This is a genomic window from Burkholderia sp. IDO3 (assembly GCF_003366075.1).
GTDB lineage: Bacteria > Pseudomonadota > Gammaproteobacteria > Burkholderiales > Burkholderiaceae > Burkholderia > Burkholderia anthina.
In genome coordinates, this window is the sequence record NZ_CP028963.1 from 3,412,183 (window position 1) to 3,466,996 (window position 54,814).

Here is a 54,814-nt window from a genome sequence, read left to right on the forward strand (position 1 = left end):
GGCAGGATCGTGTTCCCGCCGCCGAACGCGAGCAGCGACAGCTGGCTGAAAATCGTCGCGATGGCGATCAGCGTGTCGTTCACGAGCGGCCTCCGTCGCGTGCGGCGGCGCGCTGCGGCGCCGGCGTGTCGCGGCGTCGCGACGCGAGCCAGATGCTCACGGGGGTCAGCACCAGCATCGTGGTCAGCAGCGGAATGCGCAGCACCGCGATCGCGACGAACGACAGCGCCGCGATGCCGGTCGCCGCACGCGCGTGGCGCAGCGGTTTCAGGACCTTCACGGCCATCGCGACGAGCAGGCCCGCGGCCGCGGCGGCAAGCCCGCCGAACAGGTGCTGCACGCGCGGATCGCCCTGCGTCTTCGCGTACAGCACGCCGAGCGCGACGACGACGAGCGTCGGCCCCGCGATCAGCCCGAGAATGCCGGCGAACGCGCCCGCGACGCCGCGAAAGCGCATGCCGACGGCGACCGACAGGTTGATCACGTTGCCGCCCGGCAGGAACTGGCACAAGCCGAGCAGATCGGTGAATTCGTCGGCGGAAAGCCACTTGCGCTGCTCGACGAGCGTGCGCCGCGCGAACGGCAGCGCGCCGCCGAACGACATCAGGCCAAGCGACAGGAAACCGGTAAACAACTCGGCGAGGCCGACCTGGCGCGGCGATGCGGCAGGCGGAGGAGAAACGGATTGCATGGGGATCCTCATCAAACGGTGCCCCGAGGTTACCGCCGTTCAGGATGCCGGCAAAACGATTTTATCGGCGCACGCTTGTGATCTAGAATCACAAGCATGGCACGCGACCTCCCGCCCTTTTCCGCGCTTCGGGCCTTTGAAGCAGCGGCACGACACGAAAGCTTCAGTGCTGCCGGCGACGAGCTGCATGTGACTCATGGTGCCATCAGCCGGCAAATCGCGGGGTTCGAGGCATGGCTCGGCAAACCGGTGTTCCACCGCTACGGCAAGCGCGTGAAGCTCACCGACGAGGGCCGCCGCTATCTCGACACCGTGCGCGCCGCGTTCGACAGCATCGCGCTCGCCACCGAGCAGTTGCGCAACACGGGCACGGCGCGCGTGCTGCGCATCAATGCGCTGCCGACCTTCGCGATGAAATGGCTGCTGCCGCGCCTGTCGCGGTTCCAGCGCGACGTGCCGAACGTCGAGCTGAAGCTGTCCACGTCGAATGCGCCGCTCGACGCGCTCGACGGCTTCGACGTCGCGATCCGCCGCGGCCCCGGCCACTGGCCCACCTGCACGAGCGGCCACTTTCTCGACGAAAGCGTGATCCCCGTCTGCAGCCCCGCGCTGCTCAGGCGCGCGCCGATTGCCCGCGCGGACGATCTCGCGCGGCACGTGCTGCTGCATTCGGATACGCGCCCGGAAGGCTGGCGCGACTGGTTCGCGGCGGCCGGCGTGACGATGAAGGGGCGCAAGCGGCAGTCGTTCGACCACTTCTACCTGGCGCTGCAGGCGGCCGTCGACGGGCTGGGCGTCGCGCTCGGCCCGCTGCCGCTGATCGACGACGAGCTCGCGAGCGGGCGGCTGGTGATGCCGCTCGACGGGCCGCGCATCGCGACGCGCAGCTACTGGTGGATCGCGCCGCGCGCGCCGGTCGACGATCCGCTCGTCGCGCAGTTCTGCGCGTGGCTGCAGGCACAATCGAATACCGGCGCATAAGCGCCGCGTACGGTAGCGGGCGGCGTTGCACCGCCCGCTTTCGTTCAGACCACGGGGCCCGGTTCCTGCTCCTTGCGCAGGATCGCGTACAGGATGATCGCGCCGAACGTCGCGGTGCCGATCCCGCCGAGCCCGAAACCGCCGATCTTCAGCGAGAAATCGCCCGCGCCGAGCACGAGCGTGACGGCCGCGACGATCAGGTTGCGGTTGTCGGAGAAGTCGACCTTGTTGACGACCCAGATCCGCGCGCCCGTCACCGCGATCAGCCCGAACACGACGATCGACACGCCGCCGAGCACCGGGCCCGGAATCGTCTGGATCACCGCGCCGAACTTCGGCGAGAAACCGAGCACGATCGCGATCAGCGCGGCGATCGCAAACACCAGCGTCGAGTAGATCCGCGTGACGGCCATCACGCCGATGTTCTCCGCGTAGGTCGTCACACCCGTGCCACCGACGCTGCCCGACACGATCGTTGCGAGCCCGTCGCCGATGAACGCGCGGCCCACGTAGCGATCGAGGCTGGTGCCCGTCATCGCGCTGACGGCCTTGATGTGGCCGAGGTTTTCCGCGACCAGGATCACCGCGATCGGCGCGAGCATCAGCATCGCGTGCGGATCGAACACCGGCGCGCGGAAGCTCGGCACCCCGAACCAGGCCGCCTGCCCGACGATCGAGAAATCGATCGGCTTGCCGAGGCCCATCCCGTTGGTCGCGACCGCGTAGATCGCGTAGGCGATCACCAGCCCGACCAGGATCAGCAGGCGCTGCACCATGCCGCGCGAGAACACCGCGACACCGCCCACGCACAGCACCGTGACGAGCGCCATCACCGATTCGAAAGTCGACCCGGACACGCCCTTGACCGCGATCGGCGCGAGGTTCAGCCCGATCACCGCGACCACCGCGCCGGTGACGACGGGCGGCATCAGCGTCTCGATCCAGCGCGTGCCGATCGCCTGCACCAGCGCGCCGAGCGCAACGTACACGACGCCGCACGCGATGATTCCGCCGAGCGCGACCGGGATATTCGGATTCGGCCCGCTGCCGCCGTAGCCGGTCACCGCGATCACCAGGCCGATGAACGCGAAGCTCGAGCCGAGGTAGCTCGGCACGCGGCCGCCGACCAGCACGAAGAACAGCAGCGTGCCGATGCCCGACATGAAGATGCACAGGTTCGGGTCGAAGCCCATCAGCAGCGGCGCGAGCACGGTCGAGCCGAACATCGCGACGACGTGCTGCACGCCCATCGCGATCATCTGCGGCCACGCCAGGCGCTCGTCGGGGCCGACCACGCGCGAGGCCGCGCCGGTCGATTGCACCCGCCAGCGCGGGAAGTAGGAATCGGACATGGGGAAAAGGGCTCCTGTCGGTCGCCGGCTGCGGACGGTGCGCCGGTCTGGAATCTGGCGCGAGTTTACGGAGCGGAAATGGGGCTGGCAAGCGCGAACCGTCGACGCAACGGTCATGCCTGCCGGAGAGCGCATGACGGAGCCGCGGGCTCGCACCGGTGGCCGACGGCGGCCGGCCGATGCGCCGCGCGATGTAAGCGAACGCTCACATCGCGACGGTCATCGCGGGCATCACGAATTGATGTACTGGAACAGCGACAGGTTCTGCAGCTGCGCGTAGGCCTTTTGCGCGCCCGACAGCGCGTTCTGCATCTGCAGGAACTGGCTGATCGTCGACACCATGTTGGTGCTCGTCAGATCCGACAGGTCGTTGGTGACCTGCAGCGAATTGTTCTGGTTCACCGCCTGCATCGCCTGGATTTCCTGCTCGCGGCCGCCGACCGACGCCTGCACGGTGAGGATGTTCGTCATCGTGTTGTTCAGCTTCGTCGTGCCGGTCGTCATCGTGTTCGCGAGCGCGGCCGCAGCGGACGTATTGCTGCCGACCGGCGTCTTCAGCGCGGCGATCATCGTGTCGAGCGTCGCGAACACGTCGGTGCCGGCCTGCGGCGCGGGCGTAACCGTGAACGTGTCGCCCGCGGCCGGCGTACCCGACACCGGCACCGTCAGGCCGTTGCCGAGCGCGATCGCACCGCCTTCCGAATACGGCTGCGGCTGGGTCTCGCTCGACGGCCCGATCGTGCTGTCGGTCACCGTATAGGTCGGCGCATCCGCCGTGCCGCCGAACGTGATCGTAAACGCGTGGCCGTTGGTCGCCGCCGCCGGGTTCGTGATCGACACCGCGCCGATCGTGCCGGTGCCGGTATTGCCCGTGCCCGTCGCGCCCGTGCCGGCGGCCGGCACCGGCTGGCTGCCGAGCATCGGCACCGACATGAACACGCTGGCCCCGCTGTCGCCCTGCGAAATCGAGCGCGTATCGGCGATCTGCACGTCGCGCGTGCCGCTGTCGCCGCTGTACACCGCGCCGCCGCCCGCCGCGTTCGAGAACGGCGCCGACGTCGACTGCGTGCCCGCGAACAGATAGTTGCCCGCGCCGTCCGCGGTATTCGCGAGCGTCATCAGCTGGTCGCGATAGCCCTGCAGCTGGGTCCCGAGCGCCGCCCGGTCGCTGTCGGACAGCGAGCCGTCGCCGGCCTGCATGACGATCGTATGCATACTGTTCAGCAGGTTGTTCACGCTCGTCAGCGTCTGGTCTTCCTTCTGGAGCGACGACAGCGCGACGTTCTGGTTGGTGGCGTACTGCGACAGCGTCGCCGAGCTCATCGACAGCTGCACCGCCTGCGCGGCGCCGAGCGGGTTGTCGGCGGGCGTGGACAGGCTCACGCCGCTCGAAATCTGCTGGTACAGCTGCGCGAGCTGCGCCTGCTGGTCGCTCATCTGCGCGACGTTGAGCTGGTAAAACTGGGAAGTGGAAATCCGCATCGCTTCGATCCCCGGAATCAGTTGAACAGGCCGAGCACGGTCTGGAACAGCGTCGCGGCCGTCTGGATGACCTTCGCGTTGGCCTGGTAGAGCTGCTGGTACTGCATCAGGTTCGCCGCTTCCTCGTTCTGGTTCACGCCCGACACCGCCTGCTGCGCGGTCGTGATCTGGCCGACGAGCGACGTCTGCGCGGCGCTCGACGACTTCAGCTGGCTCGCCGAGTTGCCGATGCCGTTCACGTAGCCGGCATACGCGCCGGTCAGCGTGGTCGAGCCGTTGCCGAACGACTTCGCGCTGACGATCTGCGACAGCGCGAGCGCGTTGGAACCGTCGTTCGTGCCGCCCGCGTAAGGCCCGATCTTGAACGAATCGCCGTCCGCCGGCGTGCCCGCCAGCGACACGGTCACGCCGTTCATCGCGCCCTGCGCGGTGCCCGACATCGTCAGCGTCGCGCCCACGGACGGATCGTACGGCACCTGCGTCGTGCCGTCGGTAATCTCCACCGTCTGCGGCGGCGTGCTCCCGATCGTCACCGTGGTGCCGGCCGGGAAACCCGACAGCGACTGGCTCGCCGCGTCGTAGGTCAGCGTGGTCGACGGCACCTGGTAGCCGGCGCTCACCCCGCCCTGCGTGATGGTGGCGCTGCCCGAGTTCGTCGTGGCGGCCGATGCCACCACCGGCGACGCGGCCGCGATCGCCGAGCCGCTCGACGTCGCGAGGGCGAAGCCGTCCAGCGCGCCGCGCGTCGGCAGCACGGTGAACTGGTCGCCGGCATTCATCTGCGTGCCAGCCGCGAACGAGAAGTCCAGGCCGCCGATCGAGGCCGGCATCGACGTCGACTGGCCGACCACCGTGCCGCTCGCGCGATCGGTCAGCGTGTAGTTCGTGCCGTCGTACGACAGCGTGTAGTCGCTCGTGGTCGGCTGCGACGCATTGGTGAACGACACGCTCGGCGACGCATTGCCCGTATTGCCCTGGTTCGCGTAGACGGCCGGATCCGGGATCGTGAACAGCTTGCCGCCCGGCATGCCCGACAGGTCGACGCCGAGCGCATTCTGCCCGTTGACCTGCGCGGCGAAGCTGGTCGCGATCGCGCCGAGCTGCGCCTGCGCCGGGTCGAGCGTCTGGTTGCGGAACGCGAGCAGGCCGCCGAGCGTGCCGCCCGACAGCGACGAATCGGGCAGCGTCTGGTTCGGGCCCTGCGGATTCGCGCCGGCGATGCCCTGCGACACGACGGTCAGCTCGCTCGGATCGGACGACGACGCCACGGTCGCGAGCTGGTAGCTCTTGTCGGCGACGACGAGCGGCTGGCCGCCCGCGAGGAATACGCTGTAGCCGCTGTCGTTGCGCACCACCTGCACGCCGGCGAGGCTCGACAGGTTCGACAGCGCGAGATCGCGCTGGTCCATCAACTGGTTCGGCGGCTGCCCCTGGCTGTTCGCGGCCGTGATCTGCTGGTTCAGCTGCGCGATCTGCGCGGTGTACGTGTTGATCTGCGACACCGTGCTGGTGAGCTGCGTATTCACGCTCTGGCGCAGCGCGTCGTACTGCTGGCCGGCCGCCGTGATCTGGTCGGCCAGCGTCTGCGCGTTGCTCATCGCGGTCTGCCGCACCGACGGATCGGACGCATTGTTCGCGACGCCCTGCAGCCCGGTGAAATAGTTGGTGATCGCGGTCGAGATCCCGGCCGTCGGGCTGCCGACGTAGTTGTTCAGCTGCGCGACGAGCGAATACCAGGTCGACAGCGCGCCGCTTTGCGACTGTGCGCTGTTCAGCTGGTCGTTCAGGTACTGGCTGTACTGCCGCTGCACGGTGACGGTGTTCACGCCCTGCGGCAGGTAGCCGCTCGACGTGTACTGGCCGCTCGCCTCGGCATACACCGGGCGCTCGACCGAATAGCCCGGCGTCGCGGCGTTGCTGATGTTCTGGCCGGTCGTCGTGAGGCCCCAGAGTGCGGCATTCAGGCCGCTGACGCCGAGGTTCAAGAGAGAGTTGGACATGCGCGATCCTGATGGGCCGGCCGGGCTGCGGCCGCCGGGTTGCGTGACTCCCGGTATAACGGCCGCCGAGCGGAAAAATTGAGGAAAAAATGCACGCGCGACGCGCGGGCGCGCATCGCGTTCGGGGAGACGGGCGGGCCCTGGCGGCGCCCGGCGTGAAAGCGGCCCGCGCGGGGGCCGGCAGCGCGCGTCAGGCCCGCGCGAGCGAGCGGCGCTTCATTTCGAGCTGCGTGATCAGGCGCTGCAGCGTGTTCTCCGCGCTGCCCGGCAACGACATGAAGCGAAACCCGAGCTGGTAGCGCCGCGAGCCGTTCGGCATCTGGGTCGAACGCTGCGACACGAGGCACAGGTCGAGCGACAGCTTGCCGTGGCCGGTCAATTCGAGCTCGACCTCCGGCAGCAGCGTGCCGACCTCGAGCGCCTCGACGCGCTCGTCGGCCGTGCGCAGGCCGACGCCGCCGAGCGACAGGTTGTGCACCTCGAACACGAAGCCCTCGCCGTCCGGCAGCTTGCCGCGGCACAGGAACGGATCGATCACCGGCGCATCGACGCGAAAATATTCGCGGCGCTGGATGCACATGAGCACGTCGGGGAAATCGGCGACGAACGCGGGCAGCCCCTCGTAGCGCGTCTCGCGCGGCGTACCCGTGGTGAATTCGACGCGCACGCCGTCCGGCGCGGCCGAGAACGTGCAGTGCGACGCGGCGAGAATGCCGGCGTTCTGCTCGGACAGCGCGCCCCAGTCGAACGTGAACGTGCGCGCGCCGACGTCGACTTCGAGCAGGCGCGTGACAAGCTGGCCGCCCGGGTACTGGACGGTCAGGAAATCGCCCCGGTTCACGAGGTTGCGCAGCTGCACGCCGATCTCCAGCGGATTGCGGCGGGCGTAATCGGGCCCGGAGTGGCCCGCATCCTGACTCGGAGCGGACGACGTTTCGATATTCATGGCTAGCCGGTTTTCTTGTCATGGGCGCCCGGGGCAACCGGTGCGCAGTAAAACCGGGCCAGAACATGGGCCCGGTTGCTGGTCTCACACACTTAGCGGCAGTGCTCACCGAAAGTTTAGATCGAATTGCGGCATTTTTTTCGCGCAAACGTTGAAACCGCGCGCGGCGGGAGCCGGGCGCGGTCCGAAAGACCGCGAGCGGGCGGCAGGCCGGTTCCGGGCCCGCCGCGCCCGCTCAGCCGATCTGCTGCATGATCGAGATCAGTTTCTTCGCGTAATTCGGGTCGGTCGCATAACCGGCTTTCTGCAGCCCGTGCGCGAAACCCTCGACGCTGCGGCTCGCGCTCAGCACGCCCGCATAGCGCGGATTGTTCTTCAACAGGTTCGCGTAGTCGGTCATCGCGTGCTCGTACGAATCATACGCGCGGAACTTCGCGACGACGCGGCGCGGCGCGCCGTTCACGTATTCGGTCGTCAGCGCCGACACCGTGCGGCCCGTCCAGCCCTTGTTCGCCTTGATGCCGAACACGTTGTAGCTGGTCGAGCCGTCGCTCGCGCGGATCTCGCGCTTGCCCCAGCCCGATTCGAGCGCGGCCTGGCCGACGATGAAGCGCGCCGGGATGCCGGTGGTCGCGCTCGCCGCCTGCGCCGGCCCGGCGAGCCGGTCGACGAATGCGTCGGCGTTCTGCACACCGCTCGCACCTTTCAGCGGCGGCGTCAGCGCGCTGCCGGCCGAGTAGCCGCGCGCGCCGGCGAGCGCGCCGTTGTTCGCCGCGTTCGCGTAGGCCCGGGCCATCGCGCTCATCGCGGCGAGGCTGCCTTCGTTGCCCGACGCGCCCGCGCCGAAGCCCGCCGCGCCCAGCCCGGCCGCGCCGACGTCGGCCGCCGAGTCGCTGCCGGCCCCCTGCCCCGCGTTGCGCAGCAGTTGCTTCATCAGCGCGTCGGCGACGCCGATCCCGCGCTTCGACATCTGCTGCGCGAGCTGCTGGTCGAGCATCGACGTGTACATCTTCGACGTGTGCGAATCGAGCAGCCCGCCGTCGGGCGTCGCATCGCGCATGCTCTTGAGCATCATCTGCGTGAACATCGCGTCGAACTGGCCGGCGACCGCCTTCGCGCCGGCCTGCGGCGACTGCTTCGCCTGCGCGCGCAGCGCGTCGAAACCCTGCACGTCGAGCGCGAAGCGCTGCGTGAGGTCGTTTGCATCGGGAAGGTTCGCTGCCATTTAGATGACCTCCAGGTCCGCGCGCAGCGCACCGGCCGCCTTCATCGCCTGCAGGATCGACATCAGGTCCGCCGGCGTCGCGCCGAGCGTGTTCAGCGCCTTCACGACGTCGGCGAGGTTCGCGCCGGCCGTCACCATCTTCAGCGCGCCATTGTCCTGCTTCAGCTGGATCTGCGACTGCTGCGCAACCACGGTCTGCCCGTTCGAGAACGGCCCCGGCTGCGACACCACCGGCTGCGTGTTGACGACCACCGACAGGTTGCCGTGCGCGACCGCGCAGCTTTGCAGCGTGACCATCTGGTTCATCACGATCGAGCCGGTGCGCGCGTTCAGGATCACCTTCGCGGCGGCCCGGTCCGGGCTCACGTCGATGTTCTGCAGGCGCGCCATGAACGCGACCTGCTGCGCGGAGTCGACCGGCGCCGCGAGCTGGATCGTGCGCCCGTCGAGCGCGGTCGCGGTGCCGGGGCCAAAGTTCGCGTTGACCGCCGACACGATCCGCTCCGCGGTGCCGTAATCCATGTCGTTCAGCTGCAGCTGCAGCGCGCCGTGCATCTGCGCGATCGCATTCGGCACCGCACGCTCGACGATCGCGCCGCCGACGATCCGGCCGGCCGCGAGCTGGTTCACCTGCACGCGGCTGCCGTTCGCGCTCGCGCCCGCGCCGCCCACCGCCATGTTGCCCTGCGAAAGCGCATACACCTGCCCGTCCGCGCCCTTCAGCGGCGTGAGCAGCAGCGTGCCGCCGCGCAGGCTCTTCGCGTTGCCGAGCGACGACACGGTCACGTCGAGCGCCTCGCCCGGCCGCGCGAACGGCGGCAGCGTGGCCGTCACCATCACGGCCGCGACGTTCTTCAGCTGCATGTTGTTCAGCGACGACGCACCGCCGTTCGCCGAACCGTTGTTGATCGAGATGCCGAGGTTCGCGAGCATGTTCGCGAGCGTCTGCGTGGTGAACGGCGTCTGCATCGTCTGGTCGCCCGTGCCGTCGAGACCGACGACGAGGCCATAGCCGATCAGCGGGTTGTCGCGCACGCCCTGGATCTGCACGAGATCCTTCAGGCGCTCGGCGTGCGCCGGCGCGGCGCCGAACGCGCACGCGCAGAGCGCGAACGCGGCGGCGATCCGCGCGATGCGATGCGCGCGGCGCGGCAGGCTGGCGGACAGGCGACGAAATACGGTGTGCTGCATCGTCATCACCACGGTGCGATGTTGAGGAAGAAGCGCTGCAGCCAGCCCATCGTCTCGGCTTCGTTGATGTAGCCCTTCGCCGAGTATTCGATCCGCGCGTCGGCGACCTGCGTCGAGTACACGGAGTTCGCGCCCGAGATCGTGTTCGGGTTCACGACGCCCGAGAAGCGCACGAATTCGTTGCCCTGGTTGATCAGCATCTGCTTCTCGCCGCTCACGACGAGGTTGCCGTTCGGCAGCACGTTGGTGACGGTCACCGTGATCGTGCCGTTGAACGTGTTCGCCGCGCTCGCGCCGCCCGTCGCCGCGAACTTGTTGTCGCCGCTCGCCGACAGGTTCGCCTTCGAGAACAGCCCGCCGAGGAAGCCGGCGGTCGGCACGTTGAAGTCGGTATTGCCCTGCCGGTTGGTGTTGGCGCCCGACGACTTGGTCGCGTTGATGTTCTCGGCGATCACGATCGTCAGGATGTCGCCGATGTTGCGCGGGCGCTGATCCTCGAACAGCGGCCGGCCCGCGTATCCCGGGTTGTAGATCGAGCCGGGCGCCTGCATCGACATCGGCATCGGCGGCTGGGCGGTCATCGGCTGCTGGATGATCGGATCGTGCGGAATCTGCGCGCAGCCGGCGAGCGCGGCCACCGCGACCGCGCACGCGGCGCGGACGGTGGCTGACGGGAGGAGGCGAACCTGCTTCATGGCAACGACGGGACTTTCCGGTTAGCTCTTCATCTGCGTGACGGTCTGCAGCATCTGGTCGGACGTCGTCACGGCCTTGCTGTTGATCTCGTACGCACGCTGGGTCTGGATCATGTTGACGAGCTCCTGCACGACGTTCACGTTCGACGCCTCGACATAGCCCTGGTTGAGCGCACCCGCGCCGTTCAGCCCCGGCTGCGACACGTTCGGCGCGCCCGACGACGTCGTTTCCGCGAACAGGTTCTCGCCCTTCGCCTCGAGGCCGGCCGGGTTGATGAAGGTGGCGATCTGCAGCGAGCCGATCTGCACCGCGTTGGTCGACCCCGCCTGCGTGATCGACACGACGCCGTCCTTGCCGATCGTCAGCGACGTCGCGTTCTGCGGCACCGTGATCGCCGGCAGGATCTGGTAGCCGCTCGACGTGACGAGCTGGCCCTGCGCGTTGGTCTGGAACGAGCCGTCGCGCGTGTAGGCGTTCGTGCCGTCCGGCATCAGCACCTGGAAGAAGCCCGCGCCGTTGATCGCGACGTCCTTCGAGTTGCCGGTCTGCGTGAGGCTGCCCTGCGTGTACAGGCGCTCGGTCGCGACCTGCTGCACGCCGGTGCCGAGCTGCAGGCCCGACGGCAGTTCGGTCTGCTGCGTCGAGTTCGCGCCCGGCTGGCGGATCGTCTGGTACAGCAGATCCTCGAACACCGCGCGCGACGCCTTGAAGCCGTTCGTGCTGGTGTTCGCGAGGTTGTTCGAGATCACGTCCATCTGCGCCTGCTGCGCATTCATGCCGGTGGCGGCGATGTAGAGCGAACGGTTCATGTTGAATCTTCTCCTGGTAGCGCGGGCCGTGCCGCTCAGCTGAAGTTGAGCAGCTGGTTCGCCGACTGCTCGTTCTGGTCGGCCGTCTGGATCAGCTTGGACTGCAGCTGGAACGCCCGCGCGTTGTCGATCATCGCGACCATCGCGGTCACCGGGTTCACGTTGCTGCCTTCGAGCGAATTCGGCGTGACGACCACGTTCGGGTCGGCGTCGGCCGGATTGCCGTCGGCGGTGCGGAACAGCCCGTCGTTGCCGCGCGCGAGCGTGGCCGGATCGGGATTGACGAGCTTCATCTGGTCGACGATCGCGACCGCGGTGGGCGGGTCGCCCGGCATCAGCGCGGACACCGTGCCGTCCTTGCCGATCGTCACTTCCGCGTTCGGCGGCACCGAGATCGGGCCGCCGTTGCCGATCACCGGCAGGTTGCTCGCGTTCACGAGCTGGCCGTTTTCATCGACGTGCAGGTTGCCCGCGCGCGTGTACGCCTCGCCGCCGTCGGCTGTCTGCACCGACAGCCAGCCGGGGCCCTGCACCGCGACGTCGAGCGGGTTGCCGGTGCGCGTGATCGGGCCCGGCGTGTAATCCGCGCCGGGCGTCGACGCAAGCACGTAGGTCCGCGTCGTCGTCGGGTCGACGTTGCCGCCGTCGCCGAAATTCATCGGCACCGCGCGGTAGGTCGCGAGCTGCGCGCGAAAACCCGTCGTCGATGCGTTCGCGAGGTTGTTCGCGACGATCGCCTGCTGGTCGAGCGACTGCGACGCGCCCGTCATCGCCGTGTAGATCAGTCGGTCCATGGCTGCCGGTTATCCGCGCGTTACAGGTTGATGAGCGTCTGGTCGACGGTCTGCTGCGTCTTGATCGTCTGCGCGTTCGCCTGGTAGTTGCGCTGCGCGGTGATCAGGTTGACCAGCTCCGACGTCAGGTCGACGTTCGAGTTCTCGAGCGCGCTGCCCTGCAGCGAACCGTGGTTCGTGGTGCCCGGCGCGGAGATCTGCGGCACGCCCGACTCGGCGCTTTCCGCATACTGGTTGCCGCCGAGGTTGATCAGCCCGTTCGGGTTGTTGAAGTTGGCGAGCGCGATCTGCCCGAGCACCGCCGTCTGGCCGTTCGAGTAGTTGCCGGTCAGCTTGCCGTCGGTACCGATCGAGTAGGTCGTCAGCGTGCCGCTCGCGTAGCCGTCCTGCGCGAGGTTGTTCACGCCGTCCTTGCCGCCGTACTGCGTGGTGCCGGTCAGGTCGAGCGTCATGGTCTGCGGCGTCGCCGAGCCGTCCGTGTTCGGCACTTCGAACTGGAACTGGCCGAGCGATGCGGTCGGCGCGGCCGGCGTGCCCGTCGTCGTACCCTGGATCGCGCCCGACGAGTCGAACGTGACCGTGCCGAGATCCGTCGGGGCGCCGCCCTGCACGCCCGCGTAGGCTTCCCACGTGCCGGCGTCCGACTTCACGAAGTACATGCTGACGGCCTGCGAGCCGCCGAGCGAGTCGTACACCTGGATCGACGTCGAGTAGTTGTACGTCGTGTTGTCCGACGGATCGATCGGCGATTTCGCGGGCGTCGTGTCCTGCGAGTTCAGGTTGAACTGGGCCGAGATCCTGGTCGTCGCGGTCGGCGCGATGTTGGTCGTCGGCGCCTGCAGCGCCACCGTCTGCGACGTGTTGATCACACCGTTCTTGTCGGCGGCATAGCCCATCAGGTTCATGCCCTGCGCGTTGACGATGTAGCCGTTCTTGTCGCGCTGGAACGTGCCGTCGCGCGTGTACGTCGTCACGCCGTTGTTCGTCATCTGGAAGAAGCCGTTGCCGTTGATCGCGACGTCGAGCGACGAGCTCGTCGTGTTGATCGCGCCCTGGCTGAACTGCTGCTGCACCGACGCGAGCGACGTGCCGATCCCGATCTGCGTGTTGAGCGACGTCGCGATCGAGTTCGCGTACATGTCGGCGAACTGCGCGGTGCTCGACTTGAAGCCGACCGTGTTCGCGTTCGCGATGTTGTTGCCGATCACGTCCAGCGCGTTCGATGCGCCGGCGAGGCCGCTCAGACCCTGTTGATAACCCATTTCGGTCTCCGTTTCGAGAAATCTGGATCAGTTGGTAGTGGCGCCGCCGGACGACGACGTGGACGACGAAGACGACGTGGTGTTCGGGTAGATCGACGCGACCTGGGTGAGCCCCACGGTCGTGCCGTTCGACAGCATGAGCCCGGCGGTCCCGTCCGCCTGCTTGATCACGCTCTGCACCTGCGCGGCCGCCAGCGTCGTCGCGGTCTGCTGCGTGCCGGTGCTGTCGGTGTAGGTCGCGCTGACCGTATACGCGCCGTCGGGCAGCGTGTTGCCCGCCGCGTCGGTCGGCGTCCAGTTGAACGGCACCGTGCCGGCCGACTGCGCGCCCGCGTTGATCGTGTTGACCACGACGCCCGAGCTGTTCTTCACGGTGATCGTCAGGTTCGACACGTCGTTCGCGAGCGACACGCCGAACGGCGACGACGCGCCGTCCTTCACCGCGACGCCGTTGCCCGGCGCGAGCACGTTCGTGCCGATCAGCAGCGCGGCCTGCGTCTGCTGGCCGGCCGCGAGCTGCGTCGACAGCGACGTGAGCGACGTGTTCAGCTGCGCGATGCCGCTCACCGTGTTGATCTGCGCGAGCTGCGACGTCATCTGCGAACTGTCGACGGGGCTCGTCGGATCCTGGTTCTGCAGCTGCGTGACGAGCAGCTTCAGGAACGTCGACTGCAGGTCGCTCGCCGACGTGCCGGTGCTCGACACGTTGTTGGTGTTCATCGTGTCGGTCGGCAACGTCGACACGTTGGCGCCGTTGCCGCCGATCGTCGTGCTGGAGGATGTCATCCTGGGTGGCCTTCTGTCGGAACTGTCGGGTCTGTAAGGTCGCGCGCGGCTCAGGAGCCGATCGTCAGCGTCTTGAGCATCAGCGTCTTCGCGGTGTTCAGCGTCTCGACGTTCGCCTGGTACGAGCGCGACGCCGAAATCATGTTCACCATTTCCTGCACCGGGTCGACGTTCGGCATCTGCACGTAGCCGTTCGCGTCGGCGGCCGGGTTCGCCGGGTCGTAGGTCGACTTCATCGGCGACGGGTCGTCCACCACCTTCGACACGCGCACGCCGCCCACGCCCTGGCCGGACGCGGTGCGCACGCCGCCGAGCGGGTCGGTTTCGAACACGACCTGCTTGGCCTTGTACGGCTTGCCGTCGGGGCCGGTCGCGCTGTCGGCGTTCGCGAGGTTCGACGCGGTGACGTTCAGGCGCTGCGACTGCGCGGACAGCGCCGAACCGGCGACGCCGAAGATGTTCATCAACGAGGGCATGGAGGCTCCTTGTTCGGGTGCGCAAGCGCCGCGCGCTTACGAGTTCGTCGAGATCGCGGCGATCATCGCCTTGATCTGCTGGGTCATCACGGTCATCCCGGTTTCGTAGTGCAGCGCGTTGTCCGCGAACTGCACGCGCTCGACGTCGAGATCGACCGTGTTGCCGTCGAGCGACGGCTGCAGCGGCATCCGGTACTGCGCGCGGCCGTAGTCGTCGGCCGGGCCGCCGGTCGGCATCAGCTTCGCGGCGCCGGCCATGTGGCCGGGCGCCGTGGACACCATCGTCATCCCGCTCGTCACGCCGGCCGGCTGCGCCATCGGCAACTGCGCGGCGTTGCCCGGCGCGACGCCGCCGTCGGCCTGCTTCAGCGAGCGCGCGAGCGTCGACGCGAAATTGACGTCGCGGGCCTGGTAGCCGGGCGTATCGGCGTTCGCGATGTTCGACGACAGCAGTTCCTGCCGGTAGGCGCGTACGTCGAGCGCCTGCCGGCCGAACGCGAATTCGGCATCGAGTTTGTCCAGCATGTGTGCGTCTCTCCGTATGAAGCGCTGCACGCCCGTCGGGCCGGATGGCGACCCAAGAGGCTTTTTTCCATGACAGCGATGGTAGGCGGCGCGCGCAACCGGCAATCGGGCGAATAACGCGGCAAAGGCCCCCTCTATTCGTCGTTTGCGCGGCGGCCCCGCTCCCTAGAATGCGAATCGGATCAACGGATCGAGGACACGGCGATGACAGGCAGCGCACTTCGCGGGGACGACCGGCGCGGCACACGCGTGCCGCGTGCGTTCGCGCTCGCCGCGGCGCTGTGGCTCGCCGTGCCGGCCGCGCGCGCGGACGACGGGATGATCGTGATTCCCGGACGCGGCGAGACGGCCGAAACCGCGCTCGCGCAGGCGAACGCGGCAAGCGGCGGGCAGTTCGGCGGGAATGTCGGGCATGCCGGCGCCGGGGCGGGCATCGCGCCCGAAACGGCAGGAAATGCGTACCGGCCAACGCCAGGCATGACCGGGGCGGCCGGAGCCGGCTACGCGGCGCAGCCGGGTAGCGCGACGGTCGCGACGAACCCGCCGCCGGCCTCGACCTACGCGGCGGCCCGCGCGAACGCCGGTTATGGCAACGCGCCGCGCGCCGTCGATCCGGCCGGCGTCGCGACGGTCGTCGCCGGCGCGGCCGAGCCCGCGTCGAACATGGCGCGGCTCGCGCGACAGCCTGCGATCGCCGCACGCGCCGCCACGGCGCCGCGCGCGCCGGCGACTTCCGCCAATGCCGCCAACACCGCCAACGCGGCGGCGCCCGCGCCCGCGGCAGCGGCCCATCCCGCCCCGCTGCCGGGCCAGCAAGACCCCGAAGCGATCCGGCGCACGGCGCTCGCGTTCCTGCAGCAGCAGATCGCCGGCCTGCCGGGCAAGACCACCGCGACCGTCGCGCCGGCGTTTCCGCGCGGGCTCGCCACGTGCACGACGCTCGAACCGTTCCTGCCGACCGGCGCGCGCCTGTGGGGCCGCACGACGGTGGGCGTGCGCTGCGCGGGCGAACGGCCGTGGACCGTCTATCTGCAGGCGAAGGTCACGGTGCAGGCCACCTATTACGTCGCCGCGCGGCAGATCACGCCCGGCGAGCCGCTCACCGCGGCCGATCTCGTCGCGCGCGACGGCGACCTGACGGTGCTGCCGCTCGCGGTGATCACCGATCCCGCGCAGGCGGTCGGCGCGACCGCGCTCGCCCGCATCTCGGCCGGGCTGCCGCTGCGCCAGGACATGCTGAAGAGCGCGGCGTCGGTATCGGCCGGCCAGACGGTGCGGGTGGTGGCAGCCGGGCCCGGCTTCACGATCTCGGCCGAAGGCAGCGTGCTCGCGAATGCGGCCCCGGGCCAGTCGGTGCGGGTCAGGATGGCGGCGGGCCAGATCGTCACGGCGATCGTCAAGGACGCCGGCACCGTGGAGATTCCGCTGTAGGGACGGATGACCGCGCAAGATTGCAAAGAATTGTTTATTCGAAGTATTTCGGGCTCGCGATGCTAAAGTTCGGGCCGGCCCGGCCGTTATCTGGGTCAAACCGTACAGGAAACCCATCGTGAAGATCGATTCCACTCCGAACCCGAGCCCACTTGCGCCGACCGGCAACGGCGCGACCCGCGCGCAATCCGGCGCGGCTTCGTCGACGTCCGCGCAGGCGGCCGACGCAGGATCGACCGGCGGCGACACGACCGTGAACCTGTCGGGCCTGTCCGGCCAACTGCGCTCGGCGTCGGCATCGGGCGACGCCGACATCGACACGGCGCTCGTCCAGTCGATCAAGGACGCGCTGAACAACGGCACGCTGACGGTCGACGTGAACAAGATTGCCGACGGCGTATTGAATACCGCCCGCGACCTGCTGCAACAGCAGCGTCCGCAGGGCAACTGAGCCGGATGGGGGCCTGTCACGCCCCGGCCGGTCCCCCGGTTTGCCGGTGCGCCGACACGCGCGCCGGCGCGACGAGCATGATGCGATGAGAGAAGAGCTGCTGGCCACGGTCAACGACGAACACGCGACGGTCGAGGCGTTCGCGTCGCTGCTCGCCTACGAGGAAAAGGCGCTGACGACGCCCGAGCCGCTGGACATGCTGCCCGGCATCGTCGAGAAGAAAACCGCGCTGCTCGACCGGCTCGCGCTGCTCGAACGCGCGCGCGACACGCAGTTGTCCGCGCTCGGCTTTCCGGCCGGCAAGAAAGGGATGGATCAGGCCGCCGAGCGCGATGCGCGCCTCGCCGGCCGCTGGCAATTGCTGCTGCAGGCCGCCGAACGCGCGCGCCAGGCCAATGCGAACAACGGGATGCTGATCCGGATCCGGATGGACTACAACGAGCGCGCGCTTGCCGTGCTGCGCTCGGCGCCCGCGCCGAGCGGCGTCTACGGGCCGGACGGGCGCGTGTCGGCGCTGATGCGCTGACGTGCCGATGCGCAAGCGGGCCGCGCGGTGATCCGGTCGCCGCGCGCCGTCTCCCGCCCGACTCCCCCCTTCACAGCAGCGGACAGGCAGTGACCTGCGTGCCGCGTTCCACGCAAAGCCGCTCGTAGTCGCGCAGATACGCGCGCTCGTCGTCGTCCAGCAGTTCGAGATCGATCAGGTCCCAGTCGTAGCCGACCGTCACGATGTTCTCGAACGCGACGGTATCCGACGCGTCGTCCGCGTGCACGATCACGATGTTCTCGATCCGCACGCCGCCCTTGCCCGGCACGTAGATGCCCGGTTCGACCGAAATCACCGCATTCGGCACCAGCCCGTACTTCGCGCCCGGCGCGAACCGCACGCCGCCTTCGTGCACGTGGATCCCGACGCCGTGCCCGGTGCCGTGGCCGAAATCGTAGCCGTGGTCGCGGCACACCTGCCGCACGGCCGCATCGACGTCGCCGCCCGTCGCCGTTTTCGGGAAGCGCGTGACGAGCCCCTTGACGCAGGCCTTCAGCGCGACGGTGTAGATCTCGCGCTGCCACGGCTGCGCCACCGTGTCCGCCCGCGTGCGGCGCAGCACGACGCGCGTGCAGTCCGTCGCGAAGCCGGCGTCGTAGTACGCGCCGCTATCCAGCAGCACCAGGTCGCCTTCGGTCAGCCCGACGTCGGCGCTCGCGGCCGTGTAGTGCGCGAACGCGCTGTTCGCGCCGTTCGCGGCGATCGACGGGAACGTCAGCGCGAGCGCCGAGCGTGCGCCGTACGCGTCGTTGATCGTGCGCGCGAGATCGTATTCGGTAGCGCTTTGCCCCGGTTCGCCGGCCTTCGCCCAGCGCATCGTCTCGGCGATCGCCGCCGAACTGCGCGCGAACGCATCGCGGAAGCGGTCGAGCACGGCCGGCGTCTTGCTGGCGCGCATCGCCTCGACCGGATTGAAATCGGCGTGGCGCGCCTGCGGCCACACGCGGCGCACCGACTCGACGAGCGCGCAGTTGACCGATTCGAAGCCGTAGCACACGTGGTCGACCGCGAATGGCGCGAGGAAGCGTTCGAGTTCGGCGAAGTCGCGCCGGATCACGTGCAGCGCCGGATACGACGCCAGCTCGACCGGGCACCGGTCGCAGCCTTCCGGCAAAAACAGCGCGACCTGCTCGCCGATCGCGAACAGGAAGCCCAGGTGCGACGACGCATTCGGGATGTGATAGCCGCGGCTGTTCAGCAGATACGCGAGGTCGTCCGATGCGCAGGTGAAGAACGCGGTCTTGCCGTGCGCCGCACCGGTGTGCGCGGCGAGCCGCGCGTTCAGCGTGGCGAGGTTCCGCGCGACGCTCGCGCCGGTCATGGCTTCCGGCAGCTCGAAGATCGGCCGCTCGACCACCCAGCCCGGCAGCGCGATCGCGCGGTCGATCTCGCGCTCGGCGAGGCTCGCCCATTCCAGCCGCGCGGCCCGGGTCTGCTCGACCAGCCGGTCGCGCTGTCCGACGCTGATCCGCAGCGCGTCGTAGCCGATCCGTTCGAGCCTGCCCGCACCCGCGACCAGCCAGTCGGCCAGCGCCTGCCAGATCGTCACGTTCATGCCGAGCTTCTCGATGTGCACGCGCGCCGGATCGCACTGCTGCTCGGCCTGCAGGTGATAGCGGCCGTCGACGAACAGCACGAAGCGCGGCACGTCGAGCGCGCGCGCGGCCGCGTCGCTCAGGAACAGCCCGCAGCCGGCCGAGCCGTCGAAACCCGACAGCGCATAGCGCGGGTTGTTGCGGCGCGGCAGGTATTCGGTGATGTATTCGTCCTGCGACGTGACGACCACGGCGTCGAGCCGCAGCGCGTCGAGCACGCGCGACAGGCCCGCCTGCGCGTCGGCAACGGCGGCATCGTACGGGGGAAGGCCGGAGAAGGTGTATTTCAGTCGATCGATCATCGGATGCTCGCGTGATGCGTTGTTATCGGCCGCCCGCGGCGCAATGCGATACGCGGACGACACGCAGCGTGGCGTGCGTCCGGCGCCCCGTCGGGCCACCCGCCGCGTAGGTCGCGCGGCCAGGCTCTGAATTTTTGTCTCACTAAAATTCCTGATGCAGCGCGACAGAATCTAGAGCACGCCGAAATTGAGGTCAAGCTAAAATTTTGGTGCAGCTAAAATTGCCGATACGGCATGCCGCGCGGGCGATGCCGCACGGTACAATGCGCCCGCATCGTTGGCCGGACGGCCATGTCTCGCGCGATTCGCGTCAAAACAACGGCCCGGCGACTGCACCGCCCTTCCGCTCGCCTTCCGACTCGTTGCCACGAAAGAGATTCATGGATTCAGACATCATGCGTATCGGCCAGCGCATTCGGCGCCTGCGCCGGGAAGCGAAGAAGACGCTGCTGGAAGTCGCGACCGAAGCGAATCTGTCGGTCGGGTTCCTGTCCCAGGTCGAGCGCCATCTCACGGGCATCTCGCTGTCGTCGCTCGTCAACGTCGCGAAGGCGCTGAACGTGCCGCTCGGCGCGCTGATCGACCAGCCGCGCCAGGCGCAGCCCGACTCGCACGAAGGCAGTCGCGAACCGTACGCGGTCGATGCGATGTCGCAATGGTACGAGCGGCTGTCCACCACCTTCGACGGCAGCCAGATCAACGCGCTGAAAGTCCGGATGATGGAGGGCTACCGGTCGGAATGGGTCGCGCACGGCGGCGACGAGTTCGTGTACGTGCTGACCGGCCAGCTCTGCTACACGATCGGCAAGCAGGATTACCCGCTCGCGCCCGGCGATTCGCTGCACTTCGACGCGCGCAAGCGCCATCGCGTCGCGAACGTCGGCGACGGGCCCGCCGAGCTGATCGCGGTCGGCACGCTGCCGCTCTTCGACGACCGCTGCGCCGAACTCGTTTCGGCGACGATGGGCATCCGGCCGGCCGGGCACGATGCCGACGCGGCACCCGGCGAGCCGCGCGTGAGCCGGCGCGAACCGGCGGCCAAACGCGAGCGCGACGCGCAAGTCGCGGCGCCCGCCGGCAAACCGGCCCGCGCCGCGGAAAAGCCGCCTGCCGCGAAACCGCGCACGCCTGCCGGCAAACGCCCGGCTGCCGCCACACCGGCCCGCCGCACCGCAGCCCGCACGAAGAAATAGCGCGGCGCAGCCGGGCGGCGCCCCGGCCCGTCCACCCTATTCGGCGATCGCGAGCGCCTGCTTGACGGCCTCGACGCGCGCGCGATGCACGGCATCCTTGATCTGCAGCGCGTCGTTGCCGACCCCGCGTGCGATCGCGCCCGCGTCGACGCTGCGCGCCGCCACCAGCGCCACGCGCAGCCGCTCCGCCTGCGGATACGGCTGGGCCTCGAGCCCGAGCCGGCCGCGCGCATCCGATTCGCACGCCTGCAGCAGCTCGGCGAAGCGCGCCGGCTTGCGCAGCGCGTCGCTGCGCTCGAAGAACCGCACCAGCGCGGCCGCGCCCATCTCCATCACGCGATGCAGGTTGCCGTGCTCGCGCGCGACCACCAGCGCGAGATCGCGGCATTCGTTCGGCACGCGCAGCCGCTCGCACAACGGCTTGAGCAGGTCGACGCTGCGGCCTTCGTGGCCGACGTGGCGCGGCAGTACGTCCGCCGGGGTCGTCGCCTTGCCCAGATCGTGCGTGAGCGCCGCGAAGCGCACCGGCAGCGAATAGCCCTGCTTCGCCGCATAGTCGACGACCATCATCACGTGCACGCCCGTGTCGACTTCCGGGTGGTAGTCGGCGCGCTGCGGCACGCCCCACAACGCGTCGACCTCCGGCACGATGCGCGCGAGCGCGCCGCACTCGCGCAGCACCGCGAACATCCGCGACGGCCTCGCTTCCATCAGCCCGCGCGCGATCTCCTGCCATACGCGCTCGGGCACCAGCGCATCGACCTCGCCCGCGCCGACCATCCGCCGCATCAGCGCGAGCGTTTCGTCCGCGATCGTGAAATCCGCGAAGCGCGCGGCGAAGCGCGCGATCCGCAGGATCCGCACCGGATCCTCGACGAACGCGTCGCTCACGTGCCGGAACACGCGCGCGCGCAAGTCGGCCTGCCCGTCGAACGGGTCGATCACGGGGCCGACCAGCGCGCCCTCCGGGCTCACCTCGCGCGCCATCGCGTTGATCGTCAGGTCGCGCCGCGCGAGATCCTCTTCGAGCGTCACGTCCGGCGCGTAGTAGAACTGGAAGCCGTGATAGCCGGCCGCCGTCTTGCGCTCGGTGCGCGCCAGCGCATATTCCTCCTGCGTGTCCGGATGCAGGAACACGGGGAAATCCTTGCCGACCGGCCGGAAGCCCTGCGCGGCCATCTGCTCGGGCGTCGCGCCCACCACCACGTAGTCGCGGTCCTGAACCGGCACGCCGAGCAATTCGTCGCGGATCGCTCCGCCGACTGCGTAGATGTTCATGGCTGGGGTTCGTATTCGGCAATCACGTTGGTTTCGCGGCGCGCGGCATCGATCCACCGCTGCACCGCCGGCAGCGCCGTCACGCGCGCCGCGTAGCCTGCCGCCTCCGGCGACAGCGCCGGCGCATACGTGTTGAAGCGCATCACGACGGGCGCATACATCGCATCGGCGATCCCGAATTCACCGAACAGGAACGGCCCGCCCGAGGCCTCGATGCACGCGCTCCACAGCGCGTCGATGCGCGCGACGTCGGCAAGCGCGTCGGGCGTCGCGCCGCGCCCGGGCATCGACGCACGCACGTTCATCCCCATCTGCGTGCGCACCGCGGCGAAGCCCGAATGCATCTCGGCCGAAACGCAGCGTGCATGCGCGCGCTGCAGCGGATCGGCCGGCCACATCGGCAAGTGCGGATAGCGCTCGGCGAGCGTCTCGGCGATCGCGAGCGAATCCCAGATCGCGGCGCCGTGGTCGTCGATCAGGCACGGCACCTTGCCGGACGGCGAATACTCGCGGATGCGCGCGGCGGTGTCGTCGCGGCGCAGCGCGATCGCGATCTCGTCGAACGGGATGCCGAAGTGCGCGAGCAGCAGCCACGGCCGCATCGACCAGGACGAGTAGTTCTTGTCTCCAATGACGAGTTTCATGGCGGGGTTCCGAAAAGCGGAGAAATGAAGGACGAAAGCGGCCGCGTGCGGCGCCCTAGCGGCGCGAGCGGAACCAGTCGAAGCGCGAGCGCTGCGCGGCGTGGCCGAGATACGCGGGTGCGATGCTTTCGAGACTCGCGGGCGACAGCCCGAGTTCCGGCGCGAGCGGCCCGGACAGCACGTTGGGCACCGACATCGACGCGAGATTGTCGCGCGTGAGCACCGGCTCGCCGGGCAGGCTTTCGAACACGCGCGCCTGCAGCCGCGCGAGCGCGTCGGGCAGCCGCACGATGCGGGCCTGCCGGCCGACCAGCGTGCCGCAATAGCGCACCAGCTGCTCGAGCGTGTAGACGGTCGGGCCGCCGAGTTCGTAGGTCTTGCCGTGCGCGGCCGCGAGATCGAGCGTGTTGACGAACGCGCGCACGACGTCGCCGACGAATACCGGCTGGAAGCGCGCATCGGGCATCGCGAGCGGCAGCACGGGCAGCGTGCGCTGCAGCTTCGCGAACGTGTTGAGGAATGCGTCGCCGGGGCCGAACACGACCGACGGCCGGAAGATCGTCACCGCGAGCGAATCGGTCGCCGCGACCGCATGCAGCGCGGCCTCGCCGTCGCCCTTCGAGCGCTGATACATGCTCGCGCCGTGCGAATCCGCGCCGAGCGCGCTCATGTGCAGCACGCGCCGCACGCCCACCTCGATGCATGCGGCGGCCAGCGCGGCCGGCAGCGCGACGTGCGCGCGCTCGAAGCCCGGCCCGTACGGCGTGCCGCGGCCGCCGTGCAGCACGCCGACCAGGTTGATCGCCGCGTGCGCGCCTGCCACGAACCGGGCCAGCGTGCGCGTATCGAGCGCGTCGAGCTCGACGATTTCGACCGGCAGCATCTGCAGGTGGCGCGCGTGCTCGCGTCGCCGCGTGCCGATGCGCACCTGCTTGCCGGCGTCGATCAGTGCATTGACGAGCCGGCTGCCGATGAAGCCGGTGCCGCCCAGCAGCGCGACGGTCTGGCCATCCATGTCGTGGACCTCCAAGGGGCTGTTCACGCTCATAACGGGCTTGCGCCGGCCGCCGGAAGGGCCGAGCGCAACGAGCATGACGCATGCGATCGGCCCGTCCGGCGGCCGGCCCCATGTGTGATTTTTCCGGTCGGGGAACGCGTTTTGCCCGTTACGAGCGTGAACGGCCCCTTATCAACACTGCCGCGTCCCGCGCGGCAGTGTGACGATGGCGGATCAGGGCGAGATCATGCCCAGACGTTTCTTCAACGATTGCGGCTTGCCCTCGAAGAGCGCCGCGTAATAGACAGTGTTCGACAGGACGTTCTTCACGTAGTCGCGCGTCTCGTTGAACGGGATCGTCTCCGCGAAGATCGCGCCTTCGACCGGCTGCGTCAACACCTGGCGCCACTGGCGCGGCCGGCCCGGGCCCGCGTTGTAGCCGGCGGTGGCGAGCACCGGCGAGCTGTCGAAGTTGTTGTAGATGTCCGACAGATACCAGGTGCCGAGCTGGATGTTGGTATCGATGTCGTGCATCTGCGCACGCGTGATCGGGCCGAGCCCGAGCTTCTTCGCGACCATCTGGGCCGTCGCCGGCATCAGCTGCATCAGGCCGCCCGCACCGACCGACGAGCGCGCGGTCGTGATGAAGCGCGATTCCTGGCGGATCAGCCCGTACGCCCATTCGACGTCGAGGCCCGTCGAGCGCGCGTAGCGCTCGACGATGTCGCGGTACGGCGACGGGTAGCGCAGCGTGAAGTCGTGCTCGGCCTTCGTGCGGTCGGCGGTGTTGACCGTGCGGTCGAGCAGCTCGACGCGCTTGCCGTATTCGGCGGCCGCGAGCAGCTGGCGATCGGTCATCCCGCGCAGCGGCCAGTTCCATTCGCGGTTGCCTTCGAGGCGCAGGTTCAGCGCATAGAAGCGCTGTGCGAGCGCGAAGCCCGGGATCTTGCTCATCGCGTCGACCTCGGCGTCGCTCACCTTGGTGCGCGGCGGGATCGTCGTGCGCTGGCCCAGCTCTTCGCCGGCGAGCTGCCCGTAGAAGTTGAACTGGCCGGCGACCTGCTCGAATTCCTGGTTCGCCTGCAGCGTGTCGCCGCTCTGCTTGAGCGCGCGCGCATGCCAGTAGATCCAGGCCTGATCGTCGCGCAGCGACGGCGGCATCTGCTCGATCGACCAGCGCACCATCGGCCAGTTGCCGGCGAGCAGCGCGGCGCGCGTGCGCCATTCGTAGCCCGGGTTCGACAGCGGCGCGTTCGCGGATTTCGCATACCAGACCGACGCGAGCGGCGAGCGCTTGAGCGCGCCCTGGTAGCCGATCGCGCCCCATCCGATCGCCTGCTCCTGCTTCGTCAGCGACGCGGCGACCGACGTCAGCATCCCCGCCGCCGCGTCCGGATCGTTGCGCGCCATGCGGCCGAGCGCGATCAGCGCGAGCTGGTGCGAGGCGGCGTCGGGGCCGACGCCGCGCGCGAGGTACAGCGGCGGCGCGCTCGTCGCCTGGTCGAAGCCGGCCGGGCGCGGGCCGAGCGCGTCGACGATCTTGCCGCCGAGCGACGTGTAGTTCTGCTCGAACGCGAGGCGCGCCTGCTGCCACACGTCGTCGCTCGTGAACTGCTGGTTGACGGTGAGCGCGGTAATCAGGTCGACACAGGCATCGCCGTAGTATTTCGGCTCGACGAGCAGCGCACGCGCCGCATCGGCGACGTTCTCGCCGCGCGCCGCGCGCGATTCGAGCGCGTAGCACTTGACCTGCGTGTCGTCGTCGAGCACGAAGCGCTTGTACTGGTCGTCGAAGCCGCGCCAGTCGTGGCGCGCGCCGAGCACGAGCAGGTAGTCGTTGCGCAGGCGGTCGGCAATCGCCTGGCCGTCGTAGCGCTGCAGGAACGACTGCACGGGCGCGTCGGGCGCATCGATGCGCGCGCGGCCCGACGAATCGAACAGCTGCGGCTTGATCTGGAAATACTCGACGTAGGACGGGACCGGATAGTTCGGGATCATCGACGCGAGCTGCGCGGCCTTCGCGGCGTCGTTACGGCGCGCGGCTTCGCGAAGCTGCACGAAGATCTGGTCATCCCCGGCGAGCGTGTCGTCGCTCGGTGCGGCGCACGCCGCCGTGCCCGCCACGAGCGCGGCGGCCGAAAGCGTCAGCGCGACCGCGCGATATACTCGGAAAAGGCTGTTCGACATCGTTTTGAATGGAGCACGAAGTGAGCGAAAGCATAGCATGCAACCCTGTGCCGAACCCGAAGGTTGCGCTGCGCAAAACGCTGTCCGGCGCGCGTCGCGACGCCGCGTCTCAGCCCGCCGCGAACGCCGCGCTCGACGCGCGGCTGCGCCAGTTGCTCGAGCGGCTCGCGCCGCGCACCGTCGGCTTCTACTGGCCGCTGCCGGGCGAGTTCGACGCCCGCGATGCGGTGCTCGCATGGTCCGCGGCAAGCGCGGGCCGCCGCGCCGCGCTGCCGGTGATCGGCGAGCGCCACACGCCGCTCGCGTTCCACGCGTGGGATGCGGCGACGCCGATGCGCGAAGGCCATCACCGGATTCCGGAACCGGCGTCGGGGATCGCCGTCGTGCCCGATCTATTGTTGATTCCGTGTGTGGGATTCGACCTGCAGCGCTACCGGCTCGGCTATGGCGGCGGCTATTACGACCGCACGCTCGCCGCATGGCCGGGCGACACGCTGCCGGTGACGGTCGGCATCGCGTATGAAGCATGCCGCGTCGATGCGCTGCCGGCCGAAGCGCACGATCTCGCGATGCGCTGGATCGTGACCGACGGCGCGCTCTACCCGGCCGCCGGATGACGCGGCGCGCGGCGCCGCGGCCGTTGCCGCACGCCCGTCAGCCGCGCGCCACGCGCCGTTCCGTTCGCAATCGTTTACAGCGATGCCGCCGCACGCGCGGCCGTGTCGTAGAGCCCCGATGCATGGCGCAGCAACTGCGCCGCGTCGCCGATCTGCTGGTTGGTGAGGCCGCTGTCCTTCAGCGTCTCGATCAGGCAGTGCTCGCGCACCTCGCGATACTTCAGGCACAGATCGCGGCCCGCGTCGGTCGCGAAGAAGAACACCTCCTTGCCGTTCTTCTCGCTCTTCACATAGCCGCGCGCGATCAGTTTTTTCAGCGCATAGGTCGCGACGTGCGTATCCTCGATATTGAGCACGAAGCAGATGTCGGCGAGCTTCTTCTTGCGTTCGCGATGGCTGACGTGATGCAGCAGCGATACCTCGACCGCCGTCATGTCCTTCGCACCGGCGGCCGACATGCAGCGCACCATCCATCGGTTGAACGCGTTGCCGGCCATGATGAGCCCGTATTCGAGTTCCGACAGCTCCGCGCTCGAATCGGAAACGAGGTGTTCGGATGACACGATCTTGGTCGGAGGACGCTTCATGGAAAGGCGGCGCAAGCAGGATGTCAGGGTGTGCCGAGTGTACGCCAGAAGCATCGGCATGCGAGCTAGGCAAAAACGCTTATTGGTAAGTTATCGATATTTTATTGACAATGTGCGCTAACATTGCCGTTCGAACCGTGCCCGTCCGATGACGCTACCCCGCATTTATCCGCTCGGCGATACCGCCCTCGTCTGCGAGGTGCCGCCGCCCGCCACGCTCGATTGCCAGCGCCGCGTCTGGGCCGTCGCCGAGGTCGCGCGCGCGTGGCCCGACGTGATCGACGTCGTGCCCGGCATGAACAACCTGACGATCGTGTTCGACGCGCTCGCCGCGACGGCCGACTCGCTCACGCCGGCGCTGCGCGACGCGTGGGAGACGGCCGACGTCGAGCACGCGGACGGCCGGACGGTCGAGATCCCCGTCGAATACGGCGGTGCCGCCGGCCCCGACCTGCCGGCCGTCGCCGCGCACACGGGACTGTCGGCCGACGAGGTCGTCGCGCGTCACGCGGCCGGCGAATACGTCGTGTTCTTCATCGGCTTCCAGCCCGGCTTCGCGTATCTCGGCGGCCTCGATGCGTCGCTGCACACGCCGCGCCGCGCGGCGCCGCGGCTCGAAGTGCCGGCCGGCTCGGTCGGCATCGGCGGCGCGCAAACCGGCATCTACCCGACCACGTCGCCCGGCGGCTGGCAACTGATCGGCCGCACGTCGCACGTGCTGTTCGATCCGGCGCGGCAACAGCCGACGCTGCTGCTGCCCGGCGATCGCGTGCGCTTCACCATTGCGGGAGTCGACGCGACATGAGCCAGAACACCGCACCGGGCACCGTCGAGGTGCTGCGGGCCGGCCCGCTGTCGACCGTGCAGGATCTCGGCCGCCGCGGCACGCGCCATCTCGGCGTCGCGCAGGGCGGCGCGCTCGACGGCCTCGCGCTCGAAGTCGGCAACCGGCTCGTCGGCAACCGCGCCGACGCGGCAGCCGTCGAAATCACGATCGGCCCGGCCACGTTCCGCTTCACGCGCGCGACGCGCATCGCGATCACCGGCACCGAATTCGGCGCGACGCTCGACGGCAAGCCCGCGTATTCATGGTGGAGCCTGCCGGTCGAAGCCGGGCAGACGCTCGTGCTGCCGGCCGCGAAGCGCGGCATGCGCGGCTACCTGTGCATCGCGGGCGGCATCGACGTGCTGCCGATGCTCGGCTCGCGCAGCACCGATCTCGCGTCGCGTTTCGGCGGCCTCGGCGGCCGCGCGCTGCGTGACGGCGACCGGCTCCCGGTCGGCGTGCCGCCGGCCGGCGCCGGCTGCCTTGCGGCCGACGCGCCCGAATTCGGCGTGAAGGCGCCCGCGTGGTGCGCGTTCGTGCGCGTCGACGAACCGCCGCGCCGCCACCGCCCCGCGCATGCGCCGTGGGCGATGCCCGTGCGCGTGCTGCCGGGCCCCGATTACGCGTCGTTCGCCGCCGATTCGCAGCAGGCGTTCTGGGACGAGGAATGGCTCGTCACCGCGAACAGCAACCGGATGGGCTATCGCCTTGCCGGCACCGAGCTCGTGCGCGAGCGGCCGGCCGAGCTACTGTCGCACGCGGTGCTGCCCGGCACGATCCAGGTGCCGCCGAACGGCCAGCCGATCGTGCTGATGCACGACGCGCAGACCACCGGCGGCTATCCGAAGATCGGCACGGTGATCCGCGCGGATCTATGGAAACTCGCACAGGCGCGGCTCAACCTGCCGATCCGCTTCGTGCGGACGACACCCGACGTCGCGCGCGCCGCGCTGACCGCAGAACGTGCCTATCTGCGTCAGATCGACGTCGCGATCGAGATGCGCGAGGAAACGCGCCGCCGCACGCAATCGCGCGCGGCGTGACAATGGCGGTAGCTGGACAGAGGACGCGCCACGCACTCAGTGGACGAGGAACTTCATGGAAATCGATCTGAATGCCGATCTCGGCGAAGGATGCGGATCGGACGAGGCGCTGCTCGACCTCGTCACGTCGGCCAACATCGCGTGCGGCTGGCATGCAGGCGGCGCCAATGCGATGCGCGACTGCGTGCGCTGGGCCGTGCAGAAAGGCGTGTCGATCGGCGCGCACCCGAGCTTTCACGATCCGGAGAATTTCGGCCGCAAGGAAATGCAGCTGCCGGCCGGCGATATTTACGCGGGCGTGCTGTATCAGCTCGGCGCGCTCTCCGCGATCGCGCAGGCCGAAGGCGGCCGCATCGCGCACGTGAAGCCGCACGGCGCGCTGTACAACCAGGCCGCGCGCGATCCGCTGATCGCCGACGCGGTGGTGTCCGCGATCCACGATTTCGATCCGTCGCTCGCCGTGTTCGGGCTCGCGAACAGCGTGTTCGTCGCGGCCGCGCGGCATGCGGGCCTGGCCGCGGTGGAGGAAGTGTTCGCCGATCGCGGCTACCGCGCGGACGGCTCGCTCGTGCCGCGCAGCCAGCCCGGCGCGCTGATCGACGACGAAGACGCGGTGCTCGCGCGCACGCTCGACATGGTGCGCAACCGGCAGGTGCGCGCGGTAAGCGGCGAGTGGGTGCCGCTCAATGCACAGACGGTCTGCCTGCACGGCGACGGCCCGCACGCGCTCGCGTTCGCGCAGCGGATCCGCGCGGCGCTCGAAGCGGCCGGCGTCGAGCTGGTGGCGCCCGGCGCGCTGCAGGCCGACGAAGGCGCATGACGCCACGCATCGTCGCAAAACCGCCGCACCAAAGAAAAAAGCGCCCTCGTGGCGCTTTTCTGTTGGCTTGATCGCTGCGGCTTCGCCGTCTGTCGATTCAGCCCCCCGAAACCGTCTTTCGACGGAGACCGGAAAATATCCCGGATTAAAAAACGTCCGCCGCCGCCCGATTGACTTCACCCCGGTTGGACGACGGAACGTCGCTTATTCGCAAGTCAGCCCGCATGCATTCTTGTTGTCCGACGATGGTGGCCCCGCCGTACATGCAGACACTCCGCGGCCGGCACGTACATCACGTGCCGGCAACGCGCTAACCCCGCGCTTTATTTCTGCTACCCCGTAGAACTTTTTCTATTCTTTTCATTTTTTCAACTTGTGGGGTGAAGAATAGATATTGGCAGAACCGGATGTCAATCGTTTTAAACGCTATTTTCTGAAGATTCAAGGGTTTTCCTTATCGGCCCGCACGCCCGCGCAGGCGCCGCACACTGCGTGCGCACGGTCAATCAAACAGGGGAGGATCGGTGCCGGCAGACGGGCGCGATCAGTTCGCGTCGACCTGATATCCCTGCTGGCGCAACAATTCGAGCACGCCGCGCGGGCCGCCCAAATGCAGCGCGCCGATCGCGACGAACAGCGGCCGGTTCGGCGCGGCGATTGCCGTCATCCGTGCAACGAAGCGCCGGTTGCGCTCGTACAGGATCTTGTTGTCGATCGACGCCGACAGCGCCTTCGAACGGGCCAGCCGTTCGCTCTTCGCGACCGCCCATGCGGAGATCGCGTCGGCGTCGCCAATTTGCCACAGTCGGTGCAGCGACTTGATGTCGTCGGCATTCTGCGCCGGGGTCTGCACCATGTCCTGCGCGAGCATTTCGCGCTGCTCGGCCAGCGTCAGCCCGGTGAACGCGCGCATCTGCTCGGCCAGCGTCTCGAGCCCGATCACGCGGCCGCCCTTCTTCTTCAGATAGACGTTCTGCAGCTGCGCCTCGGTGCCGAACTCGGTCTGCAGGCCGGCCGACAGCGAATCGTAGGTCTCGACGACGAGCGCCGCGAGCCACGGCCGCATCCGGCGGATCTCGGCGAGCGCGGCCGGATTGCCGTGCAGGCGCGCCGCGAGCCGCTGCCACAGCGGCTCGGGCAGCAGGCGCTGCAGGCACGGATAGCGGCACACGCCGTACTTCGATACGTCGTCCTGCGACTCGAGCAGATCGTCCGGCGACAGTTCGAGCGCGAGCGTCGGCGACGCGGCGAGCGCCGCCAGGATGCGCGGCCGGAACGGCTGCTGGCTCGGATAGTCGACCGGGTCGCCGGTGTGCAGCGTGCCGAGCACGTACAGCGTGACCTTGCCCTTGGTCGCGACATAGAACGGCATGCGCGCCGGCTGCACGCGCACGGTGCCGCGGGCGACCGTCCCGTTCGACACGGACGGCCCATGAAAGCCCGGCAGGTTCATGCCAGGCGGCGGAACCTGCGACGGACGGATCGGCGAACTTGCCGGCGCACGCCCTTCGGCATGCGCGGCGTCGGCGGGAACCAGCACGCTGGCGGCCACGCACGCGCCGGCCAGCGCCGCGCCCGTGACCGTGCGCACGCTCCAGCGCCGTGCGTTGCGGCACGCGCGCATCACGCGCGCGCTGCCGGCCCCCGAACGGCGCACGCCAGACGCGCGCGCCGCCAGAACATCAGGCATTCGCCTCCCCCACCTCCTCGGCGCGATGGCAGGCCACGCGGCGTCCGTCGACGTCGCGCAACTGCGGTTCCTCGGCGCGGCAACGCTCGACCGCGTACGGGCAGCGCTGGTGAAACGCGCAGCCCGACGGCGGATTGAGCGGCGACGGCAGCTCGCCCTGCAGCTTGATCTGCACGCGGCGGTCTTCCTCGAAGATCGCCGGCGTCGCCGACATCAGCGCACGCGTGTACGGATGGCGCGGCCGTGCATAGATCGTCGCCTTGTCGCCGAGCTCGGCGACGCTGCCGAAGTACATCACCATCACGTCGTCCGCAACGTGCTCGACCACCGACAGATTGTGCGAGATGAACACGTAGCTCGTCTTGAACTGCTCCTGCAGATCCATGAACAGGTTCAGGATCTGCGCCTGGATCGACACGTCGAGCGCGGACACCGGCTCGTCGGCGACGACGATCCGCGGATCGAGGATCATCGCGCGCGCGATCGCGACGCGCTGGCGCTGGCCGCCCGAAAACATGTGCGGATAGCGCTTCGCGTGCTCGGGCCGCAGGCCGACCGTGCGCATGATCTGCGCGACGCGCTGCGCGCGTTCCGCGGCCGTCAGGCTCGCGTTGATCTCGAGCGGCTCCGCGAGCGTCTGCTCGACGGTCTTGCGCGGGTTCAGCGACGCGAACGGGTTCTGGAACACCATCTGCACGCGGCGGCGCAGGTCGGCGACCGTCTCGCGGTTCGCGCCGGCGACGTTCTTGCCGTCGATCACGAGACTGCCCGCGGTGGGCGTCTCGATCATCGTGAGCTGGCGCGCGAGCGTGGATTTCCCGCAGCCCGATTCGCCGACGACGGCGAGCGTCTTGCCGCGCTTCAGCGAGAACGACACGCCGTTCAGCGCCTTCACCGTGCCCTGTCCGAACATTCCGCGCTTCACCGAATAGTGTTTCGCGAGGCCATCGGCCACCAGCACGGCTTCCTCGTCGTGCGGCGTGGCGCGCGCTTGATTGACTGCATTCATCGTGCACCTCCCGTCAGGTCGAGGCTGGAAACATTGAGCGGCTTGATGCAGCGCACACGCATCGCGTCGCTGCCCGGCGCGAGCGCATCCAGCGCCGGACGCGCCTTGCGGCAATCGTCGACCACGTACTTGCAGCGCGGCGCGAACAGGCACCCGGACGGGCGATCATCGCGGCCCGGCACCATGCCGGGCAATGCGGCAAGGCGACGCGCTCCCTTATTGTGCTCGGGAATCGCGGCGAGCAGCGCTTCGGTGTACGGATGATGCGGCGCACGGAAGATGTCCGGCACGCGATTGGTCTCGATGATCTCGCCCGCGTACATCACCGCGACGCGCTGCGCGACTTCCGACACCACGGCCAGATCGTGCGAGATCAGCACGAGCGCCATCCCGCGCTCCTTCTGCAGTTTCACGAGCAGATCCATGATCTGCGCCTGGATCGTCACGTCGAGCGCGGTGGTCGGCTCGTCGGCGATCAGCAGCTTCGGGTTGCACGCCACCGCCATCGCGATCATCACGCGCTGGTTCATCCCGCCCGACATCTGGTGCGGGAACGACGTAATGCGGTTCTTCGCGTCGGGAATGCCGACCTGGTCGAGCAGCTCGAGCGCGCGCCGGTGCAGCGCGTCGCCGCGCAGGCCTTCGTGCAGCTTCAGCACTTCCTTGATCTGGTAGCCGACCGTGTAGCTCGGGTTCAGGCTCGTCAGCGCGTCCTGGAACACCATCGCGATGTCCTTGCCGACGATCTTGCGGCGCGCCTTCGGCGACGCCTTCAGCAGGTCGACGCCGTTGAACGACACCTCGTCGGCCGTCACCTTGCCCGGCGCGTCGATCAGGCCCATCAGCGCCATCATCGTCACGCTCTTGCCGGAGCCCGATTCGCCGACGACGCCTACCACCTCGCCCGGCGCGATCGACAGGTTGATCCGGTCGACGGCGGGCAGGCCGTTGAAGTTCACCGCGAGATTGCGGATAGTCAGTAGATCTTGGCTCATGGTCACGCCATCCGCTTCAGTTTGGGATCGAGCGCGTCGCGCAGCCCGTCGCCGAGCAGGTTGATCGCGAGCACCGAAATCAGGATCGACAGGCCGGGCATCGTCACGATCCACCACGCGTTGTCGATGTAGTCGCGCGCGGACGCGAGCATCGCGCCCCACTCGGCGGTCGGCGGCTGTACGCCGAGGCCGAGGAAGCCGAGTGCGGCCGCATCGAGAATCGCCGACGAGAAGCCGAGCGTCGCCTGCACGATCAGCGGCGCCGTGCAGTTGGGCAGCACCTGCGAGAACATCAGGCGCAGCGTGCCGGCACCGGCCACGCGCGACGCCGTCACGTACTCCTTCTGCAGCTCGCCGAGCGCCGACGCGCGCGTGAGACGCACGTAGGCCGGCAGCGCGACGATCGCGATCGCGAACATCGTGTTGGTGAGGCCCGGGCCGATGATCGCGACGACCGCGACCGCGAGCAGCAGCGACGGCAGCGCGAGCAGCACGTCCATGATGCGCATCACCGGCGTGTCGGCCCACTTCTGGAAGAACGCGGCGACCAGCCCGAGCACGATGCCGGGGATCAGCGCGAGCACGACCGACACGAAGCCGATCCAGAACGACATCCGTGCGCCGAACATCAGTCGCGAAAGGATGTCGCGGCCCGCTTCGTCGGTGCCGAGGATGAACTTCCAGTTGCCGCCGTCGAGCCATGCGGGCGGGATCTTCACGTAGTCGCGGTATTGCTCGACCGGGCTGTGCGGCGCGATCAGCGGCGCGAGGAGCGCGACCAGGATCAGCACGAGCACGACGATGCCGGCGCCGACGGCGCCACGGTTGCGCGAGAAGTTGGCCCAGAACTCGCGCAGCGCGAGCGCACGGCCGCCGGCCGGCGCGGACTCGGTCGGCAGGGTATTTTGCAGATTGCTCATGGAATTACCTCGTATGGCGGATGCGCGGATTCAGCACGCCGTACATCAGGTCGACGATCAGGTTCACGACGATCACGAGCGTCGCGATCAACAGGATGCCGCCCTGCACGACCGGATAGTCGCGGCGGCCGATCGCATCGATCAGCCACTTGCCGACACCGGGCCACGAAAAGAGCGTTTCGGTCAGCACCGCGCCGGCAAGCAGCGTGCCGATCTGCAGGCCGATCACGGTGACGACCGGGATCAGCGCATTGCGCAGCGCATGCACGACGACCACGCGCGCGGGCGACAGCCCTTTCGCGCGGGCGGTGCGGATGTAGTCCTCGCGCAGCACTTCGAGCATCGACGAGCGCGTCATCCGCGCGATCACCGCGAGCGGGATCGTGCCGAGCACGATCGCGGGCAGGATCAGGTGGCTGACCGCCGACTTGAACGAGCCTTCGTCCGGCGCGAGCAACGCGTCGATCAGCATGAAGCCCGTCGGATGCGGGAAGTCGTATTCGACCGCGATGCGCCCGGACACGGGCGTCCAGCCGAGGTACGACGAAAACACCATGATGAGGATCAGCCCCCACCAGAAGATCGGCATCGAATAGCCGGTGAGCGCGGTGCCCATCACGCCGTGATCGACGATCGAGCCGCGCCGCAGCGCGGCGATCACGCCGGCCGGGAGGCCGACGGCGAGCGCGAACACGAGCGCGCACAGCGACAGCTCGACGGTCGCCGGGAAGCGTGCGAAGAATTCGCCCGCGACGCTCGTGTTGGTGATGATCGACGTGCCGAGGTCGCCGTGCAGCGCACGGCCGATGTAGTGGAGATACTGCATGGGCAGCGGCTGGTCGAGCCCGAGGCGTTTCATCGCCTCCGCATGCATCGCGGGATCGACGCCGCGCTCGCCCATCATCACTTCGATGGGGTCGCCCGGTATCAGGTGAATCAGCGCAAACGCCAGGATGGTGATGCCGATGAAAGTCGGGATCACCATGCCCACGCGGCGCAACACGAATCTGAACATGATGCGTCTCGTAATTTCTTGTGGGAAATGTGCGACCGGCGACGGGAAGCTTTTGGCCTCCCGCCGCCGGATGAGTTAGCCGGTCTTCGCGACAGCTTACGACAGGCGTGTTACTTCACGCCAACACCATCGAAGCGCGCATAGCCGAGCGGCTCGATGCGCATGTCGACCACGTTCTTGCGTACCGGCTGGTAGACCGTCGAGTTCGCGATCGGCGAGAACGGCAGCTGCTGCGCGAAGATCTGCTGAGCCTGCGTGTAGATCTTCGTGCGCGCGTCCTGGCCCGTCGTCGTGCGACCCTTCTGGATCAGGTCGTCGAACGGCTTGTAGCACCAGTGCGAGAAGTTGTTGCCCTTGATCGCTTCGCAGCCGAGCAGCGTGCCGAGCCAGTTGTCGGGGTCGCCGTTGTCGCCCGTCCAGCCGATCAGCATCGTGTCCTGCTCGCCCGAGTGCGCACGCTTGATGTACTCGCCCCATTCGTACGTGACGATCTTCGCCTTCACGCCGATCTTCGCCCAGTCGGCCTGGATCATCTCGGCCATCAGGCGGGCGTTCGGGTTGTACGCGCGCTGCACCGGCATCGCCCACAGCGTGATGTCGAAACCGTTCGGGAAGCCGGCCTTCGCGAGCAGCGCCTTCGCCTTCGCGGTGTCGTAGGCGGGCATCTTCAGGTTCTTGTCGTACGACCATTGGGTCGGCGGCACCGGCGCGGTCGCGGCCTGGCCTGCACCCTGGTAGACGGACTCGAGGATCGCCTTCTTGTTGATCGCCATGTCGAGCGCCTGGCGCACTTCGAGCTTGTCGACCGGCTTGTGCTCGACGTTGTACGCGAGGTAGCCGAGGTTGAAGCCCGGCTGCGACGGCATGTCGACGCCCGAGTCGGCCTTCAGCGTCGCGATGTCCGCCGGACGCGGATAGCTCATCACCTGGCATTCGTCGCGCTTGATCTTCTGCACGCGCACGCCCGGATCGGGCGTGATCGAGAAGATCAGCTTCGAGATCTTCACCGCGCCCTTCTTCCAGTAATCAGGATTGCCGTCGAAACGGATCGTCGCGTCCTTCGTGTAGCTGCGGAAGATGAACGGGCCCGTGCCGATCGGCTTCTGGTTGATGTCGGCGGCCTTGCCTGCCTTCATCAGCTGATCCGCGTATTCGGCCGACAGGATCGACGCGAACTCCATCGCCATGTTCTGGATGAACGGCGCGTTCGGCTGGGCCAGCGTGAATTTCACGGTGTACGGATCGACCTTCTCGACCTTCGTGATCAGCTTGTCGAGGCCCATGTCGGTGAAGTACGGGAACGACACCGGGTAGGCCTTGCGGAACGGCTGGTTCGGATCGAGCATGCGCTCGAACGTGAACACGACGTCGTCCGCGTTGAATTCGCGCGTCGGCTTGAAGAAGTCGGTCGTGTGGAACTTCACGCCATGACGCAGATGGAACGTGTAGACCTTGCCGTCCGGCGACACGTCCCACTTCTCGGCGAGGCCCGGCTCGACCTTGGTGCCGCCGCGCTCGAATTCGACGAGACGGTTGTAGACGGTGAACGTGGCGGCCGTGAAATCGACGCCGGTCGTGAATTGTGCGGAATCGAAACCCGCCGGGCTGCCTTCTGAGCAGTAGACGAGCGTTTTGTTCGGGATCTGTGCGAATGCAGAACCCGCGATGCCGAACGATGCCGCTGCCACGCCTGCAATGGCGGTAACACGCAGGGTGTGCAACAGACGGTTGTATTCCATGTTTCCTCCAGGTCTCCAGATCGGAACCGGTCCCGCAGGGGGCCGGGTACGCGGATATTACTTGAGCTAGCGATCCTGCAACAAGCTGGAGAAAAAACTCTTCTCGCCGCGCCTACGCGGGTTTTTGCGGATGTCTTACACCCCCGAAAGGTGCCTCTGCGCGCGCCAACGACCGTTTCGTTCATCCCGCGCATGTTTCCTTCGACAACTAAACATCTCATACGTGTATGCGAACGCGCGTCACGCATTTTTCCGGCCGCCCCCGCCCATCGTTGCAGCTTTCGCAACGATCGCGGAACGGCAACCGGCCGTCACGCCGGCGCGTCGAGATCCGCGCTGCGCGCGGGCACGAACGCGACCGCGACGATCGACAGCGCGAGCCCCGCCATCACGTAATAGGTCGGCGCGAGCGGCGTGCCCGTGGTCTTGATCAGCCACGTGACGATGAACTGGCCGAAGCCGCCGAACAGCATCACCGCGACGTTGTATGCAATCGACAGCCCGGTCGAGCGCACGTTCGCCGGAAACAGCTCGGCGATCATCGCGCCGAACGGCCCGTAATAGCCCGCGAGCGTGACCGACAGCACGGCCTGCACCGCGACCAGCCGGCCGATGCTCGGCGCCGCGTCGAGCCATGCGAAAAGCGGATACATCAGCGCGAGCGTCAGCACGAGCGACCACAGCGACAACCCCTTGCGGCCGATGCGATCCGACCATGCGCCGGCGATCGGCGACAGCACCATCAGCAGCAGGTTGCCGACGATCACCGCGTAGAACGATTGCGCATACGGCAGCTTCAGCTGCTTCACCGCGAAGGTCGGCAGATAGCTGATCAGCACGTAGATCGTCACCGTCAGCGCGATCACCGAGCCGAGCCCGCACAGCACTTCGCGCGGATGGCGCGTGAACACTTCGCCGAGCGTCGCGCGGCGCGCGCTTTGCTGCGCATGCAGGAACGCTTCGGAATCGGCGAGATGACGGCGGATGTAGAAGCCGATCGGGCCGATCACGAGCCCGAGGACGAACGGCACGCGCCAGCCCCAGCTGCGCAGCGCGTCGGGCGACAGCCCGCGCGTGACGGCCGCGCCGACGAGCGCGCCGATCAGCAGCGCGGCAGCCTGGCTCGCCATCTGCCAGCTGCCATAGAAACCGCGTTTCGAGAACGGGGCGGCCTCGATCAGCAGCGCCGTCGCGCTGCCGAATTCGCCGCCGGCGGAGAAACCCTGCAGCAGACGGCCAAGCACGATCAGGATCGGGCCGCCGATGCCGATCGCCGCATACGGCGGCGCAACGGCGAGCAGGAAGATGCCGGCCGTCATCAGCAGGATCACGAGCGACAGCGCGGCCTTGCGGCCCGCGCGGTCCGCGTACAGGCCGAACACGATGCCGCCGATCGGGCGCATGAAGAACGCGACGCCGAACGTCGCGGTGGTCAGCAGCAGCGACGAATATTCACTGGAGGTCGGGAAAAACAGCTCGGCGATCACGACCGTCATGAAGCCGAACACCGTGAAGTCGTACCACTCGAGCGCATTGCCGATCACGGCCGCCGCCACCGCGCGCCGGTTCAGCGCACGCTCGGGCCGGATCGTTTTCGATGAATTCGCAATCGTCGCCATGCGTGCCTCGTCCTCGTGAATTCGCCGTGTCGAACGGCGCGCCCCGCGGAGTGGCCGCGGCGCGCTGGTTTGCAGCGAGTGTAGAAAGCGACGGAACCGTTTTCAAGCAATAAAAACGCCCGCCGTCTTTCGACGGCGGGCGTTGTGCGGTTTTCACCACATTGCGGCATCGCACGATGCCGCCGGACGTCAGCCCATCTTCGAGAATGCGCTGCACCAGCCCTTCGCCGACACCTGCTTGCCGGGGAAAGCGCCGCACGGGCCCGAAGCCGAGCCCTTCTTGCCCTGGTACAGCATGCAGGCCGCGCAATCCTGGCCCGCTGCGTACTTCGGATACTTCGCCTTGTCGACCTTCGTGGCATCGGCCTTGTAGCCGAGCGCCACTGCGGTCGGATCCGTTTCCGACAGCATCGGCGCATCGGCCAGCGCTTCACGCGACAGCGCCAGCGCGGACACGGCACCAATGCTCGTAATCAGGAAACTCCGACGGGTTGTTTTCATGGGGGACTCGCTCCAACGTTATTGGTTTGAAAGCCGCTCTGGCGACGGCCTTCAACAGAATAACGCTCCAGCGTACAAACGTGCGCGCCGAAATGCCGGAGATAAGGGATTTCACACGGGCGCTGCCCGGGATTTCGCGCGCGCGGCCCGCATGGCCGCGGGCCGCGCGCGTCATGCATGCGACGTCATGTCGCCCACCCGCTGCGCGAGCGCGAGCGACGCGGTCAGCCCCGGCGACTCGATGCCGAACAGATTCACGAGCCCCCGCACGCCATGCTGCGCGGCGCCCTGCACGATGAAGTCGGCCGGCGGCTCGCCGGGCCCCGCGAGCTTCGGCCGGATCCCCGCGTAGGCCGGTTGCAGCGCGTCGTCGGGCAATGCCGGCCAGTATGCGCGAATCGACGCGTAGAACGCCTGCGCGCGCGCCGGATCGACTTCGTAGCGCAGCGCGTCGACCCATTCGACGTCCGGGCCGAAGCGCGCCTGCCCGGCCAGGTCGAGCGTCAGGTGCACGCCGAGCCCCGCCCGGTCGGGCATCGGATAGACGAGATGCGAGAACGGCGCGCGCCCGGACAGGCTGAAGTAATTGCCGCGCGCGAGATAGAGCGGCGGCACCCAGCGCGGATCGAGTCCGCGCGTGCGGCGTGCGAGCGCCTGCGCGCCGAGGCCCGCGCTGTTGATCACGCAGGCCGCCTCGATTTCGGTCGGCGCGTCGCCGCCGGTGCGTACGACGAAACGGCCGCCGCGCAGCACGTCGATCGACTCGACCGGGGATTTCAGCGCGCACATCGCGCCGTGGCGTTCCGCGTCGCCGAGCAGCGCGAGCATCAGCTGATGGCTGTCGACGATGCCGGTGGCGGGCGAGAACAGCGCCTCCACGCATTCGAGCGCGGGCTCGAGCGCCTGCGCGTCCGCACGCGTGAGCGGCAGCAGGTCGAACACGCCGTTTTCCGCCGCGCGCGCGGCGATCGCCTTCAGCTGCTTCACCTGCGCCGCGCTCGTCGCAACGAGCAGCTTGCCCACGCGCCGATGCGGCACATGGTGCGTGTCGCAGAATTGGTACAGCAGATCGCGCCCGTGCACGCACGACGTCGCCTTCAGCGAACCGCGCGGGTAGTAGAGCCCCGCATGGATGACCTCGCTGTTGCGCGAACTCGTGCCCGTGCCGATCGCGTCGGCCGCCTCGAGCACGATCGTCTCGCGCCCGCGTGCGGCCAGTTCCCGCGCAATCGCGAGGCCGACGACACCCGCGCCGATCACCACACAATCCGTCTGCTCCATGGCGTTTCGCGTCGCTAGCGCGTCGAGGGGAGAGAGAAGAATTGTACGTCCCGGTTAGCCCGCTTGCAGAAGGCATGTGCACGGCACCTGCGTGCGCGCCCCGTCGATGCGTGCGCCGCCGGTTCAGAATCCGATCGGCCGGCGCTTCGCCGCGCCTTCGTCCGCGCGGATATCGGACGGCGCGATCATGTCGCGGCCGTCGAGCCGCGCGGCGCCGAACGCATGCAGCAGCGCGCGGCGCATCGTGCGCGGCGGCGTCGCGGCCAGCACGTCGAGCGCGTCGTCGTCGAGCGTATCGGGGAAGCGCCGCCCCCACGCGTGCGACGAGCGGATCTCGTCGTAGATCGTCTGCGCGATCCGGCGCGCGCCGGCCGCGTCGGGCGGCGCGATCTCGTACACGTTCATCCGGTTCAGCAGCGGCTCCGGAATCGCGTGCGCGTCGTTCGCGGTCGCGATCCAGATCACGTTGCCCGCATCGATCGGCACTTCGGCGAATTCGTCGACGAACGCACGTGCGGTGTCGTGCTCGAGCAGCGCGTACAGCGCACCGAGCGGATCGTATTGCGCGTCGCTGCCGGCCTTGTCGATTTCGTCGACCGCGATCACCGGGTTCGCGTAACTGCCGTTGACGAGCGCCTCGAACACCTTGCCGGGCTTCGCGTTCTTCCATTGCGACGATGCGCCCGACAGGATCCAGCCGGCCGTGAGCGAACTCATCGGCACGTAGTGGTACGCGGTGCCGAGCAGTTGCGCGAGCGCCTTCGCGAAATGCGTCTTGCCGATGCCGGGCGGGCCGAGCAGCAGGATCGGCATCAGTTCGAGCCGGTCCTCCGTCTCGAGACACAGCGCGACCTGCTTGCGCACGTCGCCGAGCGGCTCGACGAAATTGGGCAGCGCGTCTTCCAGCTCGTCGAACGACGGCATCCGGTTCGGCTTCACGCAAAAGCGCAGATTGCCGGTCTTGAGCATCCGCTCGTAGGTCGCGCGCAGTGCGTCGCTCGCGCTCTCGTTCAGGTCGTTCAGCGCCGTCTCGACCTGTTCGAGGTCGTACACCGTGCTGAAGGACGCCACCGCCAGTTCCTGCTTCACCATCGCCGTCGTCATACCTGCCTCGCTACCGCTGCCGTCACACAACCATCAGACCCTTACGATTTCAGTGTAGCGATCCCGCATCCGCGTGCAAGCAAGCAGCCGACCGGGTCTGCTGCTAACACCGCGCGCGCACTGCAGCGTCGTGCGGGGCGGCGTATCATCGAAAGTTCACCGGCCTTCGCGCCGGCTTCGCCGACGGCGCCCGCGCGCCGCCGCGCGCCTCGTTCCGAAGGGTTGCCGATGTCCGTTCCCGCCGCTCCCCCGCGCGTCGACACCGACGCCGCTCATACGGTCGACGCCGTCGACGCCGCGCTCAAGTCGCGCCGCGCGATTCGCGCGTTCCTGCCGACACCCGTGCCGCGCGACACGCTCGAGGCGATCCTCGAAGCCGCGAGCCGCGCGCCGTCGGGCACCAACATCCAGCCGTGGCGCGTCTATGTCGCGACCGGCGCGACCCGCGACGCACTCGCGGCAGCGCTCACGGCGGCCTACGAGGATCCGGCCCGCGACGAGAAATACGTCGCCGAATACGACTACTACCCGCGTGAATGGGTGTCGCCGTATATCGACCGGCGCCGCAAGGTCGGCTGGGACCTGTACGGGCTGTTGAACATCGGCCGCGACGAAAAGGCGCGCATGCACGCGCAGCACGCGCGCAACTTCCGCTTCTTCGATGCGCCCGTCGCGCTGTTCTTCACGCTCGATCGCGTGATGACGCACGGCGCGTGGCTCGACTGCGGCATGTTCCTGCAGGGCGTGATGACGGCCGCGCGCGCCCGCGGCCTCGACACCTGCCCGCAGGCCGCGTTCGTGCCGTTTCACCGGATCGTCGCCGAACATCTCGGCATGCCGGCCAACGAACAGCTCGTCTGCGGGATGTCGCTCGGCCATGCGGATCCCGACGCGATCGAGAACCGCCTCGTCACCGAACGCGCGCCCGTTGCGGAGTTCGCCCGCTTTCTGGCTTGAAAACACGTGACGCGCACCGACCTTTCGATCAGGACCGGATCGTGCGGCGAACCTGTCGCGACGCGCCCGGTCACACCACCGTCGAAATCGATCGGGCGTAAGATGTGCGTCCGTTCCCCGCTACCCCGCGTTTCCGGAGAAGTTTCATGCTGAAGCACGGCCTGGCCGTCCTGCTCGCGAGCGTCGCGCTCGCGGCCCATGCGCAGAGCCCCGCACCGGCCGCCGTCGCGTGGGAGATCCAGGTGGTGCGCGACGGTCAGACGATCGACACGTTCCAGCAGCGCACCACCGTGGGTCAGACCCGCACCGACACCCATCGCTATCCGTCCGCCGTGCCCGTCGGCTGCGGCAACGCCGCGCGCGTCGTGCCGACCGAGCGCTCGCGCTCGGTGACCGTCGCGCCGCTGTCGGTCGACGACGCCGCGCATACCGTGTCGCTCGCGCTCGACGTGCAGGAAACGCTCGACGACGAAACCGCGACGCGCAGCGATCCGTGCCTGCCCGTGTCGCCGCGGCAGATCGTCGCGAGCCATCCGGGCCTCGCGGTCGGCAGCGATGCGTGGACCGACTGGACACTCGTCGAGCAGCATCCGCACCTCGTCTACCGTGTGCGCGCGCACGTCGCGAAGGACTGAACGCCATGCCCGCCGACGCCTTGTCCCTGCCGTTCGCCGAACCGCACAGCGCGCCCGACGAAATCACCGCGGTGAGCTGGAACCTGCACAAGGGCCGCTCGCCGCTCGGCTTCACCGCGTGGAACGCGATGCGCAGCTGGATGCAGTCGACGCACGCCGACGTGTATTTTCTGCAGGAAGCGATGGCGCGCCGCATGCCGCGCCCGGTGCTCGCGCCCGGCTTCGGCGCGCCGATGGACGACGCGGTCGACGACGTCTGGCACTGCCAGGCCACCGAGATCGCGCATGCGCTCGACTGGAAGATCGCACTCGGTCCGAACGTGTTCAAGCCGTCGTGGCGGCACGGCAATGCGATCCTGTCGCCGCACCCGCTCGACCTCGGCGGCCGCTGGGACATCTCCGCGCACCGCTTCGAGCGGCGCGGACTGCTGGTCGCGCGCGCGACGCTCGCCGGCTCGCGGCCCGTCACGCTGCTGTGCGCGCACCTCGCGCTCACGCGCGCGGCGCGACTGCGCCAGATGCACTGGATCGCACACTGGATCGTGCGCAACGCGGGCGACGGCCCGCTCGTGCTCGCCGGCGACTTCAACGACTGGCGCAACGATTCGGTCGCGCTGTTCGGCGAGATCGGGATGTCCGAAGTCGCGACGCTGCTCGGCCAGTCGGGCCGCACCTTCCCCGCGTTCTCGCCGGCGCTCGCGCTCGACAAGATGTTCGTGCGCGGGCTGACGCCGCTCGAATGGCAGGCGCCGTCCGGCGAAACCGCGTGGCTGTCGGATCACCTGCCGTATATCGCGCGCCTGCGCCTCGATCCGCAGTAACGCAAAGCGCGGCCGCGCGACGCGCGCTACAGTAGCGGTTTGCCGTCTTCCCGCCTCGCCGTCGCGCCGCCATGACCTACCTGCCGATCCTGCTGCAAATCGCCGTCGTCTACCTCGTCGCGGCGATCACGCCCGGCCCGAACTTCTTCATGATCTCGCAGCTGTCGCTCGCCGGGCGGCGCAGCCTGGGCGCCGCCTCGGCGCTCGGCGTCGGCACCGCATCGGTTGCGTGGGCAACGCTCGCGATGCTCGGCCTCGCGGCCGTGCTGCACCAGGTCGAATGGCTGTACGAGACGATCCGGATCGGCGGCGCCGTGTATCTCGTGTATTTCGGCTTCAAGCTGCTGCGCTCGGGCGTGCGTCGCGATCCGGCGCCGGCCGACACGCCGGACGACGGCGCGCCGCTGGCCGCGCCGCATGCGCGCGACTACCTGCGCGCGTATCGCAACGGTCTGTTCACCTGCCTGACCAACCCGAAATCGTGCGCGTTCTGGACCAGCGTGTTCGCGGCGATGCTGCCCGCGCACGTGCCGCTGTGGTTCAACGGCGCGGTGCTGGTGACGATCGGCGTGCTGTCGGCCGGCTGGTATTCGTGCGTCGCGTTCCTGTTCGCGAGCCCGCGCGCGCAGCGCGGCTACCGGCGCGTGCGACGCCCGCTCGACGCGCTGTGCGGCGCCGCGCTCGTCGGCCTCGGCGCGAAGCTCGCAGCCGATCGATGAAAGCATATTGAAATAATGCGTTGCGCCAAATCCGCGCAGCCACGGGGGTCAAGCCCGCATCTGCCCCAAGCAGGGTAAAATAAGGGGTTCCTCAAACGTCTGTCATCGAGAAGGCGCGTGTCCGACGCGCCGGCCGGCCGATCCGCGATCGGGCCGACGCACTCGGTTTTTTTGCCCGTTTTTGGGCCCGTTACACGCGTTCGCTACGCGCGTCCGTTTTCAAAGCCATGAGCAAATACGACACCGCCACCGTCCAATCCGTCCATCACTGGACCGACACGCTTTTCAGCTTCACCTGCACCCGCGAGCCGAGCCTGCGCTTCAACAACGGCGAATTCACGATGGTCGGCCTCGAGGTCGACGGCAAGCCGCTCGCGCGCGCCTACTCGATCGTCAGCCCGAACTACGAAGAGCATCTCGAATTCTTCAGCATCAAGGTCCAGAACGGCCCGCTGACGTCGCGCCTGCAGCACCTGAAGGTGGGCGACCCGGTGCTGATCGGCAAGAAGCCGACCGGCACGCTCGTCGCCGACAACCTGCTGCCCGGCAAGACGCTGTGGATGCTGTCGACCGGCACGGGCCTCGCGCCGTTCATGTCGATCATCCGCGATCCGGACATCTACGACCGCTTCGACAAGGTGATCCTCACGCACACCTGCCGCCTGAAGGGCGAGCTGGCGTACATGGACTACATCAAGCACGACCTGCCGGGCCACGAGTACCTCGGCGACATCATCAAGGAAAAGCTCGTCTACTACCCGACCGTCACGCGCGAAGCGTTCGATAACGAGGGCCGGATCACCGATCTGATCGCGACGGGCAAGCTGTTCACGGATCTCGACGTGCCGCCGTTCTCGCCGGAAAACGACCGCGTGATGCTGTGCGGCAGCACCGCGATGCTGAAGGACACGACCGATCTGCTGAAGCAGGCCGGCCTGGTCGAAGGCAAGAACAGCGCGCCGGGTCACTACGTGATCGAACGCGCATTCGTGGACTGATCGATCCCTAAGGGCCTGTTCCCGTTAATAGCGGGAACAGGCCCTATTTGTGCCGCATCAAGAACCGGAGCGAAAGCTCCGGTTTTTTTTCGTCCCTGCTTGGCGAATTCGTAACAAACTGGGACCATGCCAGCTCAAATGGTTACATTTGGATACGTGCTGATGAGCGCTTTCGTGTCGGTGTTTTTCCTACAGGATCTTCATTCCGATTATTCACATTTACCCTTAAATGTCCGCCTGACATGACCTTTTCCGCATTTTTGAGATATTATTCGGCCCGCGCGGTGGTTGCCGGAATGGTCATCCAAGGGTCAGAATAAACGTTACGAGATGTAACTTTTGTTACCCTGGCACGAGGCGATTCTCCGGCGGCGCCGTCGTCGAAACGGCAGCCGACCCGCGCAGCCGGCCGGTGCCTGAACCGCTTTCTGACAGCAGGGAGAGTCATGGATACGTCGCTCAACGCGCCCCCGGGCGCCCACGCCCCGTTCCCGTCGCGACAGTTCGCGCACGGTTGCGCCGCGACTGTGCCCATGGCCGACGCCCTGCCCGAACACGATGCGTGCGACGCGCGCATCGCTGCGCTGTCCGCGCAACTGATCGGCGCCGACGAAGCGGCCCGCCGCCATCTGGCCGGCGAACTGCACGACGGCCTCGGCGCCGAACTCACCGCTGCGCGTTTCGCGCTCGCCAACATCCACACGTGGCTGCCGGCCGATGCGCCGGAAGGCTGCCTGCGCGCGCTCGAGCTTGCGCAACGCGCGCTCGACTCCGCGACCGATGCGAATCGCCGGCTGATCGACGAACGCGACACGCCCGCGCTCGACGGCGGGCTCGTCGGCGCGCTGTCGGCCTGGGTCGACGGCCACGCGGCACGCACCGGCCTGCGCACGAGCTTCGTGTGCGCGGCCGATGCGCGGCTCACGCAACTCGCCGGCGCCAGCGCGCTCGCGATCTTCCGCGTCGCGCAGGAAGCGCTGTCGAACGTCGCGAAGCACGCGCGCGCCACGTCCGTCGATGTGCGGATCGAGACGAACGGTACGCATCTGACGCTGATCGTGACCGACGATGGGACCGGTTTCGCGCGCAGCCGCCGCACCGGCTACGGCCTTGCCGGCATGCGCGCACGCTGCGAAGCGTTCGGCGGCAGCTTCGAAGCGGGCGCGCCGGCATCCGGCCGCGGCACGCGCGTCGCCGCGCGCCTTGCGTGGGACTCGCTGTTCGCGGTGCCCGCCGCGGCGCGCCACGCGTCGCGTTCGTGAGGTCGTCATGAGCCTGAACATTCTGCTCGTGGACGATCATGCGATCGTCCGGCAAGGCATCCGCCACCTGTTGATCGATCGCGGCGTCGCGCGCGACGTGGTCGAGGCCGACAACGGCAGCGACGCGGTGGCCGCCGTCGACCGGCAGACGTTCGACGTGGTCCTGCTCGACATCTCGCTGCCCGACACGAACGGCATCGAGGTGCTCAAGCGCATCAAGCGCAAGCTGCCGGGCACGCCGGTGCTGATGTTCTCGATGTACCGCGAGGATCAGTACGCGGTGCGCGCGCTGAAGGCCGGCGCGGCCGGCTACCTGTCGAAGACGGTGAACGCCGCGCAGATGATCGGCGCGATCCAGCAGGTCGCCGCGGGCCGCAAGTACGTGAGCCCGGCGATGGCCGAGGCGCTCGCCGAATACGTGTCGTTCGAGAACGAGCCGCTGCCGCACGAGAAGCTGTCCGACCGCGAATACCAGACGCTCTGCATGCTCGCGTCGGGCAAGCGGCTCACCGACATCGCGAACACGCTGTCGCTGTCGGTGAAGACGGTCAGCGTGTACCGGTCGCGGCTACTCGAGAAGATGCGGCTGTCGAACAACGCGGAACTCACGTTCTACGTGATGAGCAACCAGCTCGTCGACATGGCGCCCGCGTCGGGCGCCTGACGCGCCGAACCGCACGCCTTCGCATCGCCTGTCTCGCCCTCATCGCCCGCTTGGCCGCCGCGCGTTGCGCGCAACCGCTTGTTTTATCTGACGATTCCGTGCCGTGCCGCTGCGTCGCAGCGGGTCTTTCGCGCCAAATCGGCTAAAATTACGGGTTTTCACTCAGTCAGCGCCCCGCGTTCGCGCGCGCTGGCGATCGATCCATCGCAATGTCCCTCTTCCGCAAGAAAAACGTCGATCGCATGATCGCCGGCGCGCACGGCGCCGGGCTCAAGAAAGCGCTCGGCGCGATCGACCTGACCTTCCTCGGCATCGGCGCGATCATCGGCACCGGCATCTTCGTGCTGACCGGCACCGGCGCCGTGCAGGCCGGTCCCGCGCTGATGCTGTCGTTCGTGATCGCCGCGATCGCGTGCGGGCTCGCGGCGCTGTCGTACGCCGAGTTCGCGTCGACGATCCCCGTCGCGGGCTCGATCTACACGTATTCGTACGCCACGCTCGGCGAACTCGTCGCGTGGATCATCGGCTGGGACCTGATGCTCGAGTACGGCCTCGCGGCATCGGCCGTGTCGGTCGGCTGGTCGGGCTACCTGCAGTCGCTGCTGCAGGGCTTCGGGCTCACGCTGCCGACCGTGCTGACCGCCGCCCCCGGCGCGATGCCCGGCGTCGTCACGTGGTTCAACCTGCCCGCGTTCCTCGTGATGCTGGTGATTACGACGCTGCTGTCGATCGGCATCCGCGAGTCGACCCGCATCAACAACATCATGGTGTTCATCAAGGTGTCGGTGGTGCTGCTCGTGATCGCGGTCGGCGTGTTCCACGTGACGCCCGCGAACTGGAAGCCGTTCATGCCGCACGGCTGGAACGGCGTGTTCGGCGCGGCGGCCGTGATGTTCTTCGCGTTCATCGGCTTCGATGCGGTGTCGTCGGCGGCCGAAGAGGTGAAGAATCCGAAGCGCGACCTGCCGATCGGCATCATCGCGTCGCTCGCGGTGTGCGCGGTGCTGTACGTGACGGTTGCCGCGATCGCGACCGGCATCGTGCCGTCGGCCCAGTACGCGAACGTGTCTCACCCGATCTCGTATGCGCTGCAGATCGCCGGCGAGAAATGGGTCGCGGGCTTCATCGATCTCGGCGCGGTGCTCGGCATGCTGACCGTGATCCTCGTGATGAGCTACGGCCAGACGCGGATCATCTTTGCGATGTCGCGCGACGGGCTGCTGCCGGCGACGCTGTCGCGCGTGCATCCGCGCTACGCGACGCCGTTCCTGACGACCTGGCTCGTGGGCCTGTTCTTCGGCCTGATCGCCGCGCTCGTGCCGCTCAACGTGCTCGCCGAGCTGATCAACATCGGCACGCTCGCCGCGTTCTCGATGGTGTCGATCGCGGTGCTCGTGCTGCGCCGCACGCATCCGGACCTGCCGCGCGCGTTCCGCTGCCCGGGCGTGCCGGTGGTGCCGATCCTCGCGGTCGGCGCGTGCCTGTTCCTGATGCTGAACCTGCAGCCCGTCACGTGGGCCGCGTTCGGCATCTGGCTCGTGATCGGCCTCGTGATCTACTTCCTGTATTCGCGACACAACTCGAAGCTCGCCCGCGGCCACGCGGACTGACGCCCGGCGGCGGCGCGCGCTGCGTCGCCCCGCCCGACACGGCGCACCCGCCTCGCGGGCGCGCCGTTTGCTTTTCCGGCGCGGCGCGCTGCCCGCCCGCGCAGGCCGGACCGGCCGTCCGAACCGCCGCCGCCCGCTCCCCGGCGGCCGGCATCCGCGCGCCGGCGCACCGCAAGCAGGGCCGCGGCAGGCGGTTCATAATGCGGCCAATCAATGAGGTAACGACGATGGAAAGTGTGGATCTCGACGTGTTGAAGTCGAGCGCGCGCTGGCTCGACGAAGGACGCCGCGTGCTGCTCGTGACGGTCGTGAAGACGTGGGGTTCGTCGCCGCGCCCCGAGGGCGCGATGCTCGCGGTGCGCGAGGACGGGCTCGTGGTCGGTTCCGTGTCCGGCGGGTGCATCGAGGATGACCTGATCGCCCGCGTGCATGCGAGCGGCATCGCGGCCGACGCGCGCCCGGAAGCCGTCAAGTACGGCGTGACGGCCGAAGAGGCGCACCGTTTCGGGCTGCCGTGCGGCGGCACGATCCAGCTCGTGCTCGAGCCGCTCACGCGCGACAGCGGGATCGCCGCGCTCTGCGCGGAAGTCGAAGCCGGCCGCCTCGTCACGCGCACGATGACGCTCGCGACCGGCCGCGCATCGCTGTCACCCGCGCAGGCGGCCGACGGCCTCGCGTTCGACGGCGAGCGGCTCGTGACGATCCACGGGCCGCGCTACCGGATGCTCGTGATCGGCGCGGGGCAGTTGTCGCGCTATCTGTGCCAGATCGCGGTCGGGCTCGACTACCAGGTGACGGTGTGCGACCCGCGCGAGGAATACACGGATGCGTGGGACGTGCCCGGCACGCGCGTCGTGCATACGATGCCCGACGATACGGTGCTCGACATGAAGCTGGATGCGCGTTCGGCCGTGATCGCGCTCACGCACGACCCGAAACTCGACGATCTCGCGCTGATGGAGGCGCTGAAGACGCCCGCGTTCTACGTCGGCGCGCTCGGCTCGCGGCGCAACAACGCGGCGCGGCGCGAGCGGCTGCTCGAATTCGACCTGAACGACGTGGAACTCGCGCGGCTGCACGGGCCGGCCGGCATCTACATCGGCAGCCGCACGCCGCCGGAAATCGCGATCTCGATCCTCGCCGAGGTGACGGCCGCGAAGAACAACGTGTCGCTGCCGACGATCCTGCAGGTCGAGGGCGCGAAAGCCGCGCGCGAGATCGCGGCCAGCAACGGCGCGACCTGCGGCCTCTGAGCCCGGCCGGCGCCGGCTTGCCGCCGCACCGCCGGACGCGCGCTACGCGCCGGCGGCAAGCCGGCGCGACTCATGCCGCGAGCGAATCAGGCGAGGCCCGCGGCGAGCGCCGCCGCGACCGAGCCGGCCACCAGCACGACGCCCACCGTGCGACGCTTGTTCAGCTCCGTCCACAGCAGCACGCCCGTCAGCGACAACAGGATCAGCGACCCCGCGATCGTGTCCATCAGCAGCACCCAGCCGAGGTTCATCCCGACGCCGCGATGCAGGTTGTTCAGCGTCGTCAGGAACGTGTTGCCGGTGCGCTTCACCGACACGTAGCCGTTACCGACCCAGTATTCGGCCTGCAGGTTCTGGTGCGGCCCGAACAGGCCCATCTGCCAGTGCTCCGGCTGCATCACGCGCTTGTCGCCCCACGCGACCGGTTGCGCCGGCTCCTTGCGCATGCGCCCCGGGCGGCCGTCGAAGTGCAGCTCGTGCTGCAGCCACTTCGTCATCGCGGCGGGCGACTTCGGCACCGGGTCCGGCAACGCGATCTGCATCTGCTCGACCTGCGGCTCGCCGGTCGAAATCTTCAGCGGCGGCGCGCGGTGATTGAGCAGCACGCCCGTCACGCCGAACAGCAGCCCGAGCACCGCGCCCCATAGCCCGACCCAGCCGTGCACCTTGCGCAGCCATTTGATGAAGGTCGCGCGGCGCGAACGCCGGCGGCGGGCAGCCAGTTCGTCGTCGGTCAGCGGGCGTGCGGCCGGATGCAGCACGGTAATGCCCGCCTGCGGCGGGGCGATCGTTTCGGGCGCGTTCACGCAAAAGCTTCCATTCGTCCAAAGCAACGGGCGGCGCACGGAAATCGCGCGTCGCCCGGGCAGTATGAAAATGAGAATGGGTATCATTACATAAACTGCGGCGGCACTCAATCCGCCAGGGCGACCCAGGCGGGCGAAAAAATCCGGCAATAGCCGATGAAGCGCGACATTTGCGCATCAATCGAGAAAAATAAAAGCGAGATGTCAACGAAATCATCGCGAAAGACAAAGACAGCATTTCGCAAGAAATCGGGCCGCGCCGGGCGCTCAGCGGCGTAGCGGCGGCAGCGGAAAGCGTGGCGCGGCGTCACCCTGCTCGGCCTCGGTGCGATCGAGCGAATACAGCCACGCGAGCAGATCCGCGACGGCCTGATAAAGCTGCGGCGGAATCCGGTCGTCGAGATCGACCTGCATCAGCAACGACACCATCTCCGGCGCCGTATGCACGTACAGCCCTGCATCGTGCGCGCGGGCGACGATCATCTCCGCGAGCAGCCCATAGCCCTTCGCGACCACGCGCGGGGCCGCATCGCCGCCTTTCGGATCGTAGACCAGCGCGGCTGCGCGCTTGCGGGACGTCATGCTCATCGCGGCAAGCCGTCGTCGAGATCGGGCGAGCCGGCGGCCGCGCTGCGCGCATACGCGGCGGACGCCGCCCGTGCGGCCAGCGGGTCGAAATCGTCGGGTTCGTCGTCGACCGCGCGGATCGACAGCCCGCCGAGCTGCAGCCCCGATCCCTCGAACCGTTGCCGCAGCGCAGCCTCGTTGCGTGTGAGGCGGTCGGCGCCGGTCGAATTCGCGCGCAGCCGCGCGACGAGTTGCGCGCCGTTCAACACCAGTTCCGCATCGACGGTGCCGAGCGACGGCAACGTCAGCGTCAGCCGCGTGCGCCATGCGATGCCGTCGCCCGCGTCGTCGCTGCGCGATGCGCGGCCGCCGTGTTCGTCGGGCTCGATCGTCCAGTCGAGGCGCGCGCCGGGCCATGCCTCGCCGCTCCAGCGGAACTGGTCGGTCGCGAGCGCATCGAGCTGCTGCCTGACGATCGGCACGGCGTCCGGGTGCACGGAAGCCGCGGCCGGCGCCTGCGGGTCGGACGAAGCAGCGGCCAGTTCGGCACGCGCGGGCGTCCAGCGCACGTCGGCGTGTTCGCCGAGCGGATCGGCGGCCATGCCGGCCGCGCCCGACGATGTGTATTGCCGCGCGCCCGCGGCAGCGTTCTGCGCGAGTTCGCTCGGCATCGTGCCGCCCGGCTGCGCGGCGGTTCGTGCCGCGGCCGGCAGCGGCGAGCGCGGCGCGAGCAGTTCGTCGAGCGCGTCGGACGCACCGTCCGCGGCAGCCTGCCCGAGCGCGGCAAGCCGCGCCTGCGGTTCGCGCAGCAGCGCGGCGAGCGGGCGCTGGCCGGCCAGCCATTGCGCGAGATGGGATTCGTAGAAGAGGCCGCTTTCGCTCACGGCCTGCGCGAGTGCGGCATGCAGCACCGCGACGGGCGGCGCGGCGGCATTCGCGGCATTCGCGCCAGAAGCGGCGGCCGACGCGGCCGGACCGGACGCCGGCGGCGGTGCCGGATCGGTCAGCAGCACGGCGGGATCAGCCAGCAGCGGCGCTCGCCCGGCGACCACGGGGGTCGCGGCGCCGCCCGCGCGCGAAATCGCATCGAGCACGAGCGCGACATCGGACAGCGCGGTTTGAGCGGAGGCCGGCGGCGCGGCAGGCGAGCCGTTCGCCGCCGGCATCGACGAAGCGCCGGTGCCCGGCGTGCCGACCTGCGCGGTCGCGCCGCCGCCGGCGGGCGCCGACACGGTGCCGGTCAGCAGGCTGTCGAGGCGGCTCGCCAGCAGGGCGGCCGCAACGGAGTCGATACCGGTCATGATCGGAGCCTGCTCACCTCAGCCACCTCGTTGCGAATTCGGGCGCGCGGGAACCGCGGCCGCGGCCAACGAACGCTACCCGCGTGCGCGGTAGAGATCGGTCAATACCTTGGTCGAGCGCCGCGCCTCGAACAGCGCGGACAGCCGCGCGACTTCCGGGCTCGCGAGATCGCGAATCGCGGCGTCGTCGGCGAGGATGCGGCGAATCAGGCCGAGCTTGCGGCCGAGGTCCGATTCGTCGAGCGTGACGCCCGGATCGGCCTCCTTCAGCCCGTCGACGAGTTGCAGGAATTCGGCCTGCAATTCCGGCAGCGCGCTCCAGTCCGCGCCGCGCGCGGCGCACAGCATCCGGCCCGACACGGCCGCGAGCGCCTCGTAACGCGCGAAATACTCGGCCTTGCGATTCATCGCGCCGCGCCCGCTGCCTGTTGTGCGGCCATGCGCGCGACTTCCGGCGCGATGCCCGTCCATGCTTCCTCGAGCGTCGCGAGCAGCCCGTCGGCCTCGACCAGCATCGCATCGCTCGCGTCCGCATTGGCCTGCAGCAGGCGCCGGCCGATATACGCGTACAGCGCGTCGAGGCGCGTGGCGATCTCGCCGCCCGCGTCGCGGTTCAGCGAAGCCTGCAGGCCGCTCTCGACGATCCCGATCGCCTTGCCGATCGCTTCGCCGCGGGCCGGCACGTTGCCTTGCTGCAAGTGCAGGCGCGCGAGCGCGATGGCCTGCCGCGCGCCCTGGTACAGCATCGCGATCAGCCGGTGCGGGGACGCGCCCATCACCCCCGTCTCGACGCCGACACGCGCGTACGCACTGGCTCCAGCGTGTCCTGGGGAAAACATGCGCTTCTCCTTTTGATGCGTTGGCTATGCGGAGGCCGCCGCCCTGCATTGCACGACGCGGCCATCTTCCGCAGTTATCGGAAGGAAATTGAAAAGCTTTAGGCGCGCGGGCCGCCGGCCCGTCGACGCGGCCGGCCGGCGCGCGTCACACCGACATCTGCATGATGTCGTTGTAGGCGCTCACGAGCTTGTTGCGGACCTGGAGCCCGAACTGGAAGCCGATGTTGGCCTTCTGCATGTCGACCATCACGTCGTTCAGCGACACGTTCGGCGCGCCGACTTCGAACGCCTGCGCCTCGCCCAGCGCGTGCTGCTGGTCGCCGCTGATCTTGTCGAGCGACGCCTTCATCGCGCTCGCGAACGTGCCGGCGGTCGCGGCGCCGGAGCCGGCGAGCGCGGCCGTCGGGCTCGCGACCCCGCCGGACGCCTGCGCGGCCATCGCCTGCATCTGTTGCAACACCGATCCGATTCCGCTGACGTTGGCAGTCATGCTGTCCCCAGACTTGAATTAAGAGAAGAGACCCGGCCTGACCGGGCGATCCGCCGGCGCCGCACGACGCGCACCATGCCGGATCGCGAAAAAGGATAGCAGCGCACCACGCGCCAAAGCCGCGAAAGTACGGGGGAAACCCCGCTCTTTTCGGTCGATCGGACGCGCCGCCGGATCACGATAATCGCATCGTGTCATTGTCCGTCCGCTCGTCCGAGCGGCTCAGTCGTCCCGCTCCGGAGAAACTCGTCGCATGGATTCGCAGGCCAATTCGCTGATCAACCC

Annotated in this window: 57 protein-coding genes (2 of these 57 running past the window's edge); 19 read left to right on the forward strand and 38 right to left on the reverse strand. The window is 68.5% G+C overall.

Translation table 11 applies throughout. The features are described from left to right. Window positions 1–83: the 5' end (the start) of a chromate transporter gene (locus DCN14_RS30710; protein WP_096508515.1), read on the reverse strand. Its footprint begins 445 nt before the window's first position; only the first 83 of its 528 coding nucleotides appear in the window; the start codon lies at window positions 81–83; the stop codon falls past the left edge of the window. Continuing rightward, window positions 80–691 (reverse strand): chromate transporter, encoded by a 612-nt coding sequence (locus tag DCN14_RS30715; protein WP_096508514.1) that lies wholly within the window; start codon window positions 689–691, stop codon window positions 80–82. Before DCN14_RS30715 ends, DCN14_RS30710 begins: the two co-directional genes overlap by 4 nt. A 96-nt stretch (window positions 692–787) precedes the next feature. Here DCN14_RS30715 and DCN14_RS30720 point away from each other — a divergent pair, with 96 nt between their 5' ends. Next, window positions 788–1,672, forward strand: a complete 885-nt coding sequence (locus tag DCN14_RS30720) for a transcriptional regulator GcvA (RefSeq protein WP_096508513.1) — start codon at window positions 788–790, stop codon at window positions 1,670–1,672. Between the two features lie 44 nt (window positions 1,673–1,716). On the opposite strand, the gene DCN14_RS30725 is transcribed toward DCN14_RS30720, so the two are convergent. From DCN14_RS30725 to flgB, 13 genes are all read right to left on the reverse strand, one after another. Further along, window positions 1,717–3,024 carry a solute carrier family 23 protein gene (locus DCN14_RS30725; protein ID WP_096508512.1) on the reverse strand — a complete coding sequence of 436 codons (1,308 nt, stop codon included), beginning with the start codon at window positions 3,022–3,024 and terminating at the stop codon, window positions 1,717–1,719. A 231-nt stretch (window positions 3,025–3,255) separates the two neighbouring features. Continuing rightward, complete coding sequence (flgL, locus tag DCN14_RS30730) at window positions 3,256–4,506, reverse strand: flagellar hook-associated protein FlgL (protein WP_096508511.1); 1,251 nt, start codon at window positions 4,504–4,506, stop codon at window positions 3,256–3,258. A 17-nt stretch (window positions 4,507–4,523) separates the two neighbouring features. Beyond that, window positions 4,524–6,506, reverse strand: a complete 1,983-nt coding sequence (flgK, locus tag DCN14_RS30735; protein ID WP_096508510.1) for a flagellar hook-associated protein FlgK — start codon at window positions 6,504–6,506, stop codon at window positions 4,524–4,526. 190 nt (window positions 6,507–6,696) lie between these two features. Next, window positions 6,697–7,452 (reverse strand): flagellar brake protein, encoded by a 756-nt coding sequence (locus tag DCN14_RS30740; RefSeq protein WP_096508509.1) that lies wholly within the window; start codon window positions 7,450–7,452, stop codon window positions 6,697–6,699. A 235-nt stretch (window positions 7,453–7,687) separates the two neighbouring features. Then, a complete protein-coding gene (flgJ, locus tag DCN14_RS30750; protein WP_096508508.1) occupies window positions 7,688–8,677 on the reverse strand; it encodes a flagellar assembly peptidoglycan hydrolase FlgJ in 990 nt (329 codons plus the stop codon). Continuing rightward, window positions 8,678–9,868, reverse strand: a complete 1,191-nt coding sequence (locus DCN14_RS30755; RefSeq protein ID WP_096508525.1) for a flagellar basal body P-ring protein FlgI — start codon at window positions 9,866–9,868, stop codon at window positions 8,678–8,680. A gap of 5 nt (window positions 9,869–9,873) precedes the next feature. Next, complete coding sequence (flgH, locus tag DCN14_RS30760) at window positions 9,874–10,563, reverse strand: flagellar basal body L-ring protein FlgH (RefSeq protein WP_096508507.1); 690 nt, start codon at window positions 10,561–10,563, stop codon at window positions 9,874–9,876. 21 nt (window positions 10,564–10,584) lie between these two features. After that, the gene (gene flgG, locus DCN14_RS30765; RefSeq protein WP_096508506.1) at window positions 10,585–11,373 is read right to left on the reverse strand and encodes a flagellar basal-body rod protein FlgG; all 789 of its coding nucleotides are present in this window, start codon (window positions 11,371–11,373) and stop codon (window positions 10,585–10,587) included. Between the two features lie 35 nt (window positions 11,374–11,408). Next, complete coding sequence (flgF, locus tag DCN14_RS30770) at window positions 11,409–12,167, reverse strand: flagellar basal-body rod protein FlgF (protein ID WP_096508505.1); 759 nt, start codon at window positions 12,165–12,167, stop codon at window positions 11,409–11,411. Window positions 12,168–12,187: 20 nt separating this feature from the next. Further along, window positions 12,188–13,429 (reverse strand): flagellar hook protein FlgE, encoded by a 1,242-nt coding sequence (flgE, locus tag DCN14_RS30775; RefSeq protein ID WP_096508504.1) that lies wholly within the window; start codon window positions 13,427–13,429, stop codon window positions 12,188–12,190. Between the two features lie 27 nt (window positions 13,430–13,456). After that, entirely contained in the window at window positions 13,457–14,215 is a 759-nt protein-coding gene (locus DCN14_RS30780; RefSeq protein WP_096508503.1) for a flagellar hook assembly protein FlgD, read from the reverse strand. Window positions 14,216–14,265: 50 nt separating this feature from the next. After that, window positions 14,266–14,691: a flagellar basal body rod protein FlgC gene (flgC, locus tag DCN14_RS30785; protein ID WP_096508502.1), complete on the reverse strand. Its 426-nt coding sequence runs from the start codon at window positions 14,689–14,691 to the stop codon at window positions 14,266–14,268. Window positions 14,692–14,727: 36 nt separating this feature from the next. After that, entirely contained in the window at window positions 14,728–15,216 is a 489-nt protein-coding gene (flgB, locus tag DCN14_RS30790) for a flagellar basal body rod protein FlgB (protein ID WP_096508501.1), read from the reverse strand. Window positions 15,217–15,420: 204 nt separating this feature from the next. Between flgB and flgA the strand changes: the two genes are divergently transcribed. From flgA to DCN14_RS30805, 3 genes are all read left to right on the forward strand, one after another. Then, a complete protein-coding gene (flgA, locus tag DCN14_RS30795; protein ID WP_096508500.1) occupies window positions 15,421–16,647 on the forward strand; it encodes a flagellar basal body P-ring formation chaperone FlgA in 1,227 nt (408 codons plus the stop codon). Between the two features lie 118 nt (window positions 16,648–16,765). Continuing rightward, window positions 16,766–17,098: a flagellar biosynthesis anti-sigma factor FlgM gene (gene flgM / locus DCN14_RS30800; protein ID WP_096508499.1), complete on the forward strand. Its 333-nt coding sequence runs from the start codon at window positions 16,766–16,768 to the stop codon at window positions 17,096–17,098. A gap of 85 nt (window positions 17,099–17,183) precedes the next feature. Next, a complete protein-coding gene (locus DCN14_RS30805; RefSeq protein WP_096508524.1) occupies window positions 17,184–17,624 on the forward strand; it encodes a flagellar protein FlgN in 441 nt (146 codons plus the stop codon). 70 nt (window positions 17,625–17,694) lie between these two features. On the opposite strand, the gene DCN14_RS30810 is transcribed toward DCN14_RS30805, so the two are convergent. Further along, on the reverse strand, window positions 17,695–19,542 hold the full coding sequence (locus tag DCN14_RS30810) for a M24 family metallopeptidase (protein WP_096508523.1): 1,848 nt from the start codon (window positions 19,540–19,542) through the stop codon (window positions 17,695–17,697). 380 nt (window positions 19,543–19,922) lie between these two features. On the opposite strand from DCN14_RS30810, the gene DCN14_RS30825 reads away from it, so the two are divergent. After that, window positions 19,923–20,735, forward strand: a complete 813-nt coding sequence (locus DCN14_RS30825; RefSeq protein ID WP_096508498.1) for an XRE family transcriptional regulator — start codon at window positions 19,923–19,925, stop codon at window positions 20,733–20,735. Window positions 20,736–20,771: 36 nt separating this feature from the next. Here the strand turns inward: DCN14_RS30825 and DCN14_RS30830 are convergent, their stop codons facing one another. The 4 genes from DCN14_RS30830 to DCN14_RS30845 form a co-directional block, all read right to left on the reverse strand. After that, window positions 20,772–22,013, reverse strand: coding sequence for a multifunctional CCA addition/repair protein (locus tag DCN14_RS30830; RefSeq protein ID WP_096508497.1), 1,242 nt, complete (start codon window positions 22,011–22,013; stop codon window positions 20,772–20,774). After that, window positions 22,010–22,657, reverse strand: coding sequence for a glutathione S-transferase family protein (locus DCN14_RS30835; RefSeq protein WP_096508496.1), 648 nt, complete (start codon window positions 22,655–22,657; stop codon window positions 22,010–22,012). Before DCN14_RS30835 ends, DCN14_RS30830 begins: the two co-directional genes overlap by 4 nt. A gap of 55 nt (window positions 22,658–22,712) precedes the next feature. Continuing rightward, window positions 22,713–23,672, reverse strand: coding sequence for a complex I NDUFA9 subunit family protein (locus tag DCN14_RS30840; RefSeq protein WP_096508495.1), 960 nt, complete (start codon window positions 23,670–23,672; stop codon window positions 22,713–22,715). 216 nt (window positions 23,673–23,888) lie between these two features. Next, a complete protein-coding gene (locus DCN14_RS30845; protein ID WP_096508494.1) occupies window positions 23,889–25,841 on the reverse strand; it encodes a lytic transglycosylase domain-containing protein in 1,953 nt (650 codons plus the stop codon). An 8-nt stretch (window positions 25,842–25,849) separates the two neighbouring features. Here DCN14_RS30845 and DCN14_RS30850 point away from each other — a divergent pair, with 8 nt between their 5' ends. Further along, window positions 25,850–26,458: a 5-formyltetrahydrofolate cyclo-ligase gene (locus DCN14_RS30850; protein WP_096508493.1), complete on the forward strand. Its 609-nt coding sequence runs from the start codon at window positions 25,850–25,852 to the stop codon at window positions 26,456–26,458. A 74-nt stretch (window positions 26,459–26,532) separates the two neighbouring features. On the opposite strand, the gene DCN14_RS30855 is transcribed toward DCN14_RS30850, so the two are convergent. Continuing rightward, entirely contained in the window at window positions 26,533–27,045 is a 513-nt protein-coding gene (locus DCN14_RS30855) for a winged helix DNA-binding protein (protein WP_096508492.1), read from the reverse strand. 148 nt (window positions 27,046–27,193) lie between these two features. Between DCN14_RS30855 and pxpB the strand changes: the two genes are divergently transcribed. From pxpB to pxpA, 3 genes are read left to right on the forward strand one after another with little or no spacing between them, the layout of a single operon-like run. After that, window positions 27,194–27,850, forward strand: a complete 657-nt coding sequence (pxpB, locus tag DCN14_RS30860; protein ID WP_096508491.1) for a 5-oxoprolinase subunit PxpB — start codon at window positions 27,194–27,196, stop codon at window positions 27,848–27,850. Further along, window positions 27,847–28,914 (forward strand): biotin-dependent carboxyltransferase family protein, encoded by a 1,068-nt coding sequence (locus tag DCN14_RS30865; protein ID WP_096508490.1) that lies wholly within the window; start codon window positions 27,847–27,849, stop codon window positions 28,912–28,914. Before pxpB ends, DCN14_RS30865 begins: the two co-directional genes overlap by 4 nt. Before the next feature lie 55 nt (window positions 28,915–28,969). Beyond that, window positions 28,970–29,734, forward strand: a complete 765-nt coding sequence (pxpA, locus tag DCN14_RS30870) for a 5-oxoprolinase subunit PxpA (protein ID WP_096508489.1) — start codon at window positions 28,970–28,972, stop codon at window positions 29,732–29,734. A gap of 544 nt (window positions 29,735–30,278) precedes the next feature. On the opposite strand, the gene DCN14_RS30875 is transcribed toward pxpA, so the two are convergent. The 10 genes from DCN14_RS30875 to DCN14_RS30920 form a co-directional block, all read right to left on the reverse strand. After that, window positions 30,279–31,424, reverse strand: a complete 1,146-nt coding sequence (locus DCN14_RS30875) for a TraB/GumN family protein (protein WP_096508488.1) — start codon at window positions 31,422–31,424, stop codon at window positions 30,279–30,281. Next, on the reverse strand, window positions 31,417–32,433 hold the full coding sequence (locus DCN14_RS30880; RefSeq protein ID WP_096508487.1) for a peptide ABC transporter ATP-binding protein: 1,017 nt from the start codon (window positions 32,431–32,433) through the stop codon (window positions 31,417–31,419). Before DCN14_RS30880 ends, DCN14_RS30875 begins: the two co-directional genes overlap by 8 nt. After that, entirely contained in the window at window positions 32,430–33,428 is a 999-nt protein-coding gene (locus DCN14_RS30885) for an ABC transporter ATP-binding protein (protein WP_096508486.1), read from the reverse strand. The genes DCN14_RS30880 and DCN14_RS30885 overlap by 4 nt, the downstream gene beginning before the upstream one ends. 2 nt (window positions 33,429–33,430) lie before the next feature. Next, entirely contained in the window at window positions 33,431–34,348 is a 918-nt protein-coding gene (locus DCN14_RS30890; RefSeq protein ID WP_096508485.1) for an ABC transporter permease subunit, read from the reverse strand. Window positions 34,349–34,352: 4 nt separating this feature from the next. Then, entirely contained in the window at window positions 34,353–35,363 is a 1,011-nt protein-coding gene (locus DCN14_RS30895; protein ID WP_096508484.1) for an ABC transporter permease subunit, read from the reverse strand. Between the two features lie 110 nt (window positions 35,364–35,473). Further along, complete coding sequence (locus tag DCN14_RS30900; RefSeq protein WP_096508483.1) at window positions 35,474–37,102, reverse strand: ABC transporter substrate-binding protein; 1,629 nt, start codon at window positions 37,100–37,102, stop codon at window positions 35,474–35,476. A gap of 311 nt (window positions 37,103–37,413) precedes the next feature. Continuing rightward, window positions 37,414–38,721 (reverse strand): MFS transporter, encoded by a 1,308-nt coding sequence (locus DCN14_RS30905; RefSeq protein ID WP_096508482.1) that lies wholly within the window; start codon window positions 38,719–38,721, stop codon window positions 37,414–37,416. Between the two features lie 189 nt (window positions 38,722–38,910). Then, complete coding sequence (locus DCN14_RS30910) at window positions 38,911–39,222, reverse strand: high-potential iron-sulfur protein (protein ID WP_096508481.1); 312 nt, start codon at window positions 39,220–39,222, stop codon at window positions 38,911–38,913. 171 nt (window positions 39,223–39,393) lie between these two features. Beyond that, window positions 39,394–40,503 (reverse strand): NAD(P)/FAD-dependent oxidoreductase, encoded by a 1,110-nt coding sequence (locus DCN14_RS30915; protein ID WP_096508480.1) that lies wholly within the window; start codon window positions 40,501–40,503, stop codon window positions 39,394–39,396. A 123-nt stretch (window positions 40,504–40,626) separates the two neighbouring features. Further along, on the reverse strand, window positions 40,627–41,607 hold the full coding sequence (locus DCN14_RS30920; RefSeq protein WP_096508479.1) for an AAA family ATPase: 981 nt from the start codon (window positions 41,605–41,607) through the stop codon (window positions 40,627–40,629). 228 nt (window positions 41,608–41,835) lie between these two features. Between DCN14_RS30920 and DCN14_RS30930 the strand changes: the two genes are divergently transcribed. From DCN14_RS30930 to DCN14_RS30975, 9 genes are all read left to right on the forward strand, one after another. Beyond that, window positions 41,836–42,564 carry a nitroreductase gene (locus DCN14_RS30930; protein WP_096508478.1) on the forward strand — a complete coding sequence of 243 codons (729 nt, stop codon included), beginning with the start codon at window positions 41,836–41,838 and terminating at the stop codon, window positions 42,562–42,564. Between the two features lie 146 nt (window positions 42,565–42,710). Next, the gene (locus DCN14_RS30935) at window positions 42,711–43,199 is read left to right on the forward strand and encodes a hypothetical protein (protein ID WP_096508477.1); all 489 of its coding nucleotides are present in this window, start codon (window positions 42,711–42,713) and stop codon (window positions 43,197–43,199) included. A gap of 5 nt (window positions 43,200–43,204) precedes the next feature. After that, the gene (locus tag DCN14_RS30940) at window positions 43,205–44,020 is read left to right on the forward strand and encodes an endonuclease/exonuclease/phosphatase family protein (RefSeq protein ID WP_096508476.1); all 816 of its coding nucleotides are present in this window, start codon (window positions 43,205–43,207) and stop codon (window positions 44,018–44,020) included. Window positions 44,021–44,091: 71 nt separating this feature from the next. Next, window positions 44,092–44,739, forward strand: a complete 648-nt coding sequence (locus tag DCN14_RS30945) for a LysE family transporter (RefSeq protein ID WP_096508475.1) — start codon at window positions 44,092–44,094, stop codon at window positions 44,737–44,739. A 227-nt stretch (window positions 44,740–44,966) separates the two neighbouring features. Further along, entirely contained in the window at window positions 44,967–45,737 is a 771-nt protein-coding gene (locus tag DCN14_RS30950) for a ferredoxin--NADP reductase (RefSeq protein ID WP_096508474.1), read from the forward strand. A gap of 446 nt (window positions 45,738–46,183) precedes the next feature. Continuing rightward, window positions 46,184–46,999, forward strand: coding sequence for a quorum system sensor histidine kinase RqpS (gene rqpS / locus DCN14_RS30955; RefSeq protein WP_096508473.1), 816 nt, complete (start codon window positions 46,184–46,186; stop codon window positions 46,997–46,999). 7 nt (window positions 47,000–47,006) lie between these two features. After that, the gene (gene rqpR / locus DCN14_RS30960) at window positions 47,007–47,663 is read left to right on the forward strand and encodes a response regulator transcription factor RqpR (protein ID WP_096508472.1); all 657 of its coding nucleotides are present in this window, start codon (window positions 47,007–47,009) and stop codon (window positions 47,661–47,663) included. A gap of 209 nt (window positions 47,664–47,872) precedes the next feature. After that, window positions 47,873–49,273 (forward strand): amino acid permease, encoded by a 1,401-nt coding sequence (locus tag DCN14_RS30965; protein ID WP_096508471.1) that lies wholly within the window; start codon window positions 47,873–47,875, stop codon window positions 49,271–49,273. 227 nt (window positions 49,274–49,500) lie between these two features. Then, on the forward strand, window positions 49,501–50,526 hold the full coding sequence (locus DCN14_RS30975; RefSeq protein ID WP_096508358.1) for an XdhC family protein: 1,026 nt from the start codon (window positions 49,501–49,503) through the stop codon (window positions 50,524–50,526). A gap of 86 nt (window positions 50,527–50,612) precedes the next feature. On the opposite strand, the gene DCN14_RS30980 is transcribed toward DCN14_RS30975, so the two are convergent. From DCN14_RS30980 to fliE, 7 genes are all read right to left on the reverse strand, one after another. After that, window positions 50,613–51,332 carry a PepSY-associated TM helix domain-containing protein gene (locus DCN14_RS30980; RefSeq protein WP_096508359.1) on the reverse strand — a complete coding sequence of 240 codons (720 nt, stop codon included), beginning with the start codon at window positions 51,330–51,332 and terminating at the stop codon, window positions 50,613–50,615. Window positions 51,333–51,439: 107 nt separating this feature from the next. Continuing rightward, window positions 51,440–51,643, reverse strand: coding sequence for a hypothetical protein (locus DCN14_RS38145; protein WP_143331733.1), 204 nt, complete (start codon window positions 51,641–51,643; stop codon window positions 51,440–51,442). Further along, the gene (locus tag DCN14_RS30985; RefSeq protein WP_096508360.1) at window positions 51,600–51,920 is read right to left on the reverse strand and encodes an EscU/YscU/HrcU family type III secretion system export apparatus switch protein; all 321 of its coding nucleotides are present in this window, start codon (window positions 51,918–51,920) and stop codon (window positions 51,600–51,602) included. The genes DCN14_RS38145 and DCN14_RS30985 overlap by 44 nt, the downstream gene beginning before the upstream one ends. Continuing rightward, window positions 51,917–53,200: a flagellar hook-length control protein FliK gene (locus tag DCN14_RS30990; RefSeq protein ID WP_096508361.1), complete on the reverse strand. Its 1,284-nt coding sequence runs from the start codon at window positions 53,198–53,200 to the stop codon at window positions 51,917–51,919. The genes DCN14_RS30985 and DCN14_RS30990 overlap by 4 nt, the downstream gene beginning before the upstream one ends. A gap of 75 nt (window positions 53,201–53,275) precedes the next feature. Next, window positions 53,276–53,608: a flagellar protein FliT gene (locus tag DCN14_RS30995; RefSeq protein WP_096508362.1), complete on the reverse strand. Its 333-nt coding sequence runs from the start codon at window positions 53,606–53,608 to the stop codon at window positions 53,276–53,278. After that, on the reverse strand, window positions 53,605–54,039 hold the full coding sequence (fliS, locus tag DCN14_RS31000; RefSeq protein ID WP_096508363.1) for a flagellar export chaperone FliS: 435 nt from the start codon (window positions 54,037–54,039) through the stop codon (window positions 53,605–53,607). The genes DCN14_RS30995 and fliS overlap by 4 nt, the downstream gene beginning before the upstream one ends. 145 nt (window positions 54,040–54,184) lie before the next feature. Continuing rightward, window positions 54,185–54,529: a flagellar hook-basal body complex protein FliE gene (gene fliE, locus DCN14_RS31005; protein ID WP_096508364.1), complete on the reverse strand. Its 345-nt coding sequence runs from the start codon at window positions 54,527–54,529 to the stop codon at window positions 54,185–54,187. A gap of 253 nt (window positions 54,530–54,782) precedes the next feature. Between fliE and fliF the strand changes: the two genes are divergently transcribed. Further along, on the forward strand, window positions 54,783–54,814 hold the 5' end (the start) of the coding sequence (gene fliF / locus DCN14_RS31015) for a flagellar basal-body MS-ring/collar protein FliF (protein ID WP_096508365.1). The gene runs 1,732 nt beyond the window's last position; the window shows 32 of its 1,764 coding nt (coding positions 1–32); its start codon is at window positions 54,783–54,785; its stop codon lies beyond the right edge, outside the window.

Excerpts from the sequence above, each read along its gene's own strand:
- DCN14_RS30720 (WP_096508513.1), top strand. The coding sequence starts at position 788 with ATGGCACGCGACCTCCCGCCCTTTTCCGCGCTTCGGGCCTTTGAAGCA.
- flgB (WP_096508501.1), bottom strand. The coding sequence starts at position 15,216 with ATGCTGGACAAACTCGATGCCGAATTCGCGTTCGGCCGGCAGGCGCTC.
- DCN14_RS30835 (WP_096508496.1), bottom strand. The coding sequence starts at position 22,657 with ATGAAACTCGTCATTGGAGACAAGAACTACTCGTCCTGGTCGATGCGG.
- flgE (WP_096508504.1), bottom strand. The coding sequence starts at position 13,429 with ATGGGTTATCAACAGGGTCTGAGCGGCCTCGCCGGCGCATCGAACGCG.
- DCN14_RS30985 (WP_096508360.1), bottom strand. The coding sequence starts at position 51,920 with ATGAGCATGACGTCCCGCAAGCGCGCAGCCGCGCTGGTCTACGATCCG.
- DCN14_RS30935 (WP_096508477.1), top strand. The coding sequence starts at position 42,711 with ATGCTGAAGCACGGCCTGGCCGTCCTGCTCGCGAGCGTCGCGCTCGCG.
- fliE (WP_096508364.1), bottom strand. The coding sequence starts at position 54,529 with ATGACTGCCAACGTCAGCGGAATCGGATCGGTGTTGCAACAGATGCAG.
- DCN14_RS30995 (WP_096508362.1), bottom strand. The coding sequence starts at position 53,608 with ATGAATCGCAAGGCCGAGTATTTCGCGCGTTACGAGGCGCTCGCGGCC.
- DCN14_RS30780 (WP_096508503.1), bottom strand. The coding sequence starts at position 14,215 with ATGACATCCTCCAGCACGACGATCGGCGGCAACGGCGCCAACGTGTCG.
- DCN14_RS30805 (WP_096508524.1), top strand. The coding sequence starts at position 17,184 with ATGAGAGAAGAGCTGCTGGCCACGGTCAACGACGAACACGCGACGGTC.
- pxpA (WP_096508489.1), top strand. The coding sequence starts at position 28,970 with ATGGAAATCGATCTGAATGCCGATCTCGGCGAAGGATGCGGATCGGAC.
- pxpB (WP_096508491.1), top strand. The coding sequence starts at position 27,194 with ATGACGCTACCCCGCATTTATCCGCTCGGCGATACCGCCCTCGTCTGC.
- DCN14_RS30945 (WP_096508475.1), top strand. The coding sequence starts at position 44,092 with ATGACCTACCTGCCGATCCTGCTGCAAATCGCCGTCGTCTACCTCGTC.
- DCN14_RS30975 (WP_096508358.1), top strand. The coding sequence starts at position 49,501 with ATGGAAAGTGTGGATCTCGACGTGTTGAAGTCGAGCGCGCGCTGGCTC.
- flgF (WP_096508505.1), bottom strand. The coding sequence starts at position 12,167 with ATGGACCGACTGATCTACACGGCGATGACGGGCGCGTCGCAGTCGCTC.
- DCN14_RS30830 (WP_096508497.1), bottom strand. The coding sequence starts at position 22,013 with ATGAACATCTACGCAGTCGGCGGAGCGATCCGCGACGAATTGCTCGGC.
- DCN14_RS30825 (WP_096508498.1), top strand. The coding sequence starts at position 19,923 with ATGGATTCAGACATCATGCGTATCGGCCAGCGCATTCGGCGCCTGCGC.
- flgL (WP_096508511.1), bottom strand. The coding sequence starts at position 4,506 with ATGCGGATTTCCACTTCCCAGTTTTACCAGCTCAACGTCGCGCAGATG.
- DCN14_RS30890 (WP_096508485.1), bottom strand. The coding sequence starts at position 34,348 with ATGAGCAATCTGCAAAATACCCTGCCGACCGAGTCCGCGCCGGCCGGC.
- DCN14_RS30940 (WP_096508476.1), top strand. The coding sequence starts at position 43,205 with ATGCCCGCCGACGCCTTGTCCCTGCCGTTCGCCGAACCGCACAGCGCG.
- DCN14_RS30875 (WP_096508488.1), bottom strand. The coding sequence starts at position 31,424 with ATGCCTGATGTTCTGGCGGCGCGCGCGTCTGGCGTGCGCCGTTCGGGG.
- rqpS (WP_096508473.1), top strand. The coding sequence starts at position 46,184 with ATGGATACGTCGCTCAACGCGCCCCCGGGCGCCCACGCCCCGTTCCCG.
- flgG (WP_096508506.1), bottom strand. The coding sequence starts at position 11,373 with ATGAACCGTTCGCTCTACATCGCCGCCACCGGCATGAATGCGCAGCAG.
- DCN14_RS30850 (WP_096508493.1), top strand. The coding sequence starts at position 25,850 with ATGGAGCACGAAGTGAGCGAAAGCATAGCATGCAACCCTGTGCCGAAC.
- DCN14_RS30865 (WP_096508490.1), top strand. The coding sequence starts at position 27,847 with ATGAGCCAGAACACCGCACCGGGCACCGTCGAGGTGCTGCGGGCCGGC.
- DCN14_RS30755 (WP_096508525.1), bottom strand. The coding sequence starts at position 9,868 with ATGCAGCACACCGTATTTCGTCGCCTGTCCGCCAGCCTGCCGCGCCGC.
- DCN14_RS30915 (WP_096508480.1), bottom strand. The coding sequence starts at position 40,503 with ATGGAGCAGACGGATTGTGTGGTGATCGGCGCGGGTGTCGTCGGCCTC.
- DCN14_RS30930 (WP_096508478.1), top strand. The coding sequence starts at position 41,836 with ATGTCCGTTCCCGCCGCTCCCCCGCGCGTCGACACCGACGCCGCTCAT.
- DCN14_RS30715 (WP_096508514.1), bottom strand. The coding sequence starts at position 691 with ATGCAATCCGTTTCTCCTCCGCCTGCCGCATCGCCGCGCCAGGTCGGC.
- DCN14_RS30900 (WP_096508483.1), bottom strand. The coding sequence starts at position 37,102 with ATGGAATACAACCGTCTGTTGCACACCCTGCGTGTTACCGCCATTGCA.
- DCN14_RS30895 (WP_096508484.1), bottom strand. The coding sequence starts at position 35,363 with ATGTTCAGATTCGTGTTGCGCCGCGTGGGCATGGTGATCCCGACTTTC.
- DCN14_RS30880 (WP_096508487.1), bottom strand. The coding sequence starts at position 32,433 with ATGAATGCAGTCAATCAAGCGCGCGCCACGCCGCACGACGAGGAAGCC.
- DCN14_RS30910 (WP_096508481.1), bottom strand. The coding sequence starts at position 39,222 with ATGAAAACAACCCGTCGGAGTTTCCTGATTACGAGCATTGGTGCCGTG.
- rqpR (WP_096508472.1), top strand. The coding sequence starts at position 47,007 with ATGAGCCTGAACATTCTGCTCGTGGACGATCATGCGATCGTCCGGCAA.
- fliS (WP_096508363.1), bottom strand. The coding sequence starts at position 54,039 with ATGTTTTCCCCAGGACACGCTGGAGCCAGTGCGTACGCGCGTGTCGGC.
- flgJ (WP_096508508.1), bottom strand. The coding sequence starts at position 8,677 with ATGGCAGCGAACCTTCCCGATGCAAACGACCTCACGCAGCGCTTCGCG.
- DCN14_RS30990 (WP_096508361.1), bottom strand. The coding sequence starts at position 53,200 with ATGACCGGTATCGACTCCGTTGCGGCCGCCCTGCTGGCGAGCCGCCTC.
- DCN14_RS30740 (WP_096508509.1), bottom strand. The coding sequence starts at position 7,452 with ATGAATATCGAAACGTCGTCCGCTCCGAGTCAGGATGCGGGCCACTCC.
- flgC (WP_096508502.1), bottom strand. The coding sequence starts at position 14,691 with ATGCCCTCGTTGATGAACATCTTCGGCGTCGCCGGTTCGGCGCTGTCC.
- DCN14_RS30845 (WP_096508494.1), bottom strand. The coding sequence starts at position 25,841 with ATGTCGAACAGCCTTTTCCGAGTATATCGCGCGGTCGCGCTGACGCTT.
- DCN14_RS30725 (WP_096508512.1), bottom strand. The coding sequence starts at position 3,024 with ATGTCCGATTCCTACTTCCCGCGCTGGCGGGTGCAATCGACCGGCGCG.
- DCN14_RS30950 (WP_096508474.1), top strand. The coding sequence starts at position 44,967 with ATGAGCAAATACGACACCGCCACCGTCCAATCCGTCCATCACTGGACC.
- flgK (WP_096508510.1), bottom strand. The coding sequence starts at position 6,506 with ATGTCCAACTCTCTCTTGAACCTCGGCGTCAGCGGCCTGAATGCCGCA.
- flgA (WP_096508500.1), top strand. The coding sequence starts at position 15,421 with ATGACAGGCAGCGCACTTCGCGGGGACGACCGGCGCGGCACACGCGTG.
- DCN14_RS30885 (WP_096508486.1), bottom strand. The coding sequence starts at position 33,428 with ATGAGCCAAGATCTACTGACTATCCGCAATCTCGCGGTGAACTTCAAC.
- DCN14_RS30965 (WP_096508471.1), top strand. The coding sequence starts at position 47,873 with ATGTCCCTCTTCCGCAAGAAAAACGTCGATCGCATGATCGCCGGCGCG.
- DCN14_RS30840 (WP_096508495.1), bottom strand. The coding sequence starts at position 23,672 with ATGGATGGCCAGACCGTCGCGCTGCTGGGCGGCACCGGCTTCATCGGC.
- flgH (WP_096508507.1), bottom strand. The coding sequence starts at position 10,563 with ATGAAGCAGGTTCGCCTCCTCCCGTCAGCCACCGTCCGCGCCGCGTGC.
- DCN14_RS30920 (WP_096508479.1), bottom strand. The coding sequence starts at position 41,607 with ATGACGACGGCGATGGTGAAGCAGGAACTGGCGGTGGCGTCCTTCAGC.
- DCN14_RS30810 (WP_096508523.1), bottom strand. The coding sequence starts at position 19,542 with ATGATCGATCGACTGAAATACACCTTCTCCGGCCTTCCCCCGTACGAT.
- DCN14_RS30905 (WP_096508482.1), bottom strand. The coding sequence starts at position 38,721 with ATGGCGACGATTGCGAATTCATCGAAAACGATCCGGCCCGAGCGTGCG.
- DCN14_RS30855 (WP_096508492.1), bottom strand. The coding sequence starts at position 27,045 with ATGAAGCGTCCTCCGACCAAGATCGTGTCATCCGAACACCTCGTTTCC.